The 57,671-nt window shown below is 51.6% G+C and carries 49 protein-coding genes, 1 tRNA gene and 1 rRNA gene (1 of these 51 running past the window's edge); 22 read left to right on the forward strand and 29 right to left on the reverse strand.

Annotation, left to right across the window (positions count from 1 at the left end; genetic code table 11):
- Window positions 1-218, reverse strand: a 16S ribosomal RNA gene (locus D9A02_RS05035); the annotation flags it as partial.
- Window positions 219-1,666: 1,448 nt separating this feature from the next.
- Between D9A02_RS05035 and D9A02_RS05040 the strand changes: the two genes are divergently transcribed.
- From D9A02_RS05040 to D9A02_RS05050, 3 genes are all read left to right on the forward strand, one after another.
- Window positions 1,667-1,882 carry a helix-turn-helix domain-containing protein gene (locus D9A02_RS05040; RefSeq protein WP_120499908.1) on the forward strand — a complete coding sequence of 72 codons (216 nt, stop codon included), beginning with the start codon at window positions 1,667-1,669 and terminating at the stop codon, window positions 1,880-1,882.
- Between the two features lie 194 nt (window positions 1,883-2,076).
- Entirely contained in the window at window positions 2,077-3,036 is a 960-nt protein-coding gene (locus D9A02_RS05045) for a DNA cytosine methyltransferase (RefSeq protein WP_120499909.1), read from the forward strand.
- Window positions 3,037-3,100: 64 nt separating this feature from the next.
- Entirely contained in the window at window positions 3,101-3,997 is an 897-nt protein-coding gene (locus D9A02_RS05050; protein ID WP_120499910.1) for a NaeI family type II restriction endonuclease, read from the forward strand.
- Here D9A02_RS05050 and D9A02_RS05055 read toward each other — a convergent pair.
- Complete coding sequence (locus D9A02_RS05055; RefSeq protein WP_120499911.1) at window positions 3,994-4,491, reverse strand: N-carbamoyl-L-amino acid amidohydrolase; 498 nt, start codon at window positions 4,489-4,491, stop codon at window positions 3,994-3,996. The genes D9A02_RS05050 and D9A02_RS05055 overlap by 4 nt on opposite strands.
- A 129-nt stretch (window positions 4,492-4,620) precedes the next feature.
- Between D9A02_RS05055 and D9A02_RS05060 the strand changes: the two genes are divergently transcribed.
- The 3 genes from D9A02_RS05060 to D9A02_RS05070 all read left to right on the forward strand — a co-directional run bounded on the left by D9A02_RS05060 (window position 4,621) and on the right by D9A02_RS05070 (window position 10,042).
- On the forward strand, window positions 4,621-8,181 hold the full coding sequence (locus tag D9A02_RS05060; RefSeq protein ID WP_120499912.1) for a protein kinase family protein: 3,561 nt from the start codon (window positions 4,621-4,623) through the stop codon (window positions 8,179-8,181).
- Window positions 8,182-8,253: 72 nt separating this feature from the next.
- The gene (locus tag D9A02_RS05065) at window positions 8,254-9,210 is read left to right on the forward strand and encodes a hypothetical protein (protein ID WP_120499913.1); all 957 of its coding nucleotides are present in this window, start codon (window positions 8,254-8,256) and stop codon (window positions 9,208-9,210) included.
- Between the two features lie 7 nt (window positions 9,211-9,217).
- Entirely contained in the window at window positions 9,218-10,042 is an 825-nt protein-coding gene (locus tag D9A02_RS05070) for a hypothetical protein (protein WP_120499914.1), read from the forward strand.
- Between the two features lie 815 nt (window positions 10,043-10,857).
- Here D9A02_RS05070 and D9A02_RS05080 read toward each other — a convergent pair.
- The 10 genes from D9A02_RS05080 to D9A02_RS05120 form a co-directional block, all read right to left on the reverse strand.
- A complete protein-coding gene (locus D9A02_RS05080) occupies window positions 10,858-11,382 on the reverse strand; it encodes a hypothetical protein (protein ID WP_120499916.1) in 525 nt (174 codons plus the stop codon).
- Window positions 11,382-11,981 carry a metallophosphoesterase gene (locus tag D9A02_RS05085; RefSeq protein WP_254054554.1) on the reverse strand — a complete coding sequence of 200 codons (600 nt, stop codon included), beginning with the start codon at window positions 11,979-11,981 and terminating at the stop codon, window positions 11,382-11,384. The genes D9A02_RS05080 and D9A02_RS05085 overlap by 1 nt, the downstream gene beginning before the upstream one ends.
- Window positions 11,953-13,830, reverse strand: a complete 1,878-nt coding sequence (locus D9A02_RS05090) for a TniQ family protein (protein ID WP_120499918.1) — start codon at window positions 13,828-13,830, stop codon at window positions 11,953-11,955. The genes D9A02_RS05085 and D9A02_RS05090 overlap by 29 nt, the downstream gene beginning before the upstream one ends.
- The gene (locus tag D9A02_RS05095; protein WP_120499919.1) at window positions 13,827-14,834 is read right to left on the reverse strand and encodes a TniB family NTP-binding protein; all 1,008 of its coding nucleotides are present in this window, start codon (window positions 14,832-14,834) and stop codon (window positions 13,827-13,829) included. Before D9A02_RS05095 ends, D9A02_RS05090 begins: the two co-directional genes overlap by 4 nt.
- Window positions 14,834-16,918 carry a Mu transposase C-terminal domain-containing protein gene (locus D9A02_RS05100; RefSeq protein WP_162932966.1) on the reverse strand — a complete coding sequence of 695 codons (2,085 nt, stop codon included), beginning with the start codon at window positions 16,916-16,918 and terminating at the stop codon, window positions 14,834-14,836. The genes D9A02_RS05095 and D9A02_RS05100 overlap by 1 nt, the downstream gene beginning before the upstream one ends.
- A gap of 59 nt (window positions 16,919-16,977) precedes the next feature.
- A complete protein-coding gene (locus D9A02_RS05105; RefSeq protein WP_120499921.1) occupies window positions 16,978-17,676 on the reverse strand; it encodes a hypothetical protein in 699 nt (232 codons plus the stop codon).
- On the reverse strand, window positions 17,673-17,834 hold the full coding sequence (locus D9A02_RS19145) for a hypothetical protein (protein WP_162932967.1): 162 nt from the start codon (window positions 17,832-17,834) through the stop codon (window positions 17,673-17,675). Before D9A02_RS19145 ends, D9A02_RS05105 begins: the two co-directional genes overlap by 4 nt.
- Window positions 17,835-18,011: 177 nt before the next feature.
- Complete coding sequence (locus tag D9A02_RS05110; protein WP_120499922.1) at window positions 18,012-18,257, reverse strand: helix-turn-helix domain-containing protein; 246 nt, start codon at window positions 18,255-18,257, stop codon at window positions 18,012-18,014.
- Between the two features lie 428 nt (window positions 18,258-18,685).
- Complete coding sequence (locus D9A02_RS05115) at window positions 18,686-19,666, reverse strand: hypothetical protein (RefSeq protein ID WP_216824949.1); 981 nt, start codon at window positions 19,664-19,666, stop codon at window positions 18,686-18,688.
- 572 nt (window positions 19,667-20,238) lie between these two features.
- The gene (locus D9A02_RS05120; protein WP_162932968.1) at window positions 20,239-22,620 is read right to left on the reverse strand and encodes a hypothetical protein; all 2,382 of its coding nucleotides are present in this window, start codon (window positions 22,618-22,620) and stop codon (window positions 20,239-20,241) included.
- 777 nt (window positions 22,621-23,397) lie between these two features.
- Here D9A02_RS05120 and D9A02_RS05125 point away from each other — a divergent pair.
- Window positions 23,398-24,681 carry an HD domain-containing protein gene (locus D9A02_RS05125; protein WP_120499925.1) on the forward strand — a complete coding sequence of 428 codons (1,284 nt, stop codon included), beginning with the start codon at window positions 23,398-23,400 and terminating at the stop codon, window positions 24,679-24,681.
- Window positions 24,678-26,567: a hypothetical protein gene (locus D9A02_RS05130; RefSeq protein ID WP_120499926.1), complete on the forward strand. Its 1,890-nt coding sequence runs from the start codon at window positions 24,678-24,680 to the stop codon at window positions 26,565-26,567. Before D9A02_RS05125 ends, D9A02_RS05130 begins: the two co-directional genes overlap by 4 nt.
- Here D9A02_RS05130 and D9A02_RS05135 read toward each other — a convergent pair.
- Window positions 26,564-27,463: a winged helix-turn-helix domain-containing protein gene (locus tag D9A02_RS05135; RefSeq protein WP_120499927.1), complete on the reverse strand. Its 900-nt coding sequence runs from the start codon at window positions 27,461-27,463 to the stop codon at window positions 26,564-26,566. The two genes, D9A02_RS05130 and D9A02_RS05135, sit on opposite strands and share 4 nt — an antisense overlap.
- 254 nt (window positions 27,464-27,717) lie before the next feature.
- Window positions 27,718-27,793 (reverse strand) — tRNA-Lys (locus D9A02_RS05140).
- Between the two features lie 107 nt (window positions 27,794-27,900).
- On the opposite strand from D9A02_RS05140, the gene dapF reads away from it, so the two are divergent.
- The 4 genes from dapF to D9A02_RS05160 are packed head-to-tail and all read left to right on the forward strand — an operon-like array spanning window position 27,901 to window position 31,310.
- The gene (gene dapF, locus D9A02_RS05145; protein ID WP_120499928.1) at window positions 27,901-28,737 is read left to right on the forward strand and encodes a diaminopimelate epimerase; all 837 of its coding nucleotides are present in this window, start codon (window positions 27,901-27,903) and stop codon (window positions 28,735-28,737) included.
- Window positions 28,734-29,993: a tRNA (N(6)-L-threonylcarbamoyladenosine(37)-C(2))-methylthiotransferase MtaB gene (gene mtaB, locus D9A02_RS05150; RefSeq protein WP_120499929.1), complete on the forward strand. Its 1,260-nt coding sequence runs from the start codon at window positions 28,734-28,736 to the stop codon at window positions 29,991-29,993. The genes dapF and mtaB overlap by 4 nt, the downstream gene beginning before the upstream one ends.
- Window positions 29,990-30,631 carry a glutathione S-transferase gene (locus tag D9A02_RS05155; protein ID WP_120499930.1) on the forward strand — a complete coding sequence of 214 codons (642 nt, stop codon included), beginning with the start codon at window positions 29,990-29,992 and terminating at the stop codon, window positions 30,629-30,631. Before mtaB ends, D9A02_RS05155 begins: the two co-directional genes overlap by 4 nt.
- Before the next feature lie 58 nt (window positions 30,632-30,689).
- Window positions 30,690-31,310: an FMN-binding negative transcriptional regulator gene (locus D9A02_RS05160; protein WP_120499931.1), complete on the forward strand. Its 621-nt coding sequence runs from the start codon at window positions 30,690-30,692 to the stop codon at window positions 31,308-31,310.
- 156 nt (window positions 31,311-31,466) lie between these two features.
- Here the strand turns inward: D9A02_RS05160 and D9A02_RS05165 are convergent, their stop codons facing one another.
- Entirely contained in the window at window positions 31,467-32,144 is a 678-nt protein-coding gene (locus D9A02_RS05165; protein ID WP_254054555.1) for an outer membrane protein, read from the reverse strand.
- A gap of 218 nt (window positions 32,145-32,362) precedes the next feature.
- On the opposite strand from D9A02_RS05165, the gene petA reads away from it, so the two are divergent.
- Genes petA through D9A02_RS05180 form a run of 3 tightly spaced genes read left to right on the forward strand, consistent with a single transcriptional unit; the run spans window position 32,363 to window position 35,090 of the window.
- Window positions 32,363-32,947 (forward strand): ubiquinol-cytochrome c reductase iron-sulfur subunit, encoded by a 585-nt coding sequence (gene petA, locus D9A02_RS05170; RefSeq protein ID WP_120499932.1) that lies wholly within the window; start codon window positions 32,363-32,365, stop codon window positions 32,945-32,947.
- A 12-nt stretch (window positions 32,948-32,959) separates the two neighbouring features.
- Complete coding sequence (petB, locus tag D9A02_RS05175; protein ID WP_120499933.1) at window positions 32,960-34,282, forward strand: cytochrome b; 1,323 nt, start codon at window positions 32,960-32,962, stop codon at window positions 34,280-34,282.
- A gap of 16 nt (window positions 34,283-34,298) precedes the next feature.
- Window positions 34,299-35,090 (forward strand): cytochrome c1, encoded by a 792-nt coding sequence (locus D9A02_RS05180; protein ID WP_120499934.1) that lies wholly within the window; start codon window positions 34,299-34,301, stop codon window positions 35,088-35,090.
- A gap of 70 nt (window positions 35,091-35,160) precedes the next feature.
- Here the strand turns inward: D9A02_RS05180 and D9A02_RS05185 are convergent, their stop codons facing one another.
- The 12 genes from D9A02_RS05185 to D9A02_RS05240 all read right to left on the reverse strand — a co-directional run bounded on the left by D9A02_RS05185 (window position 35,161) and on the right by D9A02_RS05240 (window position 48,979).
- On the reverse strand, window positions 35,161-36,492 hold the full coding sequence (locus D9A02_RS05185; RefSeq protein ID WP_120499935.1) for an FAD-binding oxidoreductase: 1,332 nt from the start codon (window positions 36,490-36,492) through the stop codon (window positions 35,161-35,163).
- Window positions 36,489-37,220 (reverse strand): SDR family NAD(P)-dependent oxidoreductase, encoded by a 732-nt coding sequence (locus D9A02_RS05190; protein WP_120499936.1) that lies wholly within the window; start codon window positions 37,218-37,220, stop codon window positions 36,489-36,491. Before D9A02_RS05190 ends, D9A02_RS05185 begins: the two co-directional genes overlap by 4 nt.
- Complete coding sequence (locus D9A02_RS05195) at window positions 37,217-37,948, reverse strand: SDR family NAD(P)-dependent oxidoreductase (protein ID WP_120499937.1); 732 nt, start codon at window positions 37,946-37,948, stop codon at window positions 37,217-37,219. The genes D9A02_RS05190 and D9A02_RS05195 overlap by 4 nt, the downstream gene beginning before the upstream one ends.
- Before the next feature lie 23 nt (window positions 37,949-37,971).
- On the reverse strand, window positions 37,972-40,005 hold the full coding sequence (locus D9A02_RS05200; protein WP_120499938.1) for an NADH:flavin oxidoreductase: 2,034 nt from the start codon (window positions 40,003-40,005) through the stop codon (window positions 37,972-37,974).
- A 3-nt stretch (window positions 40,006-40,008) separates the two neighbouring features.
- Window positions 40,009-41,118 (reverse strand): mandelate racemase/muconate lactonizing enzyme family protein, encoded by a 1,110-nt coding sequence (locus D9A02_RS05205; protein ID WP_120499939.1) that lies wholly within the window; start codon window positions 41,116-41,118, stop codon window positions 40,009-40,011.
- On the reverse strand, window positions 41,118-42,668 hold the full coding sequence (locus D9A02_RS05210; protein ID WP_120499940.1) for a trimethylamine methyltransferase family protein: 1,551 nt from the start codon (window positions 42,666-42,668) through the stop codon (window positions 41,118-41,120). The genes D9A02_RS05205 and D9A02_RS05210 overlap by 1 nt, the downstream gene beginning before the upstream one ends.
- The gene (locus tag D9A02_RS05215; protein ID WP_120499941.1) at window positions 42,665-44,155 is read right to left on the reverse strand and encodes an aldehyde dehydrogenase; all 1,491 of its coding nucleotides are present in this window, start codon (window positions 44,153-44,155) and stop codon (window positions 42,665-42,667) included. Before D9A02_RS05215 ends, D9A02_RS05210 begins: the two co-directional genes overlap by 4 nt.
- Window positions 44,152-45,060 (reverse strand): dihydrodipicolinate synthase family protein, encoded by a 909-nt coding sequence (locus tag D9A02_RS05220; protein WP_120499942.1) that lies wholly within the window; start codon window positions 45,058-45,060, stop codon window positions 44,152-44,154. Before D9A02_RS05220 ends, D9A02_RS05215 begins: the two co-directional genes overlap by 4 nt.
- Window positions 45,050-45,748 carry a GntR family transcriptional regulator gene (locus tag D9A02_RS05225; protein WP_254054556.1) on the reverse strand — a complete coding sequence of 233 codons (699 nt, stop codon included), beginning with the start codon at window positions 45,746-45,748 and terminating at the stop codon, window positions 45,050-45,052. The genes D9A02_RS05220 and D9A02_RS05225 overlap by 11 nt, the downstream gene beginning before the upstream one ends.
- A gap of 142 nt (window positions 45,749-45,890) precedes the next feature.
- Complete coding sequence (locus D9A02_RS05230) at window positions 45,891-46,721, reverse strand: glycosyltransferase (RefSeq protein WP_120499944.1); 831 nt, start codon at window positions 46,719-46,721, stop codon at window positions 45,891-45,893.
- Window positions 46,722-46,724: 3 nt separating this feature from the next.
- The gene (locus tag D9A02_RS05235) at window positions 46,725-47,939 is read right to left on the reverse strand and encodes an FAD-dependent oxidoreductase (protein ID WP_162932969.1); all 1,215 of its coding nucleotides are present in this window, start codon (window positions 47,937-47,939) and stop codon (window positions 46,725-46,727) included.
- A gap of 221 nt (window positions 47,940-48,160) precedes the next feature.
- Window positions 48,161-48,979, reverse strand: coding sequence for a TIGR00730 family Rossman fold protein (locus D9A02_RS05240; RefSeq protein WP_120499946.1), 819 nt, complete (start codon window positions 48,977-48,979; stop codon window positions 48,161-48,163).
- A 79-nt stretch (window positions 48,980-49,058) separates the two neighbouring features.
- On the opposite strand from D9A02_RS05240, the gene D9A02_RS05245 reads away from it, so the two are divergent.
- Entirely contained in the window at window positions 49,059-49,979 is a 921-nt protein-coding gene (locus D9A02_RS05245; protein ID WP_120500396.1) for a threonine/serine dehydratase, read from the forward strand.
- 116 nt (window positions 49,980-50,095) lie between these two features.
- The gene (gene dapD / locus D9A02_RS05250) at window positions 50,096-50,923 is read left to right on the forward strand and encodes a 2,3,4,5-tetrahydropyridine-2,6-dicarboxylate N-succinyltransferase (protein WP_120499947.1); all 828 of its coding nucleotides are present in this window, start codon (window positions 50,096-50,098) and stop codon (window positions 50,921-50,923) included.
- Here the strand turns inward: dapD and D9A02_RS05255 are convergent.
- Window positions 50,901-52,517, reverse strand: a complete 1,617-nt coding sequence (locus D9A02_RS05255) for a choice-of-anchor L domain-containing protein (RefSeq protein WP_120499948.1) — start codon at window positions 52,515-52,517, stop codon at window positions 50,901-50,903. The genes dapD and D9A02_RS05255 overlap by 23 nt on opposite strands.
- A gap of 156 nt (window positions 52,518-52,673) precedes the next feature.
- Here D9A02_RS05255 and D9A02_RS05260 point away from each other — a divergent pair, with 156 nt between their 5' ends.
- Entirely contained in the window at window positions 52,674-53,015 is a 342-nt protein-coding gene (locus D9A02_RS05260) for a hypothetical protein (RefSeq protein WP_120499949.1), read from the forward strand.
- A 12-nt stretch (window positions 53,016-53,027) separates the two neighbouring features.
- Here the strand turns inward: D9A02_RS05260 and D9A02_RS05265 are convergent, their stop codons facing one another.
- Window positions 53,028-54,083, reverse strand: coding sequence for a transporter substrate-binding domain-containing protein (locus D9A02_RS05265; RefSeq protein WP_120500397.1), 1,056 nt, complete (start codon window positions 54,081-54,083; stop codon window positions 53,028-53,030).
- A 211-nt stretch (window positions 54,084-54,294) separates the two neighbouring features.
- On the opposite strand from D9A02_RS05265, the gene dapE reads away from it, so the two are divergent.
- The 4 genes from dapE to D9A02_RS05285 all read left to right on the forward strand — a co-directional run.
- The gene (gene dapE / locus D9A02_RS05270) at window positions 54,295-55,449 is read left to right on the forward strand and encodes a succinyl-diaminopimelate desuccinylase (protein WP_120499950.1); all 1,155 of its coding nucleotides are present in this window, start codon (window positions 54,295-54,297) and stop codon (window positions 55,447-55,449) included.
- A gap of 11 nt (window positions 55,450-55,460) precedes the next feature.
- Entirely contained in the window at window positions 55,461-56,048 is a 588-nt protein-coding gene (locus D9A02_RS05275; protein WP_120499951.1) for a TIGR04282 family arsenosugar biosynthesis glycosyltransferase, read from the forward strand.
- 56 nt (window positions 56,049-56,104) lie between these two features.
- Window positions 56,105-56,416 carry an ETC complex I subunit gene (locus D9A02_RS05280; protein WP_120500398.1) on the forward strand — a complete coding sequence of 104 codons (312 nt, stop codon included), beginning with the start codon at window positions 56,105-56,107 and terminating at the stop codon, window positions 56,414-56,416.
- A 161-nt stretch (window positions 56,417-56,577) separates the two neighbouring features.
- On the forward strand, window positions 56,578-57,671 hold the 5' portion of the coding sequence (locus D9A02_RS05285) for an MATE family efflux transporter (RefSeq protein ID WP_120499952.1). 265 nt of this gene lie beyond the right edge of the window; the window shows 1,094 of its 1,359 coding nt (coding positions 1-1,094); it begins with the start codon at window positions 56,578-56,580; the stop codon falls past the right edge of the window.

Below are 57,671 nucleotides of genomic sequence, written 5' to 3' on the forward strand. Positions count from 1 at the left end.
TATCTAATCTAACGCGGGCTGATCCTTCTCCGATAAATCTTTCCCCCGAAGGGCGTATACGGTATTACTCTTCGTTTCCAAAGGCTATTCCGTAGAGAAGGGTACATTCCCACGCGTTACTAACCCGTCCGCCGCTCACCCCGAAGGGCGCGCTCGACTTGCATGTGTTAGGCCTGCCGCCAGCGTTCGTTCTGAGCCAGGATCAAACTCTCAAGTTGAAAAGCTGTTACCAGCTTAACCTTGACGTTCGAACCTCTGCACATATTGTTCCAACCGGCTGGTTGAAACGTCATATCCAGGTTCTTACTGAAAACCTGAATACGTCTCTGTTTGTTGTGCTTGAAGTTATCAAAGATAACAAAAAGCCGTCCAAACAGTGAAGCTGACTATCCATCATCGAATATGGCCGAAACCAAATTCTAGGTAGTTAGATATATGCACAGTAGTTGATCCATCGAATGAACCAAACCGCCCACATATCTCTTCAGATACTTGCGATTTCAAAGAGCGTGGACCCGAAGATCCAGAGACAAAATCTACACGAAGCACCGAATTCTTTCTGGTGCAACCTGCATCAATTCCCTCAAATTTTCCGCTTTCCTTCCCTCTAGAGCGTCGCTCCGTTGTTCCGTCTGGCGTCCCGTTGTGCGCCTCAGCGCCGCCGGTGAAGTGGGTTCTACGGTTAGTTACGCATACCCGCAACCCCTTTTTTACAAAAACTCACACTTTTTATCAAAAACAACGAAAATAAAACAATATCAATAACTTAACTCACACACCTTTTTGCCAACACAGCCAAAATCATCATCATCAACTACAACCAACATCCCTCAAAACACCACATCTTGCGTTATCAACAGACTTATCCACCATATCAACAAAGACTCACCTCAAAACCACCCAAGGAATCACAGTCAACATCTCAAACCAGAATCAATAATATAGAAAACACTTGGATTTCCTGATCGGGTTGAAGTGACACCAAGTTATGCATTCGCCGTAGGTTTTCTCTGCGGGCACGTGAATAGTGCTCAGTATCAATTGTCACGAATTCATCTGTTTCCTTTAGTGGAACGGCCGCATGGATCCGGGTCGGCCATCCGCCAACGACGCACGCCAATAACCTAAAGTCTCATGGAACCCACTATTCATCGCAATCTGTCAAATTTTCATGCCTGCACCTGTTTATGTTCTGGTGCGAGGTAATTATTCAATACGACCATAGGAATAGGCTGATTTCCAGTGAGGCGGCAGGTCCTTATGGGTGGTTTTTTACTGGGCATTTGTATATGGGCTTACGATATATCAAATCACCGATTGGCTCCTCTCCAGAAGCACTATCGGCCGTTTTCATTTGGGTATCTCCAGCTTTGAAATGTCCGACACATTCACATCGCAAGAAGCATGCCAAACATCATATGTACTCTACATGTCACAGCGTGTATTCGAAACTACAGTTCATCAATCTGCTGCCTGGGATGCACTCAATCTCCAAGAGACGAGCCTCAGCAATCTTCTGAAGTTCCGGGAACCGATCGGAGTCGGCATCAATCTTGCCATCAGGAAAGGCATCAAACACTTGGAATCTCCCTTAGAGGGTATCAGATCATCAAAATGATACGATAAGCCCGTAGACGATAAAACATCTTTCTTGCCTCAAAGGGATATGGGGCAAAAGTTCGCAGTTGGCGATTTTGGTCGCAATCTGCGCAAAGCACGCAAGGCGCGTGGCTTTTCACAAGAGGGGTTTGCCCATGCTATGGATTTGGACCGAACCTACATTGGCGGGATTGAACGCGGTGAACGCAATCCTGGACTGAAGGTAATCGTTCGGATCGCTGATGCGCTCGAGTTGGATGTGACTGAGTTGTTCAAGCATTAGATTTGCAAACGCACTTCTACAATGCTCCTAGTTCACACTATGCGCAGTTTCCGTATAAGCACTAAGTATACTTGAACATTGTATAAGCTCTCTACTCGCGATAAGAACATAATATGAACACACAGGTACCGAAGATCATGCCGTTGATTTGACCACCTACAACGTGTTGTATGTGCTAAAAGAAGGCGAGCAATATGCTGACATCTGTAGAACTATGCGCCGGCGCTGGCGGCCAAGCTCTTGGGCTTGAGAAAGCTGGGTTTTCCCACTCTGCTTTGGTTGAGATCGACAAGCACTGTTGCAACACGCTGCGCCACAACCGCCCAGAGTGGAATGTCCTCGAAGAGGACATACGTATTTTCAAAGAACGAGCAGCAGACTACAAAGGGATGGATCTGCTTGCCGGCGGCCTGCCTTGCCCACCTTTCTCCATCGCGGGTAAACAACTTGGAGAGAAAGACGAGCGCAATCTATTCAACGACGCAATAGACATTATCGATGCCGCCCGGCCACGTGCCGTTATGATTGAAAATGTGCGTGGCTTTTTGGGTGCCGTTTTTCACGACTACCGAGAGCGCCTTAAAAAACAACTCGACATGCTGGGCTATAAGACGGACTGGCGGCTTCTGAACGCATCTGATTTTGGCGTTCCCCAACTCCGACCACGTGTAGTCATTGTTGCAATCCCAAAAGAACGCGCGGATTTCTTCGACTGGCCAGAGCCGAAACCTCACAATCCTCCCACTGTCGGCGAAACACTACATGACCTTATGGCTGCCGGTGGCTGGCGCGGTGCAGATGACTGGGCCACGAAGGCGGACGAAATCGCGCCGACCATCGTAGGTGGATCTAAGAAGCATGGCGGCCCCGACCTTGGCCCTACCCGCGCACGCGCTGCATGGGCTACACTTGGTGTAGAGGGGAGAACCATAGCGCCCGAAGCACCAGATGCTTTCCACAATGGTATGCCACGCCTTACAGTTCCAATGGTGGCCCGCATACAGGGCTTTCCGGACGACTGGCATTTCACAGGGGCAAAGACAAACGCCTATCGCCAAGTCGGCAACGCTTTTCCGCCTCCAGTGGCACAAGCCGTTTCAGGTCAGATTGCTAAGGCATTGCGAAAGCGCGTGTTGCGAGCAGTAAGCGCTTAACCTTCCCTTATTGCCCCACCTGTGACAGCTTGCTGAGAAGCAACAGATTCTTGGCGGCAAGCACTTGAAAAAGAACATTCCAAACAGCATCGTCGTCGCGGGTCACCGCGACCACAATTTGCTGACGATGCTAGCAAGAGAGATTTCTATTCGCGCGGGCGGAGACGAGGGCTTAGCGGTGGGGTTTTCATCAATGCTGCGACGCTGCGTTGACGACGTGATTATGACTCCGAAGACAGGACGTCGTTCCTACGACGAACTGGAAAAGACCGAAAAAACCTACATCGGCACGCGAGTCGAAATTGAACTTCGCGCCATGTTGAACCTTCCCAAGGGCAAGCTGGATACCGTTATTCTTGGACACGATGTTGATATCAAGAACACGATGGGTAGCAATTGGATGATCCCAACCGAAGCGATAGACAACCCCTGCATTCTAGTCGCTGCCGATGAGGTGCAGGCGACATGCTACCTCGGCCTGTTCGTCGCACGTCCAGAATACCTAACACTTGGTCAAAACAAGGACTCTAAAAAGAGCGTTTCGGCATTAGGTTTTGCCAACATACTTTGGTTGCTGTTGGACCATCCCTATCCACCAAACTTCTGGCGCACAGTTCAGCCGGATGTGATCGAACGGATCTTTGCCGGCAAGTCAGGCAATCAACGAATGGCCAATCTGTTCCGTGAAGTGCAGAGGGAACCGATTACCCGCGATGTTGTGGAAGCCGTTGCACAGCAGCGAGACTTCATGCGGCGCATTCGTTCTGACAAGGGCAGAGGGACCCGCGACCATTTGGCTAAAGAAGGCATTCTACTGCTGTCGGGGCATTTTGACGCTCCCTTAATAACAGCGCTAGGGCTGCCGTATTGCTCAGGCAGTGAGTTCGTATCTCACCGCGTAGTTTCAGTTGACGAGGTCGAAGTCGCGGCCGAGCACGGTTTCATTCTTGATCAGTGTTAAGGGCTTAACCGAGCACCCAACCAGACACCAATGAGCCCGATCAATGCCACACCAACCGTCGTCAACATCGAAATCCACCATCGACTGTCACGCTGGTCTTCAAGAGCTTTACTATGAAGGGATATCGCGACATCAATTAGCATTTTCAGATCATTCTCTGAAAGTGGTGCACGGGTGATCCTCCGTTGGCCATCTGCTGAACGGCTGTCTCGTTCTTCACGAGTTACAAACTCGAGAGCGTCAACATCGAACAATTTAGGCTTTTGTCTTCTAAGGACCAAGGATGCCTTCGAGCCATCCGAACTGAACCGGAAAAACTCTGGGTGTTCCTTGAAAATCAAGTTCCATTTCGCGGCTTCAGCACTGTCGCCACAGATGCGTTCACTCCAAGAATCAACTCCAAGTTTATAAAATCGGTAGGTTCCAAGTGTTTGGATTGCCGAAATGACATCACTTAGCCTATCATTGCTGACGATATATGGTGATTTTGACACTAGAACCTCTAGATATTGGTGAAAATATTGGAAACTAAAAACAATTACCGCTGCTTTTCGTGTGGCTATTCCACAACTAGTCCAACAGAGATGAACACTCAATGCGAGTGTGGACGGCGCTTTGATTTCATGTTGGACGAGCCACCAGAGAAAATTGGTGACTACGTGGTTAGCAGATCGTTGTCGCGCGGATTCTACGGAGCTACCTATGTAGTTAAAAAGGGTCGGTTTGGGATCGAGCGAGCCCTCAAAGTTTCACCCAAATTCTTTTACGAAGATCGTTCGGTCTCCTTTGAAGACGAAGTGAACAACCATTTTCGAGCCTCCGAAGGCGCCGAATATATCGTTAAGATAACAGACGATCCATTTGAGGAGACAGTTGATTTCGGGGGCACTGCTATCGACTGCCATTGCACACAGATGGAATATGTCCCTGGATTTGTCCTAAGCGACATCTACAGCAAGAAGACTGAACTAACACCGGAAATGGCGGTGCAAATTTCTTGTGATCTGATCAGCATTCTAAGGGAACTCAAAAGGCGTGAGCTCAATCATAATGACCTTCACGCTGGAAACATTATTGTCGAGGAATTGCAGAAGAGCTCTCATCGGGCAGATGCCGTAGCCAGAGATATTAAAGCGAGGGCGATTGATCTTGGTTCAGTAGACTCCCAACGTAGAGAAGGTGGGAGATTTAAGAGTGATGTTCAGTGGATAGCACATCACTTGCTGGTTTTTTCGAAAATTCTTGCAGACGATAACCCGAAGAAGTCAGATTTAAGGGCTCGTGTCGGCTTCGTGTTGGGCCAACGAGCTTTGGAGCTAGGTACTCCGCAGGCCAAACAGGCAGATCAGTCGTTGGAGGACTTGATCCAGCAAATTCGCAGTTCATATCAGAACGCCAAGAAACGTTACTTTCGGGGTTGGAAAGTACCACTACAGCTTGTTGGGTTTGACGCTCACCGAAATGCTCAAACGCTTGAGTCTTGGTATGTCCCACAGCTTATGGTCGACCCCGGTGAACGTTGGTTGAAAGAAATCAACACTGGTGGTCCCGTCGTGATGACGGGCATGCGGGGATGCGGAAAAACCATGCTTCTCCGATCACTTGAGCTCCACGCAAGGATTATTGTGGCTCAGTCTCGATCAAAAGATATTGAGGAACAGAAAGCGGCTCTCATATCTGACGGGTACTTTGGTATTTTGGCTTCTGCACGGCATCTCGCGGATAGTTTGGGAGAACCTAACCAACTCCAAAAGGACACAGAGGCGGTTTCCAACTTCTTTGCTCGGCTTTTCCTGGTTTATGGCCGGAGGGTTTGTGACGCGCTAAATCATTTGGAAGAAACCTTTCCAGGGACTGTGGCAGATGATGCAGCAAATCGCGTCGCTGCGACGCTCTTCGGGCAAATTGGGCGTGAAAATCCTATCCCAATCACCGGTACTTTAGATGAGCTTCAAACCGTACTAGTTTTGGATGCTGAGCTCTGGTCGACAGACGCTTCGACGATCGAACTTGTAGCTGAGCCATGGGCCGCTTTTGTGCTTCTTGCCCAAAGTGTCCAAAGCGTTCTTATCGACCTAGAAGTGCCGCAAGTTGTCTTCTTGTTGGACGATGTTTCAACACGATACCTCCAACCAAGACAGATCGAGTTAGTTGTCTCGACACTTCTTGTTCAGGACCCTTCTTGCGCCTTCAAGATTACATCAGAGATGCAGACGTTCTTCCTATCTATCAAATCCCCAGCTCGGATTAATCAGGCCTCTGATGAGCGGGACTATTCTTCTTTTGACTTGGGATCGAAGGTTTTGGAGCAGCTTAAAACCAGAACCCAAGGAGCGCAATTTTTAGAGCAAATTCTTACGCTGCGAATGAAAGCAATTGGGGGGGAATTGGCTGATATGACACCTCGCGAATTGCTGGGTGATGAGGCTCTCAGTGAGGTTGCAAGTAAAATCTGCAAATTGTCAGCCTCCCAAACAACTTCAGGCACAGTTTACTATGGTTTTTCAGCTCTCAAAGGTGTCTGCATCGGCGATCTAGGAACGTCCATTGCACTTTTTCAAGAGATAGTGAATCGTGCAAAGGCCAACGAACTCCCAGTCCCAAAGGCAACCCAACACGAAGTATTCCAAGAGTTTTGTTCTAACCAATTATTCCAACTCAATAATCGCGATGGCAAGCAAAAGACAAGTTTCAGCCTGAAAAAAGTGGCTTTGGAATTTGCAGACGCATCGCATTCGGAGATGTTGAGCTCCTACCGAAACGAAAAGGATCGTTTACGCCAAATCACATCAATGAATGTGACACTCGACGAGGGGAATGCAGAACAGATTCAGAGACTGCTCGAATTAGTTGACGCAGGAGTATTCGCCCTCCACCCTCGGAAACTTTCCTCTAGAACTAAAAACCGTGGATCTGATCCAGTTCTACAATTTCAGTTATCTTTCCGCAAAATCCTTGGGATATCTAAATTAGTCGGCCTTTCCGATCGGGATCGGTTTGAACTAAATGGCCAGCAATTTCTGGAGTGGATGGACGGAGCAAATGGAGCGCTAAACTTACGAGCTCATACTAGGCGGTATCCAAAGGATGAGGATCCGAATGATGCTGTCACTGAAGCCACCTCGACAATTGACGTAGGGATTGATGATCGACCTGTTCAGGGCATCTTACCGCTTGTGGCGAAAGCTTCTCCTGAGGAGTTAAAGAAGCCTACATTTTCCATCCCGTCGGTTCGAGAAAAGAACCTAGTCGAAATCGGCGAGGTAGATAACCTGATAGTAAGTATCGGATTTGAGGACCGATGTTTGCCATCTGCTGAACGAATTGCAAGAGCGACTCGTCCTAAGCACATCGTCGCAGTCGAATATCCTATCGCAGGGAAGGCCAAAGAGACTGCAGACCTAGCCGCTGCGCTCGGTGCGACCTACCAGATAATCAAGTCAGAAGACGTCATCGAAGGTAGTGAGGTAATTCTTACTGGAAAAACGATAATCGATACCTCTGGATTGACCAAGCCGGTCATTTATAAACTCGTAAAGAGTGACTTTGCCGCTAAAGGTCAAATGATTGCTGCGATAACAGAACCGCTGGAGTTTTCCCCAACTGAGACAGACTTGAAAGCCGCCATCGGCGATGGAAAAGAGTTTCTTGGAGACGCAGGAGTTGAAAAACTGGCTGGCATCTTGAGTGGAGACACTTTGCCTTACTCGTTGTTTTTGGTCGAAGAACTGAGATCGGATCCCTCTCGAAATCGCAAGTTGTGTGCTTTTTCATCTGCCAAGCACGGTAGACTTATGCATCTTGTTGATGAGTTGTCCTATGACGAGATCGACGTCTTGGTTCAATCTGGGACAACGTACCGAAACGCAGTTGCAACGAAGGCAGCAAGTATCGCTACCGGTGGCGGTGAATTGGGTACAACAATTGCTTATTCAGCAGATGATCCTTCAGAAATCTTGAAGGCTATTTTTCAGAACCATTACAGCGCTTATCTGGTGCAAAATTCTAATTTTGAGGTAGCTCTGACCGGAGGAAAGCTGGAAACGATCATGTGTGGGGTAGCAGGGGCGTGCTTGCCACTGAATAAAGTGCTTTATGTCAAGCCGGCCGACTTTGAGACTGCCAACTTTTCTAACGGGTTGGGTGAAACCAAACTGTTCGAAATAAGTCGTTCTGAGCTGTGAACCGGCCCCCAAAACTCAGAGTAGAACGAATTGTAACCGTTCAAGTTCCCTTAGTGAAATCTGAGACAGCCGATGTATGACCCAATTGTAGTGGAGTTGGTCGAGCCAGGGTCTCGTCCCTGCTTTATCGGAGATCGTTCCAGTTGCCGATATTGCGGCACCACGGTTGCTAGCGATTTCGGGAAGAAGAAAAACGCTCACGCCTATCCTGTTGCTTTGGGTAACAAAACGCTGTTTTCATTGGATGAGTGTAAGGCCTGCAACAGTGTTTTCTCGGTATATGAAGATGCACTGACAAAGGCGATTGGTCCTTTTTTAACGCTTGGTGGGGTCAAGGGTAGGTCTGGTGTGCGTCAGACCGGGCGTAGTGATGGTAGGTCCAAGATACAGCATTCTGTCAGAGATGCCGGGCGTCATTTGCATGTGACATCACCCGGCACCCCACAGGACCTTGTTGGTCTTGATCAGGCAACCGGGTTGTTGTGTCTAGAAATGCCGATTGAGGGCGATAAGTTTGTCCCTCGATATGCCTATAAGGCGCTTCTGAAAATCGCTTTGTCGTTGCTGCCGAAAGGTGAGATTGGAAACTTTCGCAACGCTCTAACCTGCTTAGCATCAAAAGATGCTGTCCCACATGATGGTCTTTTACAGGTAGGGTTTTCATATGCTTATATCGGGAACGCTCCACCAACCTTGGGGGGCTGCTTGTTGCGTCGCATAGATGATATGTCGCCCGCGCCTCACACTGTTTTCCTCTTTATGGCCGGTTCGGTCTGTTTTCAAATCTGGGTTCGCTCGGACGACTTTGATAGTCTAGCACCGGATGATGTTCGTCTCTCTACTCAGTGGACGTCTCAGTTGCCGAAGCCGGAGGGGGGATACCATCCTATTCAGTACAGCCAGCCGTTGCAGTTCGACTGGTTCACTCTACAGTCGCAGTTGCAGCCTTTCGAAGCATTCGAATTGATTTTCAATCCAGATACAACGGAAGCGAATTTCAGACCGGTCGCGCGGCAGTCTGAGGGGTAACGCAGTAATGACAACCACGACAGCGTGGCTCTCAGTGTCAGCGACCGGCACCAGGACTTTCTACTTGGGGGCTGATAGTCAAGGTACTTCACTTCAGACCGGTCAGGCCGTGTCGTTGCGCGAAAAAAAGGTATTTAACAGTGCTTCCACTCCTGAAATTTTTGCCCTCTCAGGCGATCTCCACTGGGGAAGCTCTTTTCTGCGTCGACTACTGATCGAAATTGACCGAGGCTTAATTGGGTCAACGATAGGCACCAGAGGGCGGGCCAAAGAGTTTTGTAGATTGTCTTGCGCCAGCCCGCCACTAGTTCCGATTTGCGAGCTCGAAATCCTGTACGGTGTGCGGGACGATGCAAACAATTCGGCAGATTTTCGGATTTATCGACTGCATCATACTGGAAGTACGAGTTCTAGTTGGCAAGTGAACCAGGTCGGCGTGAGAGAGTTGGGCAGCGATATGTCGGCGCTTGTGTACAACTCGGGTCTAGGTGGTTCCGCAAATAAGAAGCGACAAAAATGGATTTCCGATGGGGATCAAGGAAATGTGGCACGGACTTGTTTTTGGTCACTTTGCGATTTGGTCAACGGAATACCTTCAAAGTCGTTCATGACTGGCGGTCATCCACAGCTCTTAAAACTGGACCAACATGGTTTTGGCAAAGTGATCGGCGTAAAGTTCAATGGCGTCCCCACGGTCTACGGAAGGCGCACTACCGCACCTCAGAGTTTTGCGGACTACTGGGTTGATGAGAATTTCACCCAGTTAGATCCAAAAACCTTGGAAAAATACAAACAAGGGCAGAGATACGGTCGAGGTCCCCAAGGGCGATAAAGGTTAGTCAGAAACTGGCAAACCGTCTGATCGGCAAGTACGTTACTCTATCCAGTTGAACCACTGGGTCATCCATTTGAGCGATAAACACAAAATAGATGAATCTGCCTGAGCAGAATCACTCAAGGTTAAGGGGAATACACACCAATTGACCTGTAGTTGATGAAACGTTCGCTTCACCAGAGTGCAGTGATCAGCTGCTCTATCACTCAAAAAAAGGAAAAAACTGTGTCGTAAAGGAACGATCACATGTCATTCGTCAATTGTGAAATGTCATGAGACCTTTCCTCTGATTTTAGCTAAGTCTCTGTTTTCATTATGCAGGGTCATCATGCTGCGACAACTGTTTTTCCTTTATCGACACTACTTTTTTCCTTTGTTTGGGACGAAAAAAGCTGGCGACCGCGAAGTCGCCAGCTCACTACCAGTAATATTCATGCGGCTTGTGATCGTCGGGCCAAATCAGACCGTCAGTGTCCGCACCATTCAGAACTTCTTTTTCAAGCCGTTTTGTTTGATGCCGTCTTGGTCGGGTATGGCATATTTTATCGTGCCACCGTGGCCAATTGTTGAGCCAAAACGGTAACTCAGGTTTTATCCCGAGCCGATGTTCGAGACCGCGCGCTGAATAGGTTCCGCTGACAGCTGTGCGCGGTCGCTTTCTCTTAAAGTGAGCCATTTTTCAGGCCTTTCATGTAGTTGATTTACTACATGGCACCCTCCATCGATTTGGGTTTTGCGCGTTCGCGTCAAGGTCAGGAACGCGAGCATTAGAAGACTAAGACCGCTTCTATAGCTGTTGGTTCGGCCCAGTACTAGCGTTCTATCCGGTCAGATATTTCATGGCTCAGCGTGCTGAACCCATCAATGAGAAGGATTGTTCCTCGAGCGAATGCAGCAAGGCCCATCATCATAAAATAGGCGATTACAGCCAGAGCACACCCACGTACGATCCATACAATGAATTTCTGCCTGGCAGTAACTGCAGGGTTTTGACGTTCGTGTGTTCCGACTGTCATCGTAACAAACGTGGTGACAGAAACAGCCAAGATTGCGGCTAGAATACCAATTGTCATGGCGATCAGCGCCATCATCAGCTGCTGGGATTCCGGATAATCTCGTGCGTCATAAATAAATCGCATGGCGAAACCCAAGCCAGTGGATAGTGCGAGAAAAATTGTCGTCGCTGTTACGATCTCAAATTTGTACTTAACTGACATTTTATCGTTTCCTATTGATCTTTTTCGTTCGAGATTTTTGCGGATGGCAAGCTCGCGATACCTAGTTTTCATGCGGCGCGTCGGTTGGCGACGCCGATGCTGAAATTGTTGTTTGTTCATCATTTCAGCTCCTTCGCGTTGTGTTCAACATCCTGCCAATGCTTATTCACAGGCAAAGATTTGGCACGACGCGCGATATCTTCGAACCGAACCGGCATGAAATCCCAAACATCGACGCCGACGTTGACGCTGTTGCGAGAACCCCTCCAGTTATTGTGAACATGACCGAAGATCTGAAGTGCATCACGGCGGGCGTGGTTCCACGTGATCATTGGGTAGTGGCACAGCGTGTGCGCCTGGTTTTTGGGGCCGTCCCTGACTTCAACGAGGTGCGAAATGCTGTCCCATGGCAGTTCCAGCGTTGGCTCTAAATCATGATTGCCGATGATCAAATGTTTGCGCGCACCTGGGAGCTGACCGAATAGCATGTTGAGATATTCTGGCTCTTTTGATTTTGGGCCGAAAGCAAAATCACCCACGATCCAAAGGTCATCGTCCGGGCCGACCTTGGACCAGAGGTTTTCTGTCAGCACGGTGTCCATGTGCCCGGCGCTGCGGAACGGGCGGCCACAGAACGGGATGACGTTCTCATGCCCGAAATGCGTGTCTGCTGTGTACCAATTCGTCATCTTAAATACTCCCTTTGGATGCAGGTTCATCCATTATCCAGCCGCTGTCACACAGGACGCCCGCCAGATGTTTCCGTTCATAGATTTTGCTAAATCGAGGTGCCAGCTGGATTGGGTCGATCTTCAGCCGTTCTAACCTCGAAGATACGTGCTTTGCTTGCGTTCCAACCTGATTGGCCAAAATTCCCAATGTGACATAGCGTTCGAGAAACGCATCATGGGCCTCTGTCGGAATGATCGACATTGGCCGACGAGAGCGAGGGTGGCGCGTCTCGCAAGCCCTGATGTACCTCTCGTTCACAAGGTATGTGATTGTAGGGTCATTGACACGCAACACCCGTTTGAGCTGTTGCTTTGTGTAACCCTCCAACGGTGGCCCCTCAAAAAGATCTAAGATCTCTTCCAGGTCGACCGCCAGCGATGCCAACCCCACAGTTCCCCGCATTTTGCCAAGCCATTTGATGGTGCCATCAAGGATGAGAGGAACAACTTGCTCAACAGTCACTTTGGCTTTGTTGCACGCGACGCCGAGTTCCATGCAGCTCCCTGCCAGCTCGTCCACGGCCTCAGCTCGGTCGAGAAACAGGGCCAACACCCCATCGAGGTGGTCCGGTTTGTACAGCCCTTTCAAACCATCAAACGCGGCGACCGGTTGCACCACACCAATCTTGCGTAATCGGTCAAACAGGGGGCGATTGACATTCAGGTATGCCGCAGCCTCGATACGATCAATGACATCAACCACCTCGCGAATGCGGGTTTCGCTTTCTTCTGCTGGAAAGTACCCCAAGTCCTCCGGGCTGGGCTTGCCGGTCTGTTTCCCACTAGCGAAGCCAAATCCGCCAAGAAAGCTCTTCAGGCGATTAGGATCCATTTCGAATTGGTTCGCGATCGTGGCAAATGAATGCAAATGGCGTTTTGGGCATTCCTCCCCCAAAATGACCTCACCTCGCCCAATCGGATAATTGCGAAAAACATATTGTCGGTAGACCGTGCGGATGGGTTCGTACCGATCATCGTGGGACATGCGTTCTAACCATCGCGCGAAGTGACCAAAGTCAGTGTAGTGTCCGGCTCGGGAACCGGTCGAACTGTCTTGAATGGACCTCAAGGCAGCGTTGATGCCGTCGCCACCTTTAGTGATAGCCGCAAATCCGGCGGCACCTGCTTCAGCTAGTTCTTCATCTGTCGACTTTGCAAAAGACGCCTTGGGCCCATAGATAGCCGCCAATCCAAGCATTTCAGACGTTTTTGCGATGACCTCAAGCGGGAACTCATCAAGCGCTGGGTCTCTAGTTGCACCGTCCAATCGACCATCCAAGTAGCGTTCGAACTTGGATGGTGTTCTAACCTGACCGTCCCGTGCGGCGTCTTCAATGATGTCCCAATGATCGCGGATGCGCGCAAAGGTGTCATGCATATCACGCGGAAACTCGGCATCAGGCAAGTCAACCAAGACCGTATTGTGCTGATGGCAGGTACGGATTGATGAAATGTGCCAATAGATACGGGTATATGGCCCAAACTGCCCATGCTTTTCGCGATCAGCCAGCAGGCAGTGCGGGCAAACGCGCAACCTGCCGCGAAGAAATTGGCGACTGGAAACCGTTTCTCCAGCGACCCGAAAGCTCTTGTGATCATCTAAGCCGAAAACGAGCTCGCTCCTGTACCGGTCCAGATGTTCGCGCGGGACGCCTGACAATTCTGAGACATGATCGATCTCTTCGGACACCCCCTTGGCGAGACCTTTCCAATTTATGACCATGTCTTGGGCAAAGTCCTGAGCGTACTGGCTGCCATTAAAGGCAGCCAGATTTGAAACCAACGACGTTATGGTTTGCGCAGGACGAAGCGGGAGGGTTAATCCAAGTCGCATCATGCAGCCCTCCGGCGGTTCTTCGCATGGGGCGTCAATAGATCGACTTCTTCGTCGGGCGTCGCCAGTAGCGCCCGCGCATCCACGGCGCGGTAGTCGTCACACAGGAACGGATTCAGGTCATCGACGCAGCCAGATCGGCGTCGAAACGCTGCCGCAAAGTCGCGCAGGCCGAGCGGTGAATGATCTTCCAGCAGGGCCTCTTCTATCGCCGCGATGATGAGTTCAATGACCAAACCAAGTTCACCTGCACCCGCATGTATAAGGCGCTTTGTGAACTCCGCACTGTACGTGCCATCTGCGATCGGCAACTGTGCCGCATCGAGATATTGGGCCACAATCTCCGGCAAAATATTGCCGTGACTTGTGAAGCTGATCGGAGCCAAGTGAATTGGAACGAACCGCCGTGATAGCTGCGGATCCAGGTGAAGAAGATCTATCAGCGATGGCATCCCGCTCAACACAATGCCTGATGGCCAAAGCCGGTTCTGCATCAGGGACTTCAGTGTATTCACGACCGATTGCATCTCGCGCTCATTACGATTGATATGAAGATCCTGCGCCTCATCCAAATGCAGAAACAGCGTCTGGCGCTGTTCAAGGTGCCCCTGCAGTAGCTCCCAGATAATGCCAGCGGTGCGCTCGCGCCGGAGGGGGTATCCAAGCGCATTGAGACAGGACAGCCCCACGTGTTTGAGAGTCGCAGGCGACGGCACCGATAGGCTGACTACGTCTGCCCTAACTTTGCCGGGCGTCAGAAGTTGCAGATCGGGGTGTCGGTTGAATAGGTGCGATATCGCTGTGGATTTGCCCGATCCCGAATTGCCAATCAGGACGATCCCGCGTGCTTCGCTGGAGCGCCCTGCTTCCAGTTCGGCCCTGCGCCGGTAGAGTAAAAGGTCGAATTGGTACTGGAGGTCAGCAAAGTGCGTGTTTGGCACGAATTTCGCACAAAGATCTGAAATTACTCGGCCTGTGGCGATCGCTTTTTCTTTGTTCAGTGACATTATTTGTCCTCCAGTTTCAGAGTTGGATTTGCAGTGGGTTGGGTGGTGTCGATTGGGTCGTCGCTGCCTTCTTTTTCGGGTTGAGGCGGGACGTTACTGCTCTTGAGCGCGGTCCCCGTCTCAAAACGCTGCCCCATAAGTTCTGGTTCGCCCGACGGCGAACCGATGTCTGGTCGTGGTTTGAATGTGGTCCCGTGAAACAGGTCACCCTGTAGTTTGAGGACTTGTTCCTTTGTGAGGTCGTGTGGACCGACGCCCGCGCGCAATGCAGCACTGTGGCAGATGGCATCGATGTTCTTTAAGGCCCGTTCGCGAAGCTCACTCGACAGCTCACTTTTTGCCTTGTTGTGAGTTCGAATTTCACGAAATTCGGCAACCCAATTGGCCAAATGAACACCATCAAGGTCGCAATCCAAGGAATCTGCTGTGACCCAAGTGTCCCCGATCAGAATGGAAATCGCACCAATATCGTGCGGATCGACTTTGATCCGCATTTGGCGATTTGCATGAGAATGCCAGTACTCTTGGAGCTCCGGGCACGTGTAGTGGTTTCCAAACACAACGATGCCGCGTTTCGAGAGTTTCCGCTGCATGCTGATACCAACGGCTGACCGGATCGTGTGGCGGTCTGGCGGCGCGTTAACGAAGTACTTCTTCTCTAGCTCTTCCCAACAATCGGCAGGAGATTGAAAGTCCAAACCGGTGTGTTGGTGATGATGATAGAAATCCACAAAGAAGATCGTTAGAATCCGGGTAAGATCGTCATCGTCGAGAATGGCGCGACCTTCGGAATCATAGTCGCCACGTGCTGATGGTTTGTGGAATGCGCGACCAAATATCCGTATCAGCAGCTTTGAATTTAGCGTACCAAACACGCGCTCGATTTCAGCACGCAGCTCGGGCACCTTCACAGTTGGAAAAAACATCGTGCCACCAAGCGCGGTGACAGCAGAAATGAACTCGTCACTAGCGAAGGCGGATCCGGTGTCGCATGCGACGGTTCCAAGACCACCAAAGAATGGCCACGGCGACTCCGCACCCATCGCCTTGGCGATGTCCGTCTTGTCGCGAACCACCATCCTCAAGAGTTTGATGGCTTCTTCTGCCGACGGATTCTTGGCAACACGAATGCCAAGTATGACGCGCGACCGGGTATCGATCGCGCAACAAAACCATCGCCTCCCATGTGGCAAAGATTTCTTCACGTGGTCTGGAAGGCAGTCGTAGATGCCCAATTTACTGAAGTACGTGATCAGATCCATTTCACATTCATCGAATTCGATCCGATCAATGAGGAACTGTTTCGCAATTCCCCCGGCGGAAAGGGCAAACTCCTTCCGTGCTGCAGGGACACCATGGAAAATCGCATAGAGTTCAGCCTGGTTCATGCTCGAGATGCGTCTTTCAACGGTGCGTTGAGAGGGAACCCCTAGCGGCGCAACTCCCTCATCCGCTCGTTCTAAGTTTAGCTTAATGAGCCGCTTGATGACCTCTCGAGCAATCTCCGCCTTGTTGTTCATCTCTCGGCTTGCGATTTCACGGATCAACCGCAGAACAATGACTTCGGTCTCTTCGTCAAACTTTGCACCAACTTTGGTTGCGCGATACCAACCGGGCGCAAGGCTCAGCAGATTGTAGCCAAACCTCCGGAGCGTGGAGAACTTGGTCCGTATGGTTTTTGGGCACGGTAGCTCGCGTGTGTTCATATCCGTGAACCCCTGAATCTTGACGCCGATATTGTGACGTTTTGATTCAATTTCGTTCATCTTGGCTTGCAGCGCCGCCTTGCCTAAACCGATGCTGGCATCTGTCAGAGATATTTCTCCTGCGTCGTACATCGCCTTCAACGCCATGCAGATGACGAAGTACCAAATGGTCTTTTTACGGGAATGATCAGACAGGTGATCCAAGGTCAAAGCTGGCATGGATGTCGCAAGCTTTGTTTGGCTGAGGTCGTAGTAGTCCCGATCATACCGCCACTGAGATGACTTCTGAAACTCGGCCAATTGTTCGTAGGTGTAGTGTTCTACGCCACCCTTTCCACCTTCTCTCAGCCAACTGGTTGTTGTCTCATCCTGACCCAAGAATCTGCAATGGGGCGGATACCCAATGAATGCGCGATCATTTGTTGTAAATCGTTGTTTCAGCATGACATAGCACCCCGCTTAACAGCAGTCGGGTAGTCGATGAGACCACCTTTCACCTGGACAAGATCGCCTCTGAAAATCGCGCAGACAGCAGCGCGATATGCGCGACCGGCCAATCCAGTTTGCTCTACGATGTCACCGACGGTGGTGGGTTCAGTCAGCGCTTGAATTTGCTCAGCAACTGCGACGTCTGCTTCAGCATCGGGGGATTTTGAGAACTGATGGAAACGGGACGCGTTAACTGCGTCATAGCGATGGAAGCCAGCATCCGTGAACAAACACACTTCGTCCGCGAAAGACTTGGGTGTCTGCGATGCGATGAGCGCGATCTCGGAATCGAAGCGTCTTCTTTGAACGAGTTCGAAAGGTTTCACGGCATAAGCGGTCGTGGAACCGTCCATCCATGTGATCAGGAAGTCGAAGAAGTGCTGAGCGCTTTTGCCGTTGTCCCGTACAAACGGTACTGCCGGAGGTTGTTCCCAGATGTCATAGACATTGCCCTGCGCCAGGATCAACTGGATGAACATCAGCTCAAGGTAGCTTTCAAAGACGATCCGCCTCCACCACTGTTCGGATGCAAGCCAAACCGGGATGAAGCCTCGACAGCTCGTGTGCGATCGCATTGCGATCTTGCGGGTTGAAATGCTGGGGAGCGGCTCGCGGTAACCAGTGCTGTTTAAGAGGGGATGCATCATGACTGCACCTCATCGAAACACGACGTTGGTTGGAGGTAGTCCCAGATTTCGCGGTCAGTAAGAATCGGATCCGGCAGCACGGCCAGATCAAGCAGTTGTTGAAAGTCGCAATCATGGATTGCTTGCGCATCGCGCAGCATTTTTGGTTCTGTAAACATGGTAATCCCAGTTCAGTAGATTTTGTTGAAAGAAACGCTCCGCGCACGCCCCAAGGGACTGCGAAAAGCTTGACTTCTTGACTGAAATGGGAGACCTTCTGACTAGACTAGGTGGTCAGAAATGATCTCCACGAGGGCCTGTTGTGTTCGTAGCACTCAGGCCTTCGTCAGTTCAGCTTATGCTTTCTTTGAAGAGCGCAAAGCTTTTCCCTCCTCGTATCGTTCCGGAAATAGTGTTTCGGCTGGGACGTTGAGTGCTTTAGCCAAAGACTTTTGCACGCGATCCGAGTAAAAATGACCTTGGCTGCAGGCGGTAAAGCTGGAACGGCTCATTTTTTCGGTTTCCGCCAGCATAGCAAACGTTAGTCCGAGCTTCATAAGTGCAAACCGGATTTCCGCATGTCTTTCGAGATTCAAAGCCAAGTTTATGGTACCCTCTGATTCAATTAACCCTCCAGCTTCACATCGAGGTATTTCCTCAATGACAGTCGGAATGATTCGCTATCAACATCGACTGAACCAATTCAGTTTTCAACCCTGATAGATGAAGAAAATCCCACCTAAACATTTGAAAACAAATAATTTTTGCTAACACTTCAATGTTAGAAATCACTCACAACTTCGCTAACACTGCGGTTTTTGACTGAGTTTTCTATAGCTTAGAAAGCAATGCTTGGGCTCAAAAGGCGACAGAAAATATCTAAGAAATCGATCAGAAATGGGCTGAAATTTCTATTGGGCCGAGTGGACGGAGGGACGGATAGCGTCCAGTAGTCCGTTACGCCAACCTGATAACATCAATGATAGGCGGAATTAGAAAATGAATTTTGAGCTTAACAACGGCTGATATCTCATTCGTAGGGCAACTCACCGAAAAGCCCAATCATCAGATCTCCGTCATAAAATGAAAAATCAATTTCGACAAATTGATCTGGATGGCGCGGCAAGGCCCGCCCATCGTTCGGCCCGTTTTTGGTGTGTCCGCAAACGTGTTCACCACTTTCCTTTATGTAAGGGAGGACGACTAAACGCCCATGGTTTTTGGAAAGAATGGTGCCCTCTTTCCATATAGTTTGACCGCCCCGTGCTTGAGAGGCTGATATTTCCTTGATCAGCCAACCGATCTCATCACCCTCGTACCAAAACACAATCCCGTTAGAAACCAGCACGCGTTCCCCGCGTTCAAGCGCGTCGGCAAGCAAACGTTGGACGCTCGCAAGTTGGAGCAGCTGATTGGCTCGCGGGAGAAGGATTTCGCGAATTTTCGCCTTGGTTTTTCCCCAGTGTGCGGTCGCACTAATATCAAACCCGTTGGCTATTTTTGCGCGTTCCGCAATCATTGCTGCTCTCTCACCTGCAAAATATGGTTTCGACCAGACATCATCGGGGCCAAGATAGAGCAAATCATGAGACCAGCGATTATTGACCCTGCCAACTTTGACAACTTTGAGGTAGGGCATCGCAGCAAGCTGATCACAGATATCATGTCGATGGCGCTCGGATTCCGGTGCGATCTTCAGAGACGAAGCATCAGGTCTATCGTCATCAGCATGACGACGTATCGCTTCTTGTAGCATCAACGATTCTTCGGCTTGCAAACGCTGTTTTGCCTGTAGCGTCTTATCAATCTTGAGTTCTAAAGACCTCTTGAGACCGTCGTCTATGGTGCGTGCAGAAAGCACATTGCGCAAGGACGTATTCAGCGTCTCAGCAGCGGAAACTGCAGAATCCTGATCAGGGTAGTGATCGGCAAAAACCATGTCATCATTCCCAGGAATTAACCGATCGCGCCATGTAGGCGACTGGTCACCGTTATCGACCAACTCCTGCATGAACCAGCGCTCGTGCAACGGACGGTAACGCGGCCATACAGCTAGGATGACGTCGGAAGAGCGATTAAGATCTGACCATTTCAACGGAGACAAGCCCTTCATCCAAGAGGCCGCATTACACAGCCCAGATTTTCTCCTATTTATACAAATTGTGTATCGGTGACCATGGGCCAATCCGTCTTATGACGAACAAGCTGGATATCCCCCTGACAGATCGGGCTTTGGCCCGAGCGTGGTCTCGACGTCTGAAAGCCTGCTCATTCCAACAAGGATGAACACCTGTTCCAATTGAGCTTGAACGTTCACACCGAACTAGACTGGACGTTCAACCATCTCATTATGCGTTCGACCTAGCTTTGGCCAGAAGCGCGTAGACCTCAAATATCGCAGCGTTTCTGGCCAAAGCGGTCCATGGAATGCGACTTTCACTACAAAGTAAAATCGAGGACCTCTTCAGCTCACACTTTGCGGGACGAAGTGCCCTTTCACGGCAGGCGCGCTTAAGTGTCATCAAATTTACAACGCATGCAATGTAACAGGCGAGGATGGAAGGTCACCGACGGCGTCATTCATCAAAGAGGCAGCAATAGCATTATCGTTCTGATTAAACCGAATTGAACGCTAGTCGGTCGCCCGCCATCTGCAAATATTAATCCGGATCTTGTAGCGGGAGCGACCCCAACCGTCCCTGCGTACATCGCTATCGGTATCTTTTGAGAGTCGAGCTGATAAGGCGCTCCTGGAACCCAAGCTACCATGCGCGACACCCCTACGAATGATGGCTTTCTCTCTGTAGGCAAAGCCTCAGAAACCTGTACTGCCCCTTGGGTTATGAATATAACGTAGCCGGCACCAATCGCGTGTGGACGTCTAATACGGCTTGCCATCAGATCAGTGGTTCGGAAACCCCATTTAACTTTGAGGCGAACGCTTGACGTCATTCCGATAAATGAAGATGTGTTAAAGGCCAATTCTTCTCCATCCTCGAGACGTATGGCGATCAAACGCCAGTTGTTGAGGCTGGAGATCTTAACTTCGTCGACGCCATCAGTCTTGTAACGGTTCAGAATGTGATTGGGTATTTTGGTAATAGGCCAAGACAGCAGACGAGAAATGAACAAACCGATTGACGGGATAGGTTGGAAGATGTGCGACTGTGCGCCTTGCAAAGAAGCCGATTTGGCGAGGCAGTAGGTTTCGCCACCTGGAATTCGAAGTATGCCCTCATGGTCAGAATAGGTGATGCGGTCAGTAAACGGTTCAGACGGGACGCTACGGGGTAGTTCTGCCCTTTGACCAAGCCGCTCGTTAATACCGTCCTGATGATGAATGACTCTAATAAGGATGTATCCAAGGGTTTTTAGGACGGCAATCGAGAGACAGAAAGCAGCTAGAAACCGAAGGACTTCGTTTATGCGAAAGACCGTCCATGCTAGGCGATCGAGCCTTACGATCGACGCGTCTATCACACCCTTAATTTCGGCTCGGGCGGCAGCTCTGACCTCTTCGGCGCTTTGGTTAGCGACAGAGCTAGCAGACTGGAGTATGTCTTCGACGGCCTTGGCGGTACTGCTGCGAGAGCCGTCGTAGACTGCGCGGGCTCGATGCTTACCCCAGTTCTTCCCGTGGCACATCACATTGAAGAAATTGCAACCTGTCTCGATGTCGAAGATGGGGCTAACATACGTGCACTCTGTCTCCAGACAGCGACTACGAGCCAATTGGTGGGGAAGCGTATCGTCAACGACCCGATTTGCCGTGATCTGTGCCCAATCTGCGGTCGAAAGTGTCTCGTCAGTCAGCTCATCAACTGCGTTCAATACGTTGGCCTGAGCCGCGTTGAAGTGCGATCGGATTGAGCGTTGGACATCTTGCTCAAGGCGTCTCTGAATGCAGGTAGTGTCGTAGCCGGTCGCTGTATGAAGAAGTCTATTCTCTGGCTCGCACTCCAAGCCTGTTTGAAACACGTCCACGTTCTGTCGATATAGAAAGTCCATTGCATGCTTATCAAGTGAGTTTGAAAGGATCAGACCGCCGACCAGAAGTGCGCCAGGAAAAGTCCAATAAGCTAGAGTGGTCGTCCCAACCCGGACCCGTTCTTGGCGGGTGAGAACATGCCAAAGCTCCGCGTTGTGCAGCAGAAAAAGCCTCAAAGCGTACAGAATGAGAAGAACAGAAAATGCGGCGACCGCGTTCATCACTATGAACGAGAGCGCAAGTTGTGAGGGAGGCACAGACATTAGAGGCAGACCGATGCCTAGGCATAACAAAAGAAAGGTTGTACCAAGAATCTGCGAACCGGCCGGTGTGAACACGACTGCAAGAACTGCGATTGTGAACGAGAGGATCGCTATGATTGCATTCAAAGTAGCAGTTTCGGACTGGATGTAGGCTAAACTGACGACGACTTGTCGCGAGCGTTCGGCTCTTTCCGACTCGGCACTCGATGCCTGAGACTGAGTCGCCTCCGCGCCTAACCGTGCGTTCAAATTGCTAATCTCATCCTGGGTAACGGCGATCGCCCGTTCTGTCGAAACCTTAGTCTGCTCCTTTCGCTCGAAGCAGGCATTTATTGCTCTATTTTCTGCGCGGCTGGGTGAGCTATCTGCGTCGAGTTCCAGTTTAGGACGCAGGCCCTGAAAGAACGGGACGTTCAAGCAATCCTCGATCTCAAGACTGAGAAGACGACCATTTAGCTCAACCAAGCGTTCCTCGGCCACGGCGATCTCGGAATTGGTTGCTTCAATCTGGCTTTCCCATAAGGCAGCATTGTTTGAAGCTTGGAAGGCGAGGAAGACGTCTAGCCCAGTCGCGTCGAATAGCAGACCTCCAATGCCTGGTAGCAGACCCGATGGCACTTCGGATGGCTGTACCGGATCGCCGAGATCGCCTTCCAGCGCCTCAACTGCAGCTTTTTCAAGCGCCAACTCGCGCGACAATAGCGATGTATCCATGTTCAGGCTATCTGTAGGCCATACCGCGAATAGTATTGCTGGCAGCGAGAAAAGGAGTCGCGAAGGGCGAGAAGATAAAAGAGCTCCAACAATGCCGAGGACAGCCGCACTAGCCCAGATGAGCCGTAAGGCCGGTGAGAGAGCCCAATCGCTCCATTGGTTTGATAAGTGCCAGGCTTGCGGCAACCCGGGAAAGTTTGTGGTGAGCAAAAGCGTGGCCAGTACGCTGCCCAAAGCGAGAGATGGTAGAAACATAAGAATGGAACGTCTTGTCATAAAAAAATGAAAGTAATTTGAGGAGACTATGTCAACTGCTTTGGAGCTTGTGCGATCAGTTAATAAAGACATACCGATGCAATCTCACCAGTGTTAGTGGGCAGCAATTAGTTACCTCTACCCGTCGTGCTGCACTGCCGCCAGTCATTCCAAACATTCGCACATCGTGCAGCAATTCCTTATCCGCAGGACTACGACGAGCGACTACCGCTCTCAGAATTTCCAAGATTATCATAAAGATTTACTGGGTTAATGCGGGTCGTTTTGGCACTGAACACTGGTACTTCGTCGCCGATCACCAAAGCCTGTCTATTGAGCTTTTTTGTTCTGAGCAGGGCAAAGTGATCGAAAATCCAACAATTGTTTCCATGCGCGTCGTCGCATTAGAGTCACATGAGAGCTCTCGCGACCGTCCGCGCTACGTCAAATGAGTAGCAAAGTGTTCCAATCCCACAACTTTGGCGATAAGATGAAACAGTATTTTCTTTGAGTATTATCAAGATGTTTTTAGAGACGCTAACCCCTGATTTGACATTCAACGAAGTTCTGGGACTCCCTAAGGCAGAAGTTCGAGCAGACATTGACCAAATCTATCGAATGTTTGAGCTGGAACGAACAATTCGTTTTTTTGGCCAATACCATTGGGAAACTGAAACAAGCGAAGCTGAAGTTGAGCCAGGGGAGTTAACTCTCGAGAATGTTGCAGCGCATACGTTTCAAGTTGCAAGCTCTGTTCAGCTTCTTGCGCCGCACTTCCAAAATTTGAACAAGGCAAAGGCTATTGAACTCGCGCTTTTGCATGACCAGCTCGAGGTTTTCACCGGCGACAAAGACCCTGTCGGAGAAGATGGCCAAGGACGAAGCACGCACGCTTTCAATCAAGCGATGCGAGAGCTAAAGCTCCATGAAGAGCAGGTAGCGCTGACACGGATTTCAAGCAGCCTGCGACCCTCGATGCGCGACGACTACAGGGCTTTGATGGAAGAGGTTCTCTACGAAAAATCGACTGAAGCGCACTTAGTGAAGGCTATCGATAAATTACAAGCGTTGGCATTTGTTCGTTTAATGAAGAACGGAAAGTTCACACCTGAACATATCGCTTTTACGATCAGATATTCACGGCTGGGAGTTGAGAAATTCCCCGAGCTATATAACCATTTTGTCACGGTTTTCAGTGATTTGATGGAGGATATTAGCAAGAAAAGTCAGTGCGACATCCCTTCATTTTGCGCAGCGGTAAACCAAATTTTGTCTGGGAATGATGCCGGAGAAAATCGCTCTTCGAAGAGAATTGCTTTGATTGGCAAGTCAGGTTCAGGAAAATCTACGGTAGCAAATTTGCTGCAATTGCATTGTGGAACAACTCGGGTTTCGACCGGAGCGGTTTGCCGAAAGATTTCAATGCAGTTGTTTGGGAACGAATTCAAATCTTCAACTCAACGGATAGATGACGCGCTTACTCAAATTGATCCATCGGTTTTCCTGAATGCCGCCCTACTCAATGTTAGTAATGACAGCTCAATCTGTATCGATTCACTTCGTTTTGAAAGCGATCTGGAACTAGCAAGAAAACGTAAGCTGATTACGATCAAAGTAGTAGCCCCGGACGAACTTCGTTTGTCCCGGCTTAAGAACAGGGGGCAGGTCTTCGATCCTCTCACAGATGGCAAACATCGATCGGAAACTGCCTTAGACGAAGCGGAAGTGGATTTCACAATTGAAAATTTGGGCGACCTAGCTGACCTGGATCGTGCAGTTCGTGCGATTTGTTTGGCCCAAGCATGAGAAAGAACCTGTTCCTACACTTTTTGAACCGAGATACTCGGGAGATTTTTCGTGTTTATGAATTGTTAGATCGTGGGAGGCATGCAAGCATCTTGCGTGAACCTCTGAATGCTGCTGCAATACTGTGCGAAAATGCATGTTATGCCCCGCCTGGATTTGTCATCGAAGATGACATCGCTTTCGAGCTCTTCGAAGCTCAATCACCTTACCTAGAAACAGGTCTTGTTCAACTGCCAATTCGAGAACGAAACTTAGCAGACTACGCCGAAAAAAAGCGGGGTGAATATGCGCCCGCCCGAAATCGCTACTCTGGGTTGTTTGATGATAGTCGGCTAGAGGCGCTGTCCTCCTACGGAACCGCAATAACCCGTCGAAATGTAAAAATTGGTCCCGCGATAGTAAAAGGGTTTGAAACGGGGGCAGACTCAAGGGCCGTTGTTTGGAAAGGGATCCGCAATGCAGCGGCTCCTGAAGTCATCCAAAATCTTCGCGATACTCCGGCAATGCTAATGGACAGTGGTAAGGCTCTCACATGGTCAATTATGCAGCCGAATCTGATTAGTGCTGGCAAACCTCTTCAAAAAGAGATGCGTGATGCTTTGCAGAACATATATTTTGGAGAGTACTGTCGAGAGTATAAACTTATTCTGGTCTCAGACATACCCTATATGCCTGAGGTGTTTTACCTGCCTGCACAGAGGGCTGTCTACAACTTCAAACGTTTCAAGAATTTCCTGAGCGCATTTGGTGCATCTAATATGCTGCTACAAGCTTCAGCCGCATTTATTGTTAGGATACGCGCGGAGCCAGGATTTGTTGAGCTCATTGATGCGTATGCTGGACTTGCGTTGATGTCCGAAAGCGATACAGACCTTCAGTACCATACTGCGAGGGCAGTTGGAAAAACGAACTTTGATTGGGCGCAATTGGAAGCAAGGCGCAGCGGTAGCTTCGCCGACCCAACGGCAATTGAGACGTTGGAAATTGGAGATGCGTGCGCAGAACTTGCAACTATCCTTTCGTTGGAGCATGGCTTGGCTCGCCGAACCGACAAAAAAGACCGAACTCACAAAACTTCAAGGCACGAAAAGCTAAAGATAAGAACCATCACAAAGGACAAGAAATTGAAAGTATCGATCTTTGTTGCGTTAGAAGAAGAACTGAAAGTACTAGCCAAGCAGCTAAACTTGACTAAAAAGGCTTCCCCTGCTGCAACTGGTGAAATTGACGGGGTTGAGATTGATGTCTTATGCCCAAGAGGAATGGGTCGAGTCGCGTCAGCTGTGGAAATGATGCGGTATTTGGGTGCGGAAAATGTAAAGCCTGATCTCATTCTTTGCATAGGACTAGCTGGTGGCTTTAAGGAGGCAAAAATTGATCCCGGAACTGTGATCTGCGCAGAAACCGTTGTTGATTTAGCAAACCGCAAAGTATCGGATGATGAGGCTGGGGCCGCAGTTTCAAAATTCCGAAGACTCGACTTTGATTGTACCAAAGCGTTTTACACGATCGCCACTTCGGATGAATTTGATGTTCCAGATTGGGAAAAGCACTGTAGAGAGAACTTCGATTGGCCAGATGGAAGAGTTCCATCCCTGCGTGAAGGAAAAATTGCCAGCGTGGACGAGGTCGTTGCAAGCGACGACCATAGGCAAAAAATGGTTGAAAACGTCGACAAGTTACTAGGCGTTGAGATGGAGGCTGGGGGAATCTGCGCTGCAGCAAAGTCCTTTCATATACCGGTCGCTGTCCTTCGAGTTGTTTCAGACATGGCTGATCCTTCAAAAGCAGATGACAATTGGCGCAGTTTAGGGATGAAGACACTTGCGGAGCTCGTTGGTCGGATACCCCTAAAGCGCGTTATTGAGGTCGCCAAAGGCAACTAGGTCATGTCTAAGACGTGGTTATCCACAATAGCCCTTGATACAGGTTCTAAACTGTCACGGTTATTGATCTCAGAAGGTATTTGAACCCATCTCGGTGATCGGTGAGTTGGAATGTGGGAAATCAGCCTATCTGGTTCTGGGCATTCATAAGACGTCAATAGTACAACCGATTTGCCAGCTTCGTCTTGATCCAGCCGCTTTATACATTGCAGAGAATGATCTGCTATAAGCGATGTCAGATTGCAAAGGTCGTCTTTCGGTAGAGTTGTTTGCTCTGTCAATGTTCGGCGCGAAGCTTCGTCGAAGCCAAATGAGTCAATCGAAAACAAATCGGCGTCCATGCCTTTCAGGTAGCCACTGAACCCTAGCGAGCGTCCTGACGTTTCAGAAGCTGTCAGCGTTGAGTTTAGGCTTAGAAAACGGTCCAAGCATTTGATGGTTACGAGGAGTCTAATGTGTACCAGCGAAGGCTCTTTCTCGACTTCGAGCAATGGAAGTTGGCGCGTAAATGCCTTCGCGAGGCCTGAAAAAGGAGCGACTGTTGCGCCTGCAGTCCACATAGTGTCAATGTCTTCTTGCGCAGCACAGATTACATCGAACTGCTTTAACTGATACGCCCGTAGTGGCGCTACATACTCACTATTGTCTGTTTTTTTCTTGCAAAGCTGTTCCCGTAGCACAAATCTGCCCGGTCCGGTGCGCGCAAAAATAGTTCTCTTACGATTCCGCAGCAAATCTTCCGACAAACGGGCCTGTAGCGTCTTGTACTGTGTCTTTCCAAAGAGATGCTCCGGTACTAGCTGCAGCCGATAGGCAGCATCCAAAATCTCGCGTGCTGACAAGGGTTGGCGAGACTTCTGCAGTACTGATTGGGCAATCTGAAGATATGAATTCATGGTTTTAGCATTTGGCTACGATACGCTTACTTGAGATTTGGCTTTCGAAAATCGCTTGTAAGCATAGTGACATCCTAGCGGAGAAAATCCAAGAAGAATGAAGGGCAGCAAGATTAGAGGGGTTGAGTCACACGGCCACCCATTTGATCGATAGACCAAAATTAATAGATCCTGCCGAGCAGACTAGCTCGAGAAAGGACAAAATCGTGTCGTAAAGGAACGATCACATGTCATCTCACATCAATTAGATTAAATGGTGAGCCCGTCCGGGTTCGAACCGGAGACCTACTGATTAAAAGTCAGTTGCTCTACCAACTGAGCTACAGGCCCACTAGGCGGCCTATCTAGAAAGAGCGGCCAAAAGGGTCAACCCCAAAAACCACGATTTTTTCACCAGATGGTGGATTCATTTTAATAGCAGCGTTATATGCCACCGCATGAACACAACTGGCACACATACTCTTTCGTTTATGAAGATGCATGGTCTTGGCAATGACTTTGTGGTCTTCGATATGCGTGATCGCGTTAACTCTTTGACTCAAAATGACATTATCGCTATCGGAGACCGGCGTAATGGCATCGGGTATGATCAGTTGGCTGTGATTGAGAGTGCCCCTAAAGTCGACGCCAGATTGACCTTCTGGAACTCCGATGGGTCTATTTCGGCGGCTTGTGGAAATGCGACTCGCTGCATTGCGCGTTATTTGATGCAACAAGGCCAATGCGACTCAGTTGTTTTAGAGACACTGCGCGGCACACTTTATGCACATGACGCGGGAAAAGGCCTGACTTCCGTCAATATGGGGCAGCCACAGTTGGAGTGGCATGACGTGCCGCTGGCGCGCGAGTTAGATACACTGGAACTACCAATTGACGGTGCGCCCACTGCCACAGGTATGGGCAATCCACATTGCACCTTTTTTGTTGAGAATGCCGAAGCGGTGGATTTAGAAAGCTTTGGTCCCGTGCATGAGCATCATCCGCTTTATCCTGAACGTACCAATGTACAGGTCGCCAGCCTGATTGGCCCAGACCATCTGCGCATGCGGGTTTGGGAACGGGGTGTTGGCATCACTTTGGCCTCCGGCTCATCCTCTTGTGCGACGGCAGTGGCCGCGACCCGCCGCGGGCTAACCGGCCGTAAGGTACGAATTGATCTCGATGGTGGCACGCTATGGATCGATTGGCGCGAAGATGGCGTCTGGATGACCGGGCCAACTATGCACGTATGTGATGGCGTACTAACCCAAGATTTTCTGGAAACGGTACAATGACCAACGCACCAAAGTTCACCACATTGGGCTGCCGCCTGAATGCCTATGAGACAGAGGCGATGAAAGAGTTGTCGCAGCAGGCCGGCTTGGGCAATGCGGTAGTAATCAATACCTGTGCTGTCACAGCCGAGGCGGTTCGCAAAGCGCGTCAGGAAATTCGCCGCCTACGTCGCGAAAACCCGGACGCACGCCTGATTGTCACCGGATGCGCCGCGCAGACCGAGCCGGAAACCTTTGCTGCGATGGACGAGGTTGATGCCATTATCGGCAATACCGAAAAGATGCGCCCTGAAACCTGGAATGGACTTGCCTCAAATTTCATTGGCGAGACTGAAAAGGTGCAAGTCGACGACATCATGTCGGTGACCGAAACTGCCGGTCACCTGATCGATGGCTTTGGCACGCGCAGCCGCGCCTATGTGCAGGTGCAGAATGGTTGCGACCATCGTTGTACTTTTTGCATTATTCCCTATGGCCGGGGCAATTCACGCTCGGTCCCTGCAGGCGTTGTAGTGGATCAAATCAAACGGCTGGTTGATAAAGGCTACAATGAAGTAGTCCTAACCGGTGTTGATCTGACCAGCTGGGGTGCGGATTTGCCAGCCCAACCTAAGTTGGGTGATCTCGTGATGCGCATCCTGAAGCTGGTGCCGGATCTGGCGCGTCTGAGGATCAGTTCCATCGATTCGATTGAGGTAGATGAGAATCTGATGCAATCCATCGCAACAGAACCACGTCTAATGCCGCACCTGCATCTAAGCCTGCAACACGGAGACGATTTGATTCTCAAGCGGATGAAACGCCGCCATCTGCGCGACGACGCCATCCGGTTTTCTGAGGAGGCCCGTAAACTGCGCCCCGAAATGACCTTTGGTGCAGATATCATTGCCGGCTTTCCAACAGAAACCGAAGCGCATTTCGAAAACTCACTTAAGCTGGTGCAAGATTGTGACCTGACATGGCTGCATGTCTTTCCTTATTCAAAACGCGAAGGCACCCCAGCTGCAAAGATTCCAAGCCAAGTGAATGGCAATGACATAAAATCCCGCGCCGCGCGTTTGCGGGCTGCGGGCGACGCGCAGGTTGCCAAACATCTCGCGTCGCAAGTCGGTCAAATCCATAACATCCTGATGGAAAACAGCCGCATGGGTCGGACAGAACAGTTTACTGAGGTCGTCTTCAACGCTGATCAACCCGAAAGCCAGATTGTGACCGCGCAAATCATTGGCGTTTCTGGCACACAGCTAACTGCATGAGCATACCTGTCCTGTGGTCCTTTCGTCGCTGTCCGTATGCCATGCGGGCGCGGCTGGCGATTGCATCATCGGATATAGAAGTAGTTCTACGGGAAATCGTTTTACGCAACAAACCAAAAGCGTTCTTGGCGACCTCCCCGTCGGCAACCGTACCCTGTTTACAAGTCGATGATCAGGTGATTGACGAAAGCTTCGACATCATGCTTTGGGCGCTAAAACAAAACGACCCCGAAGGCTGGCTTGCCATGCCTGACGAAGGAATGGCGCTGATATCAGACTGCGACGGAGCGTTTAAAACCGCTTTGGATCGCTACAAGTATTCTGTGCGTTATGATAATGTAGATGCGCAATCAGAACGCGAAAAGGCCGCACAGTTCGTTCGAATCCTGAATGATCGCCTGCTACAGTCCAACTACCTTATGGACGCAAAGCCGACATTGGCCGATATGGCAATTTTACCCTTTGTCAGGCAATACGCACATGTGGATCTAGACTGGTTTTCCGCACAGTCGTGGGCATCAGCAAAGGAATGGCTTGAGAAGTTCAAGACATCTCAGCGTTTCACCGGAATCATGCGAAAATATACGCCCTGGCAGCCAGATCAAGCGCCAGTGAGTTTTCCTGGAGCAAGACAATAGCCATTGCGCTATGCAACCTTTTGCATGAGCCTGCCTACAAGACTGTAGGAGAACGACCGTGCATCCAAATCTGGCATTCCGAAAACCTGGCGACAACGCCAACATCGCATATGCGCGGGACAATGGGTTCGGCGTTCTTGCTGTCACAACTGATGGCCCACCATTGATAAGTCACATCCCGTTTCTCCTGTCTGATGATGGGTCGCTAGCCGAATTTCATCTAGTGCGTTCGAATCCGATTGCGCGCGCGTTGGCATCACCATTATCTGCACGCTTAGCCGTTCAGGGCCCGTATAGCTATATCTCTCCAGATTGGTACGAGGTCACAGATCAGGTGCCAACCTGGAATTACGTCGCGGTGCATTTGACCGGCCAGATTGAGCTGCAACCGCCAGAGGAACTGCGCGACCTGCTGGATCGGCAATCGGCCTATTACGAGCAAAAACTCAGACCCAAGTCGCCGTGGACAGCCGATAAAATGACACCCGACGCTTTGGATAAAATGATGCGTCAGATTATAGCATGTCGGATGAAAGTTGAGACCATTGATGGCACGTGGAAGCTAAACCAAAACAAAGCCGACGAGGTTCGACTCAGAGCTGCAGATCGGGTAGAATCTAATGGGTTAGGCGCGCAAACTATCAATTTGGCAGCGTTGATGAGAGATCTACCAGTTTAACACTACAACACTCATCTCAAGACAGGAGCACCTGATGAAACTGATTTCAGCTACGCCATCTCCATTTGGGCGTAAGGGCAATGATGCTCTGGACGACTGGTATGCCGTCTTTTCAGAGCGCGACAGCATGAAAACCACCGCGCCCGAATAACGGCCTTAGAAGCTGTAGCTGATGCCGACGTTGACCGCGTGGGTCACCAGTTCAACATCCAGTTTGCCGGCAGATTGACCCGCTGCTGGATCTACAGTGACCTCGTTATCCGACCAGGTGATCTGATATTCGCCAAACAGCGCCCATTTTTCATTCAAGTTATACTTCAAACCTGCCAAACCACGCAGTGCAGGTCCGGTAACTTCGTAACCGAACGTGCGGCTAGAGGCGCCCGTCACCTGAATATCCACATGCGGAATGGCAATCCCAACACCACCGCCCACATAAGGTGTAAAGCGTTCTTGCTTAAACGCACCCGGCCAACGTTTCATGACATTAGCGGTCAGGATGTTATGGCCATCGGAAAATTCCAACCGGTCCACACCAAGAGCGGCACGGTCTGCATCAGGGGCATAGGCTTTGGTGTGCGTTCCCTCGATGCCAAAGCCAAAATTACTCTGGGTCCACCAGATCGCCCGACCACCGTAATAAAACGGGCTTTCAAAAGGCTGGCCTTCCCAGTCGACATTGCGACTCACTGACGTGCCGCCGGGCAACGTGCCACTAATGCTGCTTTCCTGCACGCTTTGCGCACCCAGATAAAAGCTTAGCTCTAGTTCAGCTGACGCCTGACCAGCCATCAACACCAATGCCGCCGCAGCGGTATTTGTAATCTTCATCATTGCAATCTAACCCCGGATTGAATTGCCTGTATGGCGCACTCATTACACCTGTAGCGCCGCTGCCACAAGCGCGACAGATGCGCGCCCCGATCAATTCATCGGCATTGCACACTGGACGGAGATTAAAACCCTCGTTAAACAACAAAATAGATGGGTGTGGATTCCGCGCCCTATTATCGTATGGGGCCGGTTACGGCTTTGAAAATGGAGAATACCTCGTGTCCCACGCAGAAGACCACGAAGGCACCCGTAGGGATTTCCTCTACTATGCCACCGCAGGAGCAGGTGCAGTTGCCACAGGAGCCGCTGTCTGGCCCCTCGTCAATCAAATGAACCCCTCCGCTGATGTTCAGGCCCTTAGCTCAATCCGTGTCGATATCGCCGATGTCATACCCGGCACGCAGCTGACTGTGAAATGGCTGGGGAAACCAGTGTTCATTCGTCGCCGCACACCAGAAGAGATAGAGGCTGCAAACGCAGTTTCAATGGATGAGCTTCCAGATCCTGACGCGCGCAACGCAAATATTGATGCAGGCTCTCCTGCTTTCGATATCAACCGCGGCCTTCTTCCGCCCGGCGCCGAAGAGGGTACCGACAGCGAATGGCTGGTGATGATGGGTGTTTGCACCCACTTGGGCTGTGTTCCATTGGGTGACGGTGCTGGCGAGTTTGGTGGCTGGTTCTGCCCGTGCCATGGCTCGCACTACGATACGGCTGGCCGTATCCGCAAAGGCCCCGCACCACAGAACCTTCCGGTTCCACCTGCGGCCTTTGTCGACGCAACAACGATCAAGCTGGGATAAGGAGAAGAAATTATGTCCGGAATTCCACACGATCATTACGAGCCAAAAACCGGCGCCGAGAAGTGGCTTCACTCTCGTCTGCCAATCGTTGGCCTGCTGTATGACACATTGATGATCCCCACACCCAAGAACCTGAACTGGATGTGGATCTGGGGTATTATTCTGACGTTCTGTCTGGTGCTACAAATCGTTACCGGCATTGTGCTGGTCATGCATTACACGCCACACGTTGATATCGCATTTGCCTCAATCGAGCACATAATGCGCAACGTGAACGGTGGACATATGATTCGCTATATCCACATGAATGGCGCGTCATTGTTCTTCTTTGCTGTCTACATCCACATCTTCCGTGGTCTTTACTACGGGTCCTACAAGGCCCCACGTGAAATCACATGGATTGTTGGCATGCTGATCTATCTGATGATGATGGGTACCGCGTTCATGGGCTACGTTCTGCCATGGGGACAGATGTCCTTCTGGGGTGCGACCGTGATCACTGGCCTGTTTGGTGCGATCCCGCTGATTGGTGAACCGATCCAGACTTGGCTTTTGGGTGGACCAGCGGTGGATAACGCCACACTGAATCGCTTCTTCTCGCTGCACTATCTGCTGCCATTTGTGATCGCAGCTTTAGTTGCCGTGCACATCTGGGCCTTTCACTCCACCGGTAACAACAACCCAACAGGTGTTGAAGTTCGCCGCGGATCGAAAGAAGAAGCAGAAAAAGATACCCTGCCGTTCTGGCCATACTTCGTGATGAAAGATCTGTTTGCTTTGGCGCTGATCTTGGTGATCTTCTTTGCAGTTGTTGGCTTCATGCCAAACTATCTGGGCCACCCAGACAACTACATCGAAGCGAACGCCCTGGCGACACCAGCACATATTGTGCCTGAATGGTACTTCCTGCCGTTCTACGCCATTCTGCGTGCGTTCACGGCTGATGTTTGGGTCGTACAGCTGACAAGCTGGATCACTGGTGGCATCGTTGACGCGAAATTCTTTGGTGTTCTGGCAATGTTTGGTGCGATTGCTGTCATGGCGCTGGCCCCGTGGCTGGATACATCCTCTGTGCGTTCGGGCCGTTACCGCCCAATGTTCAAATGGTGGTTTGCGATTCTGGTCGTCGACTTTATCGTTTTGATGTGGGTCGGTGCACGACCAACTGATTTCCCGTATGACTGGATTTCACTGATCGCTTCAGCCTACTGGTTCGCCTACTTCTTGGTCCTCCTGCCGCTTCTGGGTGTGATTGAAAAACCAACCACACCACCAGAAACGATCGAAGCCGATTTTGAAGCGCATTACGGCAAAGCCGAAACTCCGGCTGAATAAGAAAGGACTAGGGATAATGATGAAGAAACTAGGCATTGCCACAGTTACTGCCCTGACCCTTTTGGCAGGCGGTGCATGGGCTGCTGGTGGGGAAGGTCACATCGAAGATGTGGACTTCTCCTTCGAGGGACCATTCGGCAAGTTTGACCAAAACCAGCTTCAACGCGGTTTGCAGCTTTACACCGAAGTGTGCGCGGCCTGTCACGGGCTGCAGTATGTTCCCTTCCGCACCTTGGGTGACGAAGGTGGGCCACACTTGCCAGAAGATCAGGTTCGGGCCTATGCCGAGCAGAACTTCGAGACGTTTGACGATGAGCTAGACGATACACGTCCAGCCAAACCAGCTGACCACTTTCCACCATCCAATCTGGCAGAAGCACCTGACTTGAGCCTGATGGCTAAGGCGCGTGCGGGTTTCCACGGCCCTGCCGGAACCGGGATCAACCAGCTGATCAAAGGCATGGGCGGACCAGAGTATATCACATCGCTCTTGACCGGTTACACCGGTGAAACCAAGGAAGAAGCAGGTACAACCTTCTACGAAAACACAGCCTTTCCCGGCGGATGGATTGCCATGGCACCACCACTGGCGGGCGAAGATGTGGAATTTGCAGATGGGCACTCGAACGAACTGCACCATGAAGCAGAAGATGTTTCTGCCTTCCTGATGTGGGCCGCAGAACCGAAAATGATGGCACGTAAACAAGCCGGTCTGTCAGGCGTTATTTTCCTGACACTTCTGACTGTCCTGCTGTACCTGACCAACAAGCGGATCTGGGCGCCGATCAAAGGCAAAAAATCCCACTAAGCTTTGTGTGATCAAAACAGAAAAGCCCGCCAATTAGGCGGGCTTTTTTGTTGTCTTGTCTAATTCTGGTCTAAAGCTCACGACCAGCTTTGAATTCACCCCAACGCATGGTGACATTGGCCCCGAGAAACGTAAGTGGCTTTGGTGGCAGGCGTTTAGGAGCGTCCTGAGACATGACTTGATCAAGCAAATCAGATTTATGATCCGAGGCCATTTCAGCCATCAGCATGCCATGCAACGTGCCCTTGGCCACGCCTAGCCCGTTTTGGCAGCAGGCTGAAAACATCCCCTCATCAACCTCACCCAGTGCAGGCACACTGTTCCAGCTTAGGCACAGGCGCCCGCCCCAGCGGTGTTCCATCTCGACCCCGCTCAGCATAGGAAAACGTGCTTGAAAGGACTTGTCATGACTGCGGCCCATCTTCTCAACCCGGCCCTCTGGCACGCTCAGGTTTGGATCGCAGGTGAACCGGTTGCGCATGATGATCCGGTCACCGCCGGTGCCGGAAATGCGTCGCACAGTGGACCCCATGGGATCCGCCGGCGTTAGTGCCCAACGATCCCGTCCACCAAGACGCTCACATTCCTCAGGTGTTAATGCCCGTGTCATCGACCCATAAAGAAAGACATGCAAAAGCTGCCCCGAAAAATATCCGAAGCTGTTGGCATGGCCGTTGGTGGCCATGATTACTTTGGGGGCTGTAATTGAACCTTTTGGCGTTTTAGCGACCCAATCAGCACCCTTACTCAGCTCAACAACCGGTGAATTCTCATAGATCGAAACGCGATTGGATTGCAACCCCTGCGCCACGCCACGCACAAATTTTGCTGGCTGAATCAACGCCGTACCGGGCGTAAACAATCCACTTTTGTAATAACTGCTGCCGGTAATTTCAATCATACGCGCGGTATCATACAGCTCGTTAACCTCACCCATCTCAGTCAGGTGTTTGGAAAAATCAAGGTTATGTTCGTGACCTTTATCACTAGCCGCGGCGTTGATTTTACCGGACTTTACAAAGGTTTCCTCATCAAAGCCAAATTCCGCAGCCATGCTTGCAGCAAAATCAATACCGGCCCGGTTGGCTCGGGTTTGCGCCAGATCCTTTTCCAGTGCACCGCCGTAATCCTCGGACGCCAGATCATGCGGCAAATCGATCATAAAACCGGTATTGCGCCCTGCAGGGCCTTGCCCGATGCGTTTGGCATCCAACACCACAATGCAAGTATCTGGATGCAACTGAGCCAACCGCTGTGCCGCTGCCAAACCCGCAAAACCGCCACCGATTACCAACCAGTCAGCTACCTTATTCTCTTCCAGCTCCTGCGCCGCAGGTGCCGCAGGCAAAATCGCGTTCCACCCGGTGTTCCCCGGATCGCAAGGCAGCTGTTTCACTTTCATGGCAGGCTCAACTGTGATGTGCGGCCACCATCAATAGTATAAATTTGCCCGGTCACAAAACTCGCCTCATCCGAGGCAAGCCAGCAGATCAGTTTAGCCACTTCATCCGGTGCGCCCGTACGGCGAATAGGGTGAATTTTTCCAATCTGTTGACGAAATGCCTCTGGGTTACCAAGGCTTTCAACGAAATCAACATTCAGCGGCGTATCGATCCAGCCGGGGGCAACCGCATTACAGCGCACGCCGTCCTTACCGTGATCAATCGCAACCGCACGGGTTAATCCGTGCAGCCCAGCCTTAGACGCGCAATAGGCCGGATGACGCGGATTAGATCCCAACCCTTCGATCGAACCGACATTCACAATCGCCCCGCCACCCCGCTTGAGCAGAGGCATGGCATGACGGGTGAGCAAGAACGGTGCGGTCAGGTTGACCTGCAATTGCAGGTGCCAATCCTCCTCGGAGGTTTCTTCAACCGTGCCTTCGCGCATGACGCCAGCGTTGTTAATCAGAACATCCAACTGCCCGGCCTGCTCTTCCACAGCCGCAATCACCTGCTCCGGCGCTGTTGGATCACTGAAATCCGCCACGATGTTTTCGAATTCTGTTGCACCACGTTGTGCTGTTAAGACCCGCGCGCCCTCTTCAGCCAACTTCCGAGCCGTTGCTTGCCCCATGCCGCTGGAAGCCCCGGTAACCAGTGCGACCTTTCCCGCAAACCGGCTCATGTCACCGGTTTCCCACCGTTAACCTCAACCAGCGCGCCGCACATGTAGCGCGCCGCATCAGAGGCAAGAAACAAGATCACATCTGCGATCTCTTCGGGTTCTGCAATATGGCCAACGGGCACTGTTTTGTTCAACTCTTCAACCGCCTTTTCAGGATCATAACCGCGCACGACAAACCCTGTGCGCAGCATGGGAGTGTTCACCTCATTCGGGCACACTGCATTTACGCGAATCCCCTGATGCGCATGGTCACGCCCCAAACATTGAGTAAGCGATGCAATCGCCGCTTTGGACATCACATAGAGTGGATGGTTTGACCCCGGCCTCAACCCCCAACATGAAGAGGTATTCACAATTGCTCCTCCGCCTGTTTCCGCCATGAGAGGAATGGCAGCGCGACAAATACGGAATGGTGCCTGAACGTTAACGCCCATGGTCAGATTGTAATCGTCATCACTTGTTTCGGTGATGTCGCCACGGGTGATCACACCCGCATTGTTACAAATGATATCGAGCCCACCCAAAACCTCGATCACTTTACCGGGAAGCGCATCGCAGAATGCAGGATCGAGCAAGTTGCCATCGATATGTACGTCAGCTTCGATCGCTGAGCTGTCTCGATCGCTAACCGCAACCTTGGCCCCCTCGGCCCGCAACATTGCGACCAATACCTGGCCAATGCCGCCCGCAGCCCCAGTAACCAGCGCTGATTTTCCCTCAAATCTCATTGGACGACCTCCTTTGTAGGTGTTTACACATGTGAACAGATCCGCAGCGCATCGTGCATCGCTGCGGCCATGTTGCGTGATGAAATGGCATCGCCAATCCGGATCAGGTCAAAACCTCTTTCAGGCTTGCCTGATGGCAACACCGGGCCACCTTCGACCCATGCGGAGATATCAAGCTGCCCCTTGTTGCGACTTTGCGCGCAAAGAGAATGGTACAATTCATCATTCGGAAGGGTACCGTTTTCGACAACCACGTGATCAAAAAGCACGTCATCCACCTGTCCCGTCAGAACGTTTCGCAGGCTGGCGCGCAACTGGTTGCCGTCGCGGGTTAACCTCGTGCAATCCGTATCAGACAGATAGCGAATGCCATGGGCATAGAGGTCACGTAATGCGACGGCCCCGGTTGTGGGGCCCAATTCATGATGCGGAGCGCGATCAGGAGTGGCCAGCGCGACCTGGGCCCCCATGCTTGCCAACGCATCAGCAGTGACAGCACCGGGTTGATCACCGATTTCATCCAAAACCAAAACCGATCCAGACACCCGTGCACTGCCTGACAGAACGTCCCAAGACGAAGTGGTGAGCTCTGCGCCGCTGAAGTCCAATTCATTTGGCAAACCACCTGCGGCAATTACAACCAAGTCCGGTGCATCTGACAGGATCTCTTCTTCCTCGACATAGCTATTCAGGTGAATATCGATACTAAGCTGGCTTAATTCCGCTTCTAACCAATCTGAAACACCAATGGTGTTGCGGCGGGTTGTGCCTTTGGCGGCCAAACGCAGTTGCCCGCCAAGACGATCTGAAGCTTCATGCAAAGTGACTACATGCCCACGCTCAGCCAACACGCGCGCCGCCTCCATACCCGCTGGCCCGCCGCCAACAACCACGGTGCGGCGTTTGCTAGACGACGGCGTGATCACATGCGGCAAATGGCCTTCTCGGCCAGTGGCAGGGTTCTGGCCGCAAACAGCCGCCTTGCCTTGATTGACCCGGTCCACGCAGTATCCCAGCCCGACACAGGGGCGTATACGTTCCTCATCACCGCGCATGAGCTTGTTCACTAGGTGCGGGTCCGCCATATGTGCACGGGTCATCCCCACCAGATCAACCGCGCCACTGCTGATGGCATGGCGTGCTGTGGCAGTATCTGAAATACCGCCCGCGTGCAGAATGGGCAGCTTCACCGCTTGTCGAATACGCCCGGCGACGGGCAGATGTGGCGCGGACGGCATGCCCATCGGGGCTACCCAACCCGCCAAACCCAGATCATCGTAGGGCGCGCCTGCCAAAACATTGAAATAGTCTACCTGACCTGTGCGTTCGATCATCTGCGCGATGGTGACACATTCGTCAGCACTCAACCCGTTTTCAAGCTCTTCATCCCCGGTCAAACGCATGCCGATGATGAAATTTTCACCTGTTTCAGACTGAATAGAGTCTAATACTTGGAAAGTCAGTCGCAAGCGGTTTTCAAGCGATCCCCCGTATTCATCGTCGCGAAAATTGGTTGCAAGTGACATAAACTGACCCAACAAATGCGAATGTGCCAGCAGCTCGATCCCGTCAAAACCAGCCTTTTGAACCCGCATCGCAGCCGCAGTAAAATCATGAATAACGCGGTCGATATCAGCTTGCTCCATCACCTTGGGCACGGCACGGTGCGCACGTTCGCGAACGGCGGATGGCCCCATAACTGGCAACCAATGTGCGTTGTCCCAAACGGTACGCCGCCCCAGATGGGTTAATTGGATAATCGCCCCTGATCCATGCGCCTGTACGCCTTTGGCCAGTTTTTCCAACCAAGGCACAATGGTGTCATTACCGGCATAAGCCTGTCCAAAAACTGACGGGCTATCAGGCGACACGTTGGTCGAGCCGCCCATAATGGTAAGCCCGATACCGCCCTTGGCTTTTTCCTCATGATACAGGCGATAGCGATCGCGTGGATGCCCCTGTTCAACAAATGACGGGGCATGTGCCGTACTAACCACCCTGTTGCGCAGGGTCAGATGACCCAGTTGAAAAGGTTGCAGTAGGGGATCATTGCGCATGGCTTATCCCCCGAACGAGGCAATCGGCGCCCCAAACAGTGATGCATCAGGGGTTACACCCAAACCAGGTCCTTCGGGTAGGTCGATATGTCCGTCTGTGGTCTTAACAGCGTTTTCAGGATCATAGTGCCCTTCAATATACGGCTGCGCCAGCCAGACCCCTTCGAGCCTGCGAGGGTCAACCGTGGCACCGATATGTGTGCATGCAGCTGCGATCACATCGCCACCCCAGCTATCATCACAAGTATGGGGCAGATTGCGGGCCGCACAGATATCACGGAATGTGGACATAGGTTGCAGCCCGCCGATGCGTGTGATCTTCATGCCAAATCCATCCACCAGATCAGTGCCAACTGCTTCAACAACACTGGCAAGATCTTCAGATGTTTCATCCATATAGAGCGGATGGTTTAACAACGGGCGTATCGCACGCATTTCTTGCACGGTTGCACAGGGTTGTTCGATCACCAACGGAATATCCGAACATGCGCGGCTGACGAACTGCGCATCCCGTGTGGTCCAGCCACGATTGGCATCCAATGCCAATCGCATCCCGGTTCCTTGAATCTGCTCCCAGACTTTGCGTGCAACAGCGACATCTATTTGTGGATCACGCCCGCCGACCTTGACTTGCAGACGTGGAAAACCAACGTCACGTTTTTCAGCCGCAATGCGGCCAGCCTCTTCTGGCTCCTCGATTCCGATAGCATAGTAAGATGGTACACGCTCCGTCACGGCTCCGCCTAACAGGTCAGCAACCCTTAAATCCAGCTGCTTACCCAGAGCGTCATGAACGGCAATATCAACTGCGGCCTTGGCGTAATTGTTCCCCATCAACAGGCTGTCCATCTTATGATGCACTGAAAGTGGCAAACAGGAGCTACCAATCAAGCCAGGTGCCATTTCTTCCAACGCGGCGCGCGCGCCCTTGGCATGTGATTTTTCGTAGGTTGCACTCAGGGGGCAAACTTCTCCCCAACCTTCAATATCCGTATCTGTTACCAGTTTGACCAAGGTCGTCTCCAATGCCCAAATCAACGAGTTAGACATCGTATACGGCCCGTTTTTGACCGGAAGGTCATACTGGTAGATATGCAGTTCTTTGATACGCATCAGTAATCCTGGTTCAATGCATCCGCTGCGGGGATCTCCCGTTCTCGGCGTGCGATGTAATCCAAAAGGGCCTCGTTCACACCGGCATCAAGTTTAGGCTCTTCGTAAGAGTTGAGCAGATCGCGGGTGTATTGCAATGCCCGCTGATTGACCTCAACTCCGCCTTCGGCTTGCCATTGCTCGATCGAGTTGTTGTCAAACAGCTCTGGCATAAAAAACGCGCGTTGGAAGTTTTCGAGCGTATGCGGATGACCCAGATAGTGACCACCCGGGCCAATATCACCGACAGCGGCAAGAGCTTCATCAAAATCATCCCAGCGAACGCCTTGGGCCATGCGGTAAGCCATCGCGCATTGTTCTGCATCGACCACAAATTTTGCCATCGAGCAGTGCATGCCCGCCTCATTCCAGCCGGCCGAGTGCCACATGTAGTTGGTGCCCGCCATTTGCAACGCCATCAGCGTGGTAGCGGATTCGTAACCGGCCTGCGCGTCAAAGGTCTTGGCCCCACCAAGGGTATTCGAAGATCGCCACGGCACACCGTAAAAACGCGCCATTTGCCCGATCATCATGTTCATCATGCTAATCTCTGGCGTACCCGCCATTGGCGCGCCCGATTTCATGCTGACGGTTGAAAGGTAGTGGCCATAGATTGCGGGCGCACCTTTGCGAATCACCTGCGTGTAGGCCAGAGCGCTTAATGCTTCAGCGTTCAGCTGTGCGACCGTTGGCGCGACTGAGGCCGGAGTATTCGCACCACCCAAAACGAAGGGTGAGCATAGAACCGGTTGATTGCGCCTGCTAAAAGCGCGCATTGCACCCAGCATCGTTTCATCCCACACCAAAGGTGAGTTACCGTTGCAATTGCCTGTAACAACCGGGTGGGTTTCAAGGAATTCCTCACCAAACAGGATGGCACACATGTCCAACACATCTTCGGCATTCTTGGGCGAGGTGGTCATGCCCATGAACATTTTGTCCGAGTGTTTCATCGATGAATAGGTGATCCGCAGGTGGCGTTGGCTGATCGGGTGATCATAGGGCTCTACAATATGGTGGGCAGAGCTATGCAGCGCTGGCAGCATATGACTAAGCTTATGGAAGTTCGCCAAATCATCCAGCGTCGGGTTGCGACGTACATCGTCCAAATCACGCAGGAAGGGCGCACCCGTCATAGGCACAAATACGGCATTTTTCTTGCCAAACGGCAGGTTATTGGCCGGATTACGGGCGTGATATGTGAACGTCTCCGGGATCGTCTTGATCAGCTCGCGCACAAGTTCACGATCCAGATAAACTGTTTCACCAACAACCTTGGCCCCGGCTTGTTTCCAATCCTCAATCGCAATCTCATCACGGAAATGCACACCGACATTTTCCAGAATGTGCATAGAGGCCGCATCGATACGCTCGACCTGTTCCTGATCCATCAATTCGGTCAGGGGCATCTTGCGCTTGAGGCCCGGCAACATGGTGAAATCACGCGCCTGACGGGCGGATTTACGTGCACCACGCCCGCGGCGGGTTTTTCCTACTGCGTCAACGCTCATCCTACGTTGTCCCCTTCTTTCGGATCGCTCAAGTCGATCCAGATCGTTTTCATTTCGGTGAACTGGTCATGGGCGTGGATTGAGTTATCACGACCACCAAAACCGGACTGTTTGTAACCGCCAAACGGCGTGCTAATGTCACCTTCGCCGTAGCAATTAACAGTCACTGTTCCAGCCCGAATGTCGCGTGCAGCGCGAATGGCGCGACGGACATTACTGGTAAAGACGGATGCCGCAAGGCCGTAATCGGTGTCATTGGCCAGCGCGATCGCTTCCTCTTCTGAAGCAATTTCGATCACAGCTAAAACAGGACCAAAGATTTCTTCGCGCGCTTTGGCATCGTCCTTGGACACTTCGTAGACAGTCGGAGCAACAAAGTTGCCGTCAGCCTTGCCGCCAACCAAAGCCTTGCCCTTAAGGTAGCTGCTAACCTTGGCGCAGTGCTCGCTGTCTATCAGCGAACCGAGGTGGTTTTGTGGGTCCAGTGGGTCACCGGTTTTCCAATCGCGGATGCGGGCAACGATCCGCTCCATCAACGCACCTTTGACAGCCTTGTGAACGATCAAACGTGACGCCGCAGAGCAGTTCTCACCCATGTTCCAGAACGCGGCATTAACGACATGCTCGGCAACGTTATCCAGATTTTCGGCATCATCCAGAACAACACAGGGGTTTTTGCCACCACATTCCAGCGTGATCTTTTTCATGTTGCTGTCTGCAGAATAGCGAAGGAAGCGTTTACCGGTTTCAGTTGAGCCCGTGAAGCTGACCATATCCACATCGGCGTGCAGGCCCAAAGGCTCGCCTACGCCGGGGCCATCACCGGGAAGCACTTGCAGAACACCACGCGGAATGCCTGCCATATGTGCAACCTCGGCCAGGCGCAGGGCGGTCAGGCTGGTTTGTTCGGCGGGTTTCACGATGACGGAGTTCCCTGCCGCCAGTGCCGGACCGATTTTCCAGGCCATCATCAACAGTGGGAAGTTCCAAGGCAGAACAGCGGCCACAACGCCTACAGGTTCGCGCACGATCATAGAGATTGCGTCATCACCTGCTGGGGCCGTTTGATCATAGATCTTGTCAATCAGCTCGGCGTGCCATTTGATAGTGTGAATGGTTTCAGGAATATCAACAGTTTCGCAATCTAGGATCGGCTTACCGCTGTCCAAGCTTTCCATCACCGCAAATTCACGGCGACGTCGCGTGATCAGCTTACAAAAGCGGATCAAGACATCTTTGCGTTCACTTGGGTGCAGGCGTGACCATTCACCACGATCAAAGGCCTCGCGTGCTTTTTGAACCGCAAAATCAACGTCATCTGCGTTTGCAGTGCTGATTTTGGTGATCACCTCGCCCGTGGCTGGATTGACGGTTTCCATCATCGGGCCAGAACCCTTGCGGAATTTGCCATCAACGAACGGTGTGGCAGGGAAATCGATGTCGGCGGCGATTGCGCCGTATTCGTCGCGTGTCAGAAGGTCGGTCATTTGGCCTCTCCCGTAATTTTGGCAATCGCCGTGTTCATGGTGCGGATCACTTCTTCGAGCGCGCGCTTGTCATCTTTATTCAAAGGCTGCAGTGGCTTGCGCGGCGGGCCTGCTTGAATGCCACGCGTGCTGAGGCCATGCTTGATGCATTGAATAAATTTGCCGCCCTGCTCCAAAACCCGCATCAGCGGCATCATCGCCGACATGATGGCCCGACCCTTGGTGTAGTCGCCCTCAATCACACAGGCTTGATAAAGTGCAACGTGCGCTTCGGGTGCAAAGTTTGAGCCGGCACAGACCCAGCCTTTGGCACCCCAAGCAAAGAATTCCAGTGCCTGATCATCCATGCCGCATAGCAAACCCAGATGCGGGTAATCACGGGCAATCATGTGCAAGCGGTTGATATCGCCAGAGCTTTCCTTGATTCCGCAGAAATTCGGGGAGCGACCAAGACGGTCCAGCGTCTCTTCATCCATGTTCACGCCCATCCGACCCGGATAGTTATACAGCATCACCGGCATATCGACAGCGCGGTCGATGGCCAGTGCGTGCAAGGCAACCTCGCGACCGGTAGGAACAGCATAAGGCGGGGTGGCCACCAAAATGGCGTCCATATCTAGATCTTTGGCCACTTTGGCATATTCAATGCTGTCTTCGGTGCGAATGGCGCCGGTTCCACCAACCAAAGGCACGCGACCTTTGATTAGCTCCTTGACACGCTGCATCAGCCAAACACGTTCTTCAAAAGTCTGGGCGTAGTATTCACCGGTTGTCCCAGCCACGATAATTCCGTGCACGCCACCTGATATCAACAACTCAACCGTTTCTGCAAGCTCTTGCTCTTTAACGGTAAAGTCGTCGTTATAGGGCGTGACGATGGGTGTCCATATCCCTTCAAACTGCATGTTTCATGTCCTTCATGGCAAAAACGTCGATTGGCAGCGGGTCCGGGCTGACGAACTGCTCCAATCGATCGCGGGAGAGATTCCAATGTTCCAAAGTGAGCTCGAGCGCCTTGTTTGGCTCTTGTTGTTCGATTGCTTCGATCATCTGCTCGTGATGCTCAATCGCTGTTTTGATACGGTTTTGGTCGTCTTCGGATTTTGGCCGATAGAATGTCTGGCTCATACGGGTGTGATCAATCAGCATGCGGTTGAGGCTGGGCAGCAAATACGGGTTTTGTGACATCTCACCAATTTTCCAATGAAACCGGTGGTTCATAATGGATGACTGCCCAGCGTCGCCATCAAGGGTCGCCGCCCCATGGGCGCGCTGTATCTCTTTCAACTCTTCAATCTGACTGATGCGGCGGTTTTCTGCAGCCAGCTTGGTGGTGCTCGCATAGATCATCGGTGCGGTTTGAAAGAACATCCGCAAAGACGTCAGATCCATGGAGGCCACTTTAGTGCCACGGTTTTGCTCACTCCGCAGATATCCTTCACCGCTCAAACGCTGAAATACCTCACGCATCGGCGTGCGCGAGATGCCGTATTGCTCACACAAAGCGGCCTCGTCCAGATCACTGCCAGGGGCAATATCCAGCGTCAAAATCCGCATACGAATGTCTTCAAGGCATTGGGTTTTACGATCCATGTCCATTCCGAATCTTTAATTTATACGAAATGTATACAAAATGTATAAATTTTGAAAGAATTAAATTTCAACACGCAAAGGTTGAGGTTTAGAAACGCCAACCGAGATGAAATAGAACCAAAATTTGAGATTACCTTGCAGATTAAGGCATAATCTCTTTCAAATACTGCGGTGTCTCAATGACCTGTCGCGCATCAAGCCGGTATTCCACCAACTCATCAGAAAATGCTGGATCGTTGGTCTGGCTTCTTACGACTTCGCCCATTTGAAAACAGTGCTGCTGCCAAGCAAGCTTTAGCTCCTGCGTGGATAATTGCGTCCATTTTTGATGCGTGTTTCGATCATGAAGACGCTTCCAATAGAGGGGTTCAGGTACTTTTCTCAAATCTCCGAAACAGGCTTGCTGTATTATCCAAGTAGAATCGACGCTGAAATTTGTGGGAATGTTCGGCTGCATTTTCAAAAGCGGCCAATCACTCGGATGCCGCCGCATCAGTGCACGGTAACTGTAGCCACTATACAAATTGCGCATGATGTATTCGAACCGTTCACGCATTGGCCCGCGCACTTCAGAAGCAGGTAAAATGCCATCTTGGAGTTCGATATCGCTATAGGCAGCGAACGTATTCTGATCATTTTGCAAAATTTCCAGACACGCCTCGATATATCTGGGTCTCAATATATCATCGTGCGGCAGCAACATAAAATACTGCCCTCGCGCACGTGAGAGAGCGAAATTGCTATTTTCCACCCAGCCGAGCTGTTTTGAAACGTTAAAAATCCTTATTTTTTTATGCTTCCGATACTTCTTTAGGTCGGGTGTTGGATAAGCGCCATCATTCGATACGACAATCTCGATATCTTCCACAGTTTGGTTCAGAGCACTCTGTATAGTCGCATTGATAAAGTCCTGACTTTGGAATGCTGGGATGCAGATCGAAACCAAAGGCTTTTTTCGCAAGAACGAAAGCATAAATTACGCGCCCTCCAAAATTGCCTCAACACATTGAACTGCGCACCTTGCGGTGGAGGTATATTTGCCAGTTTCAATGCTCCAGTAACCCTTGCTCAGCTCGCTAGGCCCATGATCGTAACGTTGATGAAGCATGCTTGACGGGTCGCTGATATCCGTTTGGCCTCGCGCCATGATGAAATCACCTATAAGTTTGGTTTTCACCGGGAATTCAATCGCGTTTTCTAGCTTTTTATATGTTGGGTCGATTGTAGAATATCCCCCCCACGTCTTCCTGCTCAAATCCTCTGATCTGGTTTCGAGACAGGGGCGACCACCTATAATATCTTCGGTAGATGAGAAACACATACCTACAGGATACCAACTACAGTACAAACTATCATTCTGTTCGTAATAAACGCTATCGCCATAGCTGCCCGACGTCGCGGTGGCGTTTTTCGGTAACTCGTCCCCAAAATAATGAGATGCATTTTCCAAAAGAACGCCAAACTTGAAGCGTGTAAACCATTGTTCTGCAGATGGAAAACCAGATCTTCGGTCGATATTGCGCCTGTCGGCCCAGGCCGCATTTACCACAACATTGAACGGTCCATCCGGTTGGCGTTCAGGATCCTCAAAGAGGATCTGCCATTTCCCTGCACGATGTTCGGTACGCTTTATGCGGGACTCCATCATGGTTTCAATACGTGGGTGCGCGCTCACACAGCGCCGGACTGCACGCGCGATCCCAAAAGGCCAAAGCCCTCTTTCTTGTGTTGTAAAACAAGCCGCGTCTGGAGCAGAAGAGCTATGGTTTATTTCAAAATCTGGGGTTTCCGCTTGACCAAGATATGTAAGGTTAAGGTGTTGCTTTCGCTCCCGGACCTGCGTTTCGACGCGCTTGAAGTGATGTTTAATCTCCTCTACAGAAACTTTGCTGTCTCGAGGGACGAAATAGTCAAAGGTGTCAAACAAACATGCTTCGAACTCTTTGGCAGGCATCCATCGTTCTAGGATAGCTCGGAACATCAGGGCATCGTCAATGAGACGCACAGCAGTGTTAAAACCTTTATCAGCCGCGTAGACATAGCCAAGATGGATCTTGCCCTCATTCGCGGTCGATGCACGCGTAAGTAGCTCTTTCTCTTGATCGAAGATCACGACAGAATGACCACGGTCCGCAAATTCCAAAGCAGAAATACACCCCGTAAGGCCGCCACCGATAATTGCGATCTTCATCATTTCTTTCCTAGAACTGGCTTTTTCTACTCAACATGCTCTCAGAAATGTTGAGAATTCCGCCCGTCTATCGCGCGTTAGGTCAGCGCACAAGTCGTGCGACCTAAGTCACGGTCCCCATAATTTCAAAATCATCCCCCCCAATGAGAGGCGAACACGCACTCACATGATGGGCAACAGGCTTCACACTAGAGACAGAAATTGGCCTTCGATCCAGATCTCTAACCTTCTTCTGTCCAATTTTCGATAATCTCCACCGCCTCTTGTGCAGTTTCAACGAATTGGAAAAGATCCAGATCTTCGGCCGAAATAGTGCCTGCTTCAGCCAGTGCTTCCCAGTTAATGATACTGCGCCAGAACTCTTCACCAAACAGCAAAAATGGCACCCTGCCCATCCGGTCCGTCTGAATCAGAGTGAGCGCCTCGAACATCTCGTCCAACGTGCCGAAACCACCCGGGAAGCAACAGATCGCGCGGGCGCGCATCAGGAAGTGCATCTTACGGATGGCGAAGTAATGGAAATTGAAACACAGGCCCGGGGTAACGTATTCGTTCGGGGCCTGCTCATGTGGCAACACGATGTTGAGGCCGATAGAATTGCCACCCGCATCTCGCGCGCCACGATTTCCGGCTTCCATCACGCCGGGGCCGCCGCCGGTGGTCACAACATATTCACGCCCATAGCTCTGCATCGATTTTTCCGTCATCAGGCGGCCAAATTCACGGGCTTCATCATAATACTTCGAAAGATTGGCCAGTGTTTCAGTCCGGGCCTCATTCTTTTTGCTGGGCTCAGGAATACGGGCACCACCAAACAGGATGACAGTACTGTTGATCCCGCGCTCATTCAGGATCATCTCAGGCTTGAGCAATTCCAGTTGCAACCGAACGGGACGCAGTTCATCCCGGCACAGAAACTCCTCATCTGCAAAGGCCAAACGATAGGCCGGGGCACGGGTTTGCGGCGTGTCGGGAACCTGCTCGGCCGTGTTACGGTCAGAGTGGGCATCACGAAAGCGGCGTTTACGATCTTCATTCATGGCTTGCAGATCCTGTATATGTGTTTTCTACAAGAGGTATCCCTTCCATTTGGTAAAGACCAGAAAAAGAGACATTATGATGAATTGGCAGCAACAGATCAGTGACGCACAGGCACGCATTGCCGGATATATCCGTCAGACACCGGTGATTACCGCAACTGGAATTGCGGGGCAGGGTCATGTTGAGTTGAAGCTGGAACAGATGCAACACACTGGAAGCTTTAAGGCGCGCGGGGCCTTTAACACAATGCTCTCCAACGTCGTACCTAAGACCGGTCTGGTCGCCGCCTCAGGTGGCAATCACGGGGCGGCGGTGGCTTATGCTGCGGCCAGTTTGGGGCACAAGGCTCGGATTTACGTGCCCGAAATGGCAGGCCCGGCCAAGATTGACCTGATTAGGCAGTTGGGGGCTGATCTGGTTGTGGTGCCTGGGGCCTATGCCAATGCATTAGAGGCGGCAAAAACCTATGAGGCCGAGACCAGCGCGATGCAAATCCATGCCTATGACGCCCCCGGCACAGTGATTGGGCAGGGCACCCTGATGGCAGAATGGGAGGCTCAGGGGCTACAAGCCGACACAGTGCTAATCGCCGTGGGTGGTGGCGGGCTTATCGGTGGGGCGTTGGCTTGGCTGGGTGGGCGACGCAAGGTGGTCGCGGTTGAACCTGAAACCTCCTGCGCTTTGAACGCTGCGTTAAACGCAGGCGCGCCTGTCGATGTCGAAGTGTCGGGCATTGCAGCAAATGCACTAGGCGCACGGCGGATTGGTGACATTTGTTTTGATTTGGCGCGCGAACAAAACATGGAATCGGTTCTTGTCAGCGATGCGGCAATCCGGGCAGCACAAGAATGGCTCTGGCGCGAGATGCGGCAATTGGTTGAACCAGCAGGGGCTGCAGCATTGGCTGCGCTGATGTCAGGGGCATATCGCCCATCGCCGGACGAAACACTGGCGATTCTGGTCTGTGGCGGCAACATTGCACCCGATCCATTGACCTAAGGGCAGTCCCAATTTCGGTTTGCCGCGTTTGCGCTACCAGTCGTCGCATTGCACGTCGTCGCCAAGCGCCTTATAGGCCATGCCAGACAGGAAAGAATTCAGCCACGGAGAGCCTGATGTCAAACGCGCAACTTGAACAAGCCATCGAAGCCGCATGGGACGTGCGGGACACAATCACCCCAGCCACCACCGGTGAAAGCCGCGAAGCCATCATCGAGACGCTGAATGCGTTGGATAACGGCACATTGCGCGTGGCGCAAAAACTGGACGACAACAGTTGGCATGTGAATCAATGGGCAAAAAAGGCGGTTCTGCTGTCCTTCCGCTTGAATGATATGGCGATCATCGAAGGTGGCCCGGACAATGCCGGTTGGTGGGATAAGGTGCCATCGAAGTTTGACGGCTGGGATGCCGATCAGTGGACCAAAGCAGGTTTCCGCGCGGTTCCCGGCTCAATCGTGCGTCGCTCGGCCTATATTGCCAAAGGCGTCGTGCTGATGCCATCGTTTGTGAACATCGGTGCCTACGTTGACGAAGGATCGATGGTTGACGGCTGGGCCACTGTCGGCAGCTGCGCGCAGATCGGTAAAAACGTCCACCTGTCGGGTGGCGTCGGCATTGGTGGAGTTCTGGAGCCAATGCAGGCCGGGCCGACCATTATTGAAGACAACTGCTTTATCGGCGCGCGTTCCGAGGTGGTCGAAGGTTGCATCGTGCGCGAAGGCTCGGTTCTAGGCATGGGCGTGTTTATCGGCCAGTCGACCAAAATCGTTGACCGTGAAACAGGCGAAGTCTTTTACGGTGAAGTTCCACCCTATTCAGTGGTCGTTGCCGGATCGATGCCAAGCAAAAACAACGTATCGCTCTACTGTGCGGTGATCGTGAAACGGGTTGACGAAAAGACCCGCTCAAAAACCGGTATCAACGAGCTGCTGCGCGACTAAGCCTACCAGCATTCGATACGTTACAGAACACACAGGGCGCGGTGATGAGCCGCGCCTCTTGCGCCCGGGCCTCAGGGCGGGCGATGGGGCCATAACCCATCTGATCAATGGCCAGTTCAGGGAACAGGGCAAACACCTCTTCCCGCACTTCATCATCCATATCCTGCATCACGGTTGGGCCGGGGTACAAGCTTTCGCTTTCCAATCCATCCGTTGTGACAATCTCGTGCTGATCAAACAGCAGATGAACGTAAGTGACATCACCCCCCGGACAGGCGCGAATGCTGTGTTCGTTGATCAGATGCCGCGCCTTGACCAACACCTCTAGCACGCCACAACATAGCTCGGCCCGCCAGCCACGCAACAAGATGCGATGCTGCTGGGAAACCCGGATGCATCCGTGGTTGCCCAGCGCAGTGGCACCAATTTCAATCGGGGCATAGCGCCCAGTGGCTGGTACCGTGCGCCGCCCAACCCAGCACACCGGTTGCAACCCATGATCACGTGTCGGGATCAGATCACCGGGCTGCACATCTTCCACCGGGCGAGGGCCTTGATCCGTATCAATCAGCGTACCCAACACAAAACAGGGTACGGTCTTGTTCAGGGTAACAAAGGCAATATCAGTATTTCCAACTTCGTCCTCAACTTTGTAGGAAAAGGCGTTGCTGTCGTCATCAGCGCCATCTGACTGCACCTCGATGCCATTTTCGGTCAAGGTGATCACTTCGCCAGAGGGTAGCGTGATCTGGTCACCCTGCACGACAGGTTGACCGTTGATTTCAGTAATGGTCAGGGTGCTACTCGCGCTGCTGCTGTCATTGGCCAACAGATCAAATTCACCGTTTCCGTCATATTCAATCTGGTCATCTTCGGCGACCAGTGCAGTTTGTACAGATCCGCCTGCGATCAGCAGGTTACTGTCGTAATGGGCATCCCCGCCATCAGCTATACCGATTTTGATGGTGTTAATCTGATCTGGATTAACCGGGGCTTTCAGCGTCAGCGTAACGGTAAAGCCGTCCATTTCAGTGTTATACGGATCGGTTGAGGCGGGGTTGTCGACATAGAGGTTTTGATTGCTCTCATTATTGATGTTGTTGATTGTAATGTCGCCGGTGCCAACCGTCAGCTGTGCCGGTTCCCCATTCACCCAGACACCCACCGCATCGTTAAAACCAGAATCGACATATTCAAGATACTCCTCGGACGAGAACACAACCTGCATGGTCAGGGTGCTGCCCTCGGGGGTAAAACTTGCCTCAAAAACTGATGCATCATAGGTTTTCTGGCCTGAAATATCCTCCAGATCGTCATCCCCGGACTTCTTCTGGTTCGTACTGGTTGAGGATTTGACATTGGCATCCCCTTTGCTGTTGGTGACGTCTTTCGCCTTGCCCGTGGATAAAATGACCCCGCTATCCGATGGCGTGATACCCGGCGCAACATTATCGCCATCTGAGAACACGCCAGAGGCCGTGCCAGCACCGGTGTAGCTGGCGGTCTGTATGGTGATCCCGTTACCAAAGATTTCCTGCGCCATGTCCATTGCGCTGGCTTTGGTATCAATCGGCAATTCCGAGGCTTTGACCATTGCAGTACTCCGCTCATTTGAATGCGAAACAAGGCTAGGGCAAAGAAATGTGGGGGCCGTTTACAGGCGAGTAGAATCTATTTCCAATTTTAGGAAAATCCGACTCATCACCAGCTCGCGATTGACGCAACTCGCCATGACGGGTAGGTGCGCGGCATGACACAGTCTCAAAAAAACAGCAAACAGCAGGTTTTCACCCTGCTGGTCGAAATTGGCCGCAAAGACGGTGACGGCCTACCCACTAAGGCAACCGGTGCCGCACTGGTTATCTATGCCAGCGGCATTGATGAGGCTGAAGCCGTGCGCGAAACCGTTGCCATCCTGAAGCAAGCCGATACCGCGCCACTAGATGTGTCAGGCTATGGAACGCTGGAAGAGCGTGAGGCCGAAGGTCACGACATCAGTGATGAAGAACGCGTGTTGATGCAACGTGCGCTGGACGAAAACGCCGTTATCGTCGCCCAGATGACACCGTTTTACGATGACGCACCAAACTGAAATCAAGGTTGATCAATCTGAAGAGTGGCCAAACCAGTTTTGCTGGATCTCGGCGTAGGTTCCGTCTTCACGCAAATACAGCAGCGCCTTGTTGATCTCTTCCGCCAATGGGCTGCCAGAGGGCAGGGCAATGCCGTAATTTTCGCGCAGAAACACCGGACCCGCGAGCTGAGCTTTTCCGGCCCCTTTGGATTTCACATAATAGGCCAAAATGGGGGCATCAAAAACGACAGCTTCGATTTCGCCGCTTTCAAAGGCCTCTAATAATTCATCCGACCCTTCATACCCGATATACTGCAAATCACGCCGTTCCATAAAGGTTGCAGCAGTGGACCGCGAAACGGTTCCAATACGTTTACCGTACAAATCACTGAACGAACTGACCGACGAATTGATCGCTTCAATCGTCATCATCGATGTGATCCTTGCCACAAAGATCGACACAACAAACAAAGACGAAATCACCAAAATAACACCAAAGAAACGTCCGGGTGCGCTTCGGGGGACACGTTCCTCAAACCCGCCATTCACAACCAGATTGAGCGCCCACCAGAAGGCAGGGAAAACAGCCTTACCCGCAGTGTAATTGAAATAGGGCTGTTTATGGCGCTCAAACAACCACATCAACATGCCCGCAGCCACCAGCACGCCAAACGCAATAAAAACCGGGACCAACAAATTGGCACTTGAGATAATCGACCAAACGCTCACGTTGCGGTTATCCTGTGTTGGTGTCATGATCTGCAGGCCCGCACTAAAGATTGGCTGGGAAAAATCCATCACCGCTTCGCGTTCGGAAGTCACCGAAATATTCGCAATGGCAAGATCGACTTGCCCACTTTCAACCGATTTAAGCATTTCAGTAAAGCTGCGGTGCCGCTCAAACTTGAACTCAACGCCGATACGTTCCGCGATGGCACGCCACAAATCTACGGAGAATCCGGTGTCACGGTCATTAATCTCCATTGAGAAGGGGGAGCGGGAGATCGTACTGACAGTCAATTCCTGTGCGACCGAAAGCATCGGCCACAGCAAAAGTGCCAAAAATATTGCCAATTTCCTAATCATGGTTCCCTCGTGCATGCTTTCGGCGATTTAATTGAACCGTAATTGTGGCGCAAGTCTCCTGTATTCGTGTCTAATTTGTAGAGGTAATTAAGCCACGTCACCCCAAACAGCGCAGTATGTCCTAACGACACTATCAAAGCTGTGGCAGCCTGGATATTTGCTTTGCACGTGAAAGCGCGGTAGTGGCATTGCTAATCTTTGGAGTGATGTCATGTCCGATTGCCCTGTTGATCCTGCCACCCTGACCGCAGATTTAATCCGCTGTGCGTCAGTGACACCTGAAGAAGGTGGCGCTTTGGTGATGCTTGAAAGTTTGCTCACCACAGCCGGTTTTTACTGCATCCGCGTCGACCGGGGTGAGGTCAGCAATCTTTATGCCCGCTGGGGTGCAAAGGCCACGCCGCGTACCTTTGGTTTCAATGGGCATACTGATGTTGTGCCCACTGGAGCCGAGGCCGATTGGACCTTTCCACCATTTTCAGCAACCGAACAGGACGGTATGCTGTGGGGGCGCGGAGCGACTGATATGAAATCAGGTGTGGCAGCATTTGCAGCTGCCGCTGTCGATTTCGTGCAAAAAAGCCCCCCAAAAGATGGCGCGATCGTCATTTCCATCACTGGGGACGAAGAGGGCGATGCCGTAGATGGCACCACTGCCATTCTGGATTGGATGCAGGACAATGGCGAAAAAATGGATGTCTGCATTGTTGGTGAGCCGACCTGCCCAGAGCAGATGGGTGACATGATCAAAATCGGCCGCCGTGGGTCGCTGTCGGCTTGGTTCACCATTAAGGGCGTACAGGGGCATGCCGCTTATCCGCACCGGGCCAAAAACCCTATGCCGCCGATGGTACGGTTGATGGATCGGCTGGCGTCCAAAGAGTTGGACCAAGGCACCGATCATTTTGATGCGTCCACACTGGCCGTGGTGAATATTGATACCGGCAATCCCACCACTAATGTGATCCCCGCGCAGACCCGGGCGATTGTAAACATCCGGTTCAACGACGCCCATCACAGCTCGGATTTGATCAATTGGATGCAGGATGAGTTAGATCAGGTTTGTGCCGAATTTGACGTTGATGCTGACATTCGGATCAAGGTTTCTGGCGAAAGCTTTCTAACCCCGCCCGGTGCACTGTCTACACTAGTGTCCAAGGCGGTTGAGGCCGAAACCGGAGTTGCACCTGTTTTGTCGACCACCGGGGGTACATCAGATGCACGGTTTGTAAAGTCACACTGTCCCGTGGTTGAATTTGGGCTGGTCGGGCAGACCATGCACCAAGTGGATGAACGGGTAGAGATTGCGCAAATTCACCAGCTCAAATCGATTTACGCCCGAATATTGCGAGACTATTTCGCGTGAATATCGCCCGTATGCGCCATCTGGTTATTATGGTGAAAGAACCACGACCCGGCCGCGTTAAAACCCGTCTGGGGCGTGAGATCGGCATGACAACCGCTGCATGGTGGTTTCGCCATCAGGTGCGCCGCCTGTTGCACGAACTAGATGATCCTCGCTGGCAGCTGACACTGGCCGTCGCCCCTGATATTGCGGGCCTTCAATCACGTGTCTGGCCCAGCCATCTACCACGTATTCCGCAAGGGCGCGGAGATCTGGGACAACGTATGGCACGAGTGATGCATGTCATGCCACCCGGCCCGGTTTGCGTGATCGGCGCTGATATTCCCGGCCTACGTGCTCATCATATCGCCCGCGCTTTTACTGCGTTGGGGTCACATGATGCTGTGTTTGGCCCAGCGGATGACGGGGGATACTGGTTGACCGGGCTTAAACGTAATGCGCCTCCGCCACCGGGTCTGTATCAAAATGTACGTTGGTCGTCGTCCGATGCGCTGGCCGACAGCGTGACCAGTCTTGGAACTTCCAACGTGGCGTTAATCGACACATTAAGGGATGTAGATACACTGGCAGACCTAAAGGCACTGACTACGCACTCCTGACACCTTGCCGTCTTTGTGGAAATCTGGATATATGGCATCAGATGAAGGAGACGATCATGCCAGCGCGTATCTATCAGCCGGCCCGTAATACGATGCAGTCCGGCACTGCAAAAACCAAACAATGGGTTTTGGAATATGTTGCGGAAACAGCGCGATCCGTTGATCCTTTGATGGGCTGGACATCGTCAACCGATACGCAGGCGCAAGTCAAACTGCGCTTTGCCAGTCGCGAAGCTGCTGTTGAATATGCCGAAGAAAACGGTATTGATGCAGTTGTTCAGGAACCCAACAAACGCAAGCCAAACATCCGTGCTGCTGGTTACGCGGAGAATTTTGCCACGAATCGCCGCGGGGCCTGGACGCACTGATCTGCATCGAACCTGCATTCAACGTATTTCTACTCTTGAAGCTTGGCGGCGACATCCGCGGCCGGACGACCGTGTTACTCTAAAGACGCCACTTGGGGATATTCACCCTATGGGGGTGATCGCACCTTGCCACAGGAACTGACCAGTCATAGGGCTGAATCATGTCTAAAGCCACCTCATATCGCCATCATGCCCGTGCTCTGGCGCTGCTGGCTGCACCTTTGGTCGGCAGCCATCTGGCGCAACTGGCCATCACACTAACAGATGCAGCCATGTTGGGCTGGTATAGTGTCGATGCGCTTGCTGGAGAGATCTTAGGCGGAACGTTGTTTTACGTTGTCTTTATCGTCGGATCAGGCTTTGCCTTTGCCATCATGCCACTGGTGGCAGCGGCCAATGAATTGGATGATCAAATACAGGTGCGCCGCATCACACGCATGGGGGCATGGGCATCGATTCTGTTCGGCATCGCCGTGATTCCACCAATGGTCTGGTCTGAACATCTATTTCTTGCTTTGGGACAGGACCCAGAAATCGCAGCTTTGGCGCAGGATTATCTGGCGATTTTGAGTTTGGCAGTAATGCCATCACTGCTGGTGATGGTCCTCAAATCCTATCTGGCCGCGCTTGAGCGAACTCAGGTGATCTTATGGGTAACTTTAGCCGCTCTGGTGCTGAACATTCTGGTGAATTACCTGCTGGTTTTTGGCAATTTTGGATTTCCAGAAATGGGCATCCGCGGCGCAGCGCTGGCCTCGCTCATTGTAAATGTTGCATCCTTTGTCGTTCTTGCCGTCTACGTCATGCGCGCACAACCGGAGCATGCGATGTTTCAACGACTGTGGCGCCCCGATTGGGAAGCATTGGCACAAGTGTTTCGTCTGGGTTGGCCGATTGGGTTGACCAATCTGGCAGAGGTCAGCCTATTCGCGGCCTCGACCACAATGATGGGCTGGCTGGGGAAAATTCCTTTGGCCGCGCATGGAATCGCCCTTCAGGCGGCATCGGTTGCCTTCATGATCCACCTTGGTCTCAGCAATGCCGCCACTGTACGGATCAGCCAGGCATATTCTCGCCACGACCGGGTCAGCATGCGCACCATCGCGAAATCTGCAATGGCTATCACTGCTCTCGTCGCTGTGGTGGCATCGACTTTGTTTATTGTCTTTCCCGAGGCCATTTTGGGGATCTTTTTACATCCTGGAGAACCGGAAAGGGCCGCTGTGATCGCCGTCGGTGTTATCTTGCTGGCCGC

Source organism: Roseovarius sp. EL26, from assembly GCF_900327775.1.
In the GTDB taxonomy this organism is placed as follows: Bacteria; Pseudomonadota; Alphaproteobacteria; order Rhodobacterales; family Rhodobacteraceae; genus Roseovarius.

Bases quoted from the DNA above. Each gene is read 5' to 3' on its own strand.
- D9A02_RS05200 (WP_120499938.1), bottom strand. From the start codon at position 40,005: ATGCGCAATGATCCCCTACTGCAACCTTTTCAACTGGGTCATCTGACC.
- D9A02_RS05225 (WP_254054556.1), bottom strand. From the start codon at position 45,748: ATGGATCGTAAAACCCAATGCCTTGAAGACATTCGTATGCGGATTTTG.
- D9A02_RS05165 (WP_254054555.1), bottom strand. From the start codon at position 32,144: ATGATGAAGATTACAAATACCGCTGCGGCGGCATTGGTGTTGATGGCT.
- D9A02_RS05260 (WP_120499949.1), top strand. From the start codon at position 52,674: ATGACACAGTCTCAAAAAAACAGCAAACAGCAGGTTTTCACCCTGCTG.
- D9A02_RS05280 (WP_120500398.1), top strand. From the start codon at position 56,105: ATGCCAGCGCGTATCTATCAGCCGGCCCGTAATACGATGCAGTCCGGC.
- D9A02_RS05125 (WP_120499925.1), top strand. From the start codon at position 23,398: ATGTTTTTAGAGACGCTAACCCCTGATTTGACATTCAACGAAGTTCTG.
- D9A02_RS05190 (WP_120499936.1), bottom strand. From the start codon at position 37,220: ATGAGCCGGTTTGCGGGAAAGGTCGCACTGGTTACCGGGGCTTCCAGC.
- D9A02_RS05080 (WP_120499916.1), bottom strand. From the start codon at position 11,382: ATGAACAAACAACAATTTCAGCATCGGCGTCGCCAACCGACGCGCCGC.
- mtaB (WP_120499929.1), top strand. From the start codon at position 28,734: ATGACCAACGCACCAAAGTTCACCACATTGGGCTGCCGCCTGAATGCC.
- D9A02_RS05120 (WP_162932968.1), bottom strand. From the start codon at position 22,620: ATGGATACATCGCTATTGTCGCGCGAGTTGGCGCTTGAAAAAGCTGCA.
- D9A02_RS05090 (WP_120499918.1), bottom strand. From the start codon at position 13,830: ATGATGCGACTTGGATTAACCCTCCCGCTTCGTCCTGCGCAAACCATA.
- dapF (WP_120499928.1), top strand. From the start codon at position 27,901: ATGAACACAACTGGCACACATACTCTTTCGTTTATGAAGATGCATGGT.
- D9A02_RS05220 (WP_120499942.1), bottom strand. From the start codon at position 45,060: ATGCAGTTTGAAGGGATATGGACACCCATCGTCACGCCCTATAACGAC.
- D9A02_RS05275 (WP_120499951.1), top strand. From the start codon at position 55,461: ATGCGCCATCTGGTTATTATGGTGAAAGAACCACGACCCGGCCGCGTT.
- D9A02_RS05045 (WP_120499909.1), top strand. From the start codon at position 2,077: ATGCTGACATCTGTAGAACTATGCGCCGGCGCTGGCGGCCAAGCTCTT.
- D9A02_RS19145 (WP_162932967.1), bottom strand. From the start codon at position 17,834: ATGTTTACAGAACCAAAAATGCTGCGCGATGCGCAAGCAATCCATGAT.
- dapD (WP_120499947.1), top strand. From the start codon at position 50,096: ATGTCAAACGCGCAACTTGAACAAGCCATCGAAGCCGCATGGGACGTG.
- D9A02_RS05185 (WP_120499935.1), bottom strand. From the start codon at position 36,492: ATGAAAGTGAAACAGCTGCCTTGCGATCCGGGGAACACCGGGTGGAAC.
- D9A02_RS05135 (WP_120499927.1), bottom strand. From the start codon at position 27,463: ATGAATTCATATCTTCAGATTGCCCAATCAGTACTGCAGAAGTCTCGC.
- D9A02_RS05245 (WP_120500396.1), top strand. From the start codon at position 49,059: ATGAATTGGCAGCAACAGATCAGTGACGCACAGGCACGCATTGCCGGA.
- D9A02_RS05180 (WP_120499934.1), top strand. From the start codon at position 34,299: ATGATGAAGAAACTAGGCATTGCCACAGTTACTGCCCTGACCCTTTTG.
- D9A02_RS05230 (WP_120499944.1), bottom strand. From the start codon at position 46,721: ATGCTTTCGTTCTTGCGAAAAAAGCCTTTGGTTTCGATCTGCATCCCA.
- D9A02_RS05205 (WP_120499939.1), bottom strand. From the start codon at position 41,118: ATGCGTATCAAAGAACTGCATATCTACCAGTATGACCTTCCGGTCAAA.
- D9A02_RS05070 (WP_120499914.1), top strand. From the start codon at position 9,218: ATGACAACCACGACAGCGTGGCTCTCAGTGTCAGCGACCGGCACCAGG.
- D9A02_RS05255 (WP_120499948.1), bottom strand. From the start codon at position 52,517: ATGGTCAAAGCCTCGGAATTGCCGATTGATACCAAAGCCAGCGCAATG.
- petB (WP_120499933.1), top strand. From the start codon at position 32,960: ATGTCCGGAATTCCACACGATCATTACGAGCCAAAAACCGGCGCCGAG.
- D9A02_RS05240 (WP_120499946.1), bottom strand. From the start codon at position 48,979: ATGAATGAAGATCGTAAACGCCGCTTTCGTGATGCCCACTCTGACCGT.
- D9A02_RS05155 (WP_120499930.1), top strand. From the start codon at position 29,990: ATGAGCATACCTGTCCTGTGGTCCTTTCGTCGCTGTCCGTATGCCATG.
- D9A02_RS05210 (WP_120499940.1), bottom strand. From the start codon at position 42,668: ATGAGCGTTGACGCAGTAGGAAAAACCCGCCGCGGGCGTGGTGCACGT.
- D9A02_RS05215 (WP_120499941.1), bottom strand. From the start codon at position 44,155: ATGACCGACCTTCTGACACGCGACGAATACGGCGCAATCGCCGCCGAC.
- dapE (WP_120499950.1), top strand. From the start codon at position 54,295: ATGTCCGATTGCCCTGTTGATCCTGCCACCCTGACCGCAGATTTAATC.
- D9A02_RS05195 (WP_120499937.1), bottom strand. From the start codon at position 37,948: ATGAGATTTGAGGGAAAATCAGCGCTGGTTACTGGGGCTGCGGGCGGC.
- D9A02_RS05040 (WP_120499908.1), top strand. From the start codon at position 1,667: ATGGGGCAAAAGTTCGCAGTTGGCGATTTTGGTCGCAATCTGCGCAAA.
- D9A02_RS05065 (WP_120499913.1), top strand. From the start codon at position 8,254: ATGTATGACCCAATTGTAGTGGAGTTGGTCGAGCCAGGGTCTCGTCCC.
- D9A02_RS05130 (WP_120499926.1), top strand. From the start codon at position 24,678: ATGAGAAAGAACCTGTTCCTACACTTTTTGAACCGAGATACTCGGGAG.
- D9A02_RS05265 (WP_120500397.1), bottom strand. From the start codon at position 54,083: ATGATTAGGAAATTGGCAATATTTTTGGCACTTTTGCTGTGGCCGATG.
- D9A02_RS05095 (WP_120499919.1), bottom strand. From the start codon at position 14,834: ATGTCACTGAACAAAGAAAAAGCGATCGCCACAGGCCGAGTAATTTCA.
- D9A02_RS05085 (WP_254054554.1), bottom strand. From the start codon at position 11,981: ATGAACCTGCATCCAAAGGGAGTATTTAAGATGACGAATTGGTACACA.
- D9A02_RS05235 (WP_162932969.1), bottom strand. From the start codon at position 47,939: ATGAAGATCGCAATTATCGGTGGCGGCCTTACGGGGTGTATTTCTGCT.
- D9A02_RS05060 (WP_120499912.1), top strand. From the start codon at position 4,621: ATGTTGGACGAGCCACCAGAGAAAATTGGTGACTACGTGGTTAGCAGA.
- D9A02_RS05105 (WP_120499921.1), bottom strand. From the start codon at position 17,676: ATGATGCATCCCCTCTTAAACAGCACTGGTTACCGCGAGCCGCTCCCC.
- D9A02_RS05115 (WP_216824949.1), bottom strand. From the start codon at position 19,666: ATGCAGGAGTTGGTCGATAACGGTGACCAGTCGCCTACATGGCGCGAT.